General features: G+C 72.5%; 44 protein-coding genes and 1 pseudogene (1 of these 45 running past the window's edge). 17 read left to right on the top strand and 28 right to left on the bottom strand.

The window, feature by feature from the left end:
* Positions 1-91 precede the first annotated feature (91 nt).
* A complete protein-coding gene (locus ACIF83_RS42175) occupies positions 92-646 on the bottom strand; it encodes a TetR/AcrR family transcriptional regulator (RefSeq protein WP_393477750.1) in 555 nt (184 codons plus the stop codon).
* A gap of 110 nt (positions 647-756) precedes the next feature.
* Between ACIF83_RS42175 and ACIF83_RS42180 the strand changes: the two genes are divergently transcribed.
* Both ACIF83_RS42180 and ACIF83_RS42185 read left to right on the top strand, forming a co-directional pair.
* Positions 757-1,215, top strand: coding sequence for a nuclear transport factor 2 family protein (locus tag ACIF83_RS42180; RefSeq protein ID WP_393477753.1), 459 nt, complete (start codon positions 757-759; stop codon positions 1,213-1,215).
* A gap of 9 nt (positions 1,216-1,224) precedes the next feature.
* Positions 1,225-1,758 carry a flavoprotein gene (locus tag ACIF83_RS42185; protein ID WP_399735518.1) on the top strand — a complete coding sequence of 178 codons (534 nt, stop codon included), beginning with the start codon at positions 1,225-1,227 and terminating at the stop codon, positions 1,756-1,758.
* A gap of 25 nt (positions 1,759-1,783) precedes the next feature.
* Here the strand turns inward: ACIF83_RS42185 and ACIF83_RS42190 are convergent, their stop codons facing one another.
* Positions 1,784-2,635 (bottom strand): endo alpha-1,4 polygalactosaminidase, encoded by an 852-nt coding sequence (locus ACIF83_RS42190; protein WP_399735520.1) that lies wholly within the window; start codon positions 2,633-2,635, stop codon positions 1,784-1,786.
* A 121-nt stretch (positions 2,636-2,756) separates the two neighbouring features.
* On the opposite strand from ACIF83_RS42190, the gene ACIF83_RS42195 reads away from it, so the two are divergent.
* Positions 2,757-3,725 (top strand): aldo/keto reductase, encoded by a 969-nt coding sequence (locus ACIF83_RS42195; protein ID WP_399735523.1) that lies wholly within the window; start codon positions 2,757-2,759, stop codon positions 3,723-3,725.
* 19 nt (positions 3,726-3,744) lie between these two features.
* Here the strand turns inward: ACIF83_RS42195 and ACIF83_RS42200 are convergent, their stop codons facing one another.
* Positions 3,745-4,554 (bottom strand): phytanoyl-CoA dioxygenase family protein, encoded by an 810-nt coding sequence (locus ACIF83_RS42200; RefSeq protein ID WP_399735526.1) that lies wholly within the window; start codon positions 4,552-4,554, stop codon positions 3,745-3,747.
* 69 nt (positions 4,555-4,623) lie between these two features.
* On the opposite strand from ACIF83_RS42200, the gene ACIF83_RS42205 reads away from it, so the two are divergent.
* Positions 4,624-5,517 (top strand): helix-turn-helix domain-containing protein, encoded by an 894-nt coding sequence (locus ACIF83_RS42205; protein ID WP_393477765.1) that lies wholly within the window; start codon positions 4,624-4,626, stop codon positions 5,515-5,517.
* Positions 5,518-5,793: 276 nt separating this feature from the next.
* Positions 5,794-7,632, top strand: coding sequence for a ricin-type beta-trefoil lectin domain protein (locus tag ACIF83_RS42210; protein WP_399735529.1), 1,839 nt, complete (start codon positions 5,794-5,796; stop codon positions 7,630-7,632).
* A gap of 39 nt (positions 7,633-7,671) precedes the next feature.
* Here the strand turns inward: ACIF83_RS42210 and ACIF83_RS42215 are convergent, their stop codons facing one another.
* The 5 genes from ACIF83_RS42215 to ACIF83_RS42235 all read right to left on the bottom strand — a co-directional run bounded on the left by ACIF83_RS42215 (position 7,672) and on the right by ACIF83_RS42235 (position 13,175).
* Entirely contained in the window at positions 7,672-8,163 is a 492-nt protein-coding gene (locus tag ACIF83_RS42215) for a universal stress protein (RefSeq protein WP_399735532.1), read from the bottom strand.
* Between the two features lie 31 nt (positions 8,164-8,194).
* Entirely contained in the window at positions 8,195-9,448 is a 1,254-nt protein-coding gene (locus tag ACIF83_RS42220; protein ID WP_398140238.1) for an arsenic transporter, read from the bottom strand.
* 60 nt (positions 9,449-9,508) lie between these two features.
* On the bottom strand, positions 9,509-10,750 hold the full coding sequence (locus ACIF83_RS42225; RefSeq protein ID WP_393477775.1) for a hypothetical protein: 1,242 nt from the start codon (positions 10,748-10,750) through the stop codon (positions 9,509-9,511).
* A gap of 191 nt (positions 10,751-10,941) precedes the next feature.
* Complete coding sequence (locus tag ACIF83_RS42230) at positions 10,942-11,628, bottom strand: DUF4232 domain-containing protein (RefSeq protein ID WP_393477777.1); 687 nt, start codon at positions 11,626-11,628, stop codon at positions 10,942-10,944.
* Positions 11,629-11,786: 158 nt separating this feature from the next.
* Complete coding sequence (locus tag ACIF83_RS42235; RefSeq protein ID WP_399735536.1) at positions 11,787-13,175, bottom strand: serine/threonine-protein kinase; 1,389 nt, start codon at positions 13,173-13,175, stop codon at positions 11,787-11,789.
* A gap of 47 nt (positions 13,176-13,222) precedes the next feature.
* On the opposite strand from ACIF83_RS42235, the gene ACIF83_RS42240 reads away from it, so the two are divergent.
* The gene (locus tag ACIF83_RS42240) at positions 13,223-13,771 is read left to right on the top strand and encodes an RNA polymerase sigma factor (protein ID WP_399735539.1); all 549 of its coding nucleotides are present in this window, start codon (positions 13,223-13,225) and stop codon (positions 13,769-13,771) included.
* Between the two features lie 56 nt (positions 13,772-13,827).
* Here ACIF83_RS42240 and ACIF83_RS42245 read toward each other — a convergent pair whose 3' ends face one another.
* Positions 13,828-16,209, bottom strand: coding sequence for a SpoIIE family protein phosphatase (locus tag ACIF83_RS42245; protein WP_399735542.1), 2,382 nt, complete (start codon positions 16,207-16,209; stop codon positions 13,828-13,830).
* A 265-nt stretch (positions 16,210-16,474) separates the two neighbouring features.
* Here ACIF83_RS42245 and ACIF83_RS42250 point away from each other — a divergent pair, with 265 nt between their 5' ends.
* Positions 16,475-19,567 (top strand): glycoside hydrolase family 2 TIM barrel-domain containing protein, encoded by a 3,093-nt coding sequence (locus ACIF83_RS42250; RefSeq protein WP_399735545.1) that lies wholly within the window; start codon positions 16,475-16,477, stop codon positions 19,565-19,567.
* 221 nt (positions 19,568-19,788) lie between these two features.
* Complete coding sequence (locus ACIF83_RS42255) at positions 19,789-21,546, top strand: glycoside hydrolase family 9 protein (protein ID WP_399735652.1); 1,758 nt, start codon at positions 19,789-19,791, stop codon at positions 21,544-21,546.
* A 24-nt stretch (positions 21,547-21,570) separates the two neighbouring features.
* Here the strand turns inward: ACIF83_RS42255 and ACIF83_RS42260 are convergent, their stop codons facing one another.
* Positions 21,571-23,208 (bottom strand): multicopper oxidase family protein, encoded by a 1,638-nt coding sequence (locus tag ACIF83_RS42260; protein ID WP_399735548.1) that lies wholly within the window; start codon positions 23,206-23,208, stop codon positions 21,571-21,573.
* Positions 23,209-23,302: 94 nt separating this feature from the next.
* Positions 23,303-24,024 (bottom strand): annotated as a pseudogene (locus tag ACIF83_RS42265) (2OG-Fe(II) oxygenase).
* Positions 24,025-24,161: 137 nt separating this feature from the next.
* Between ACIF83_RS42265 and ACIF83_RS42270 the strand changes: the two are divergent.
* The 3 genes from ACIF83_RS42270 to ACIF83_RS42280 all read left to right on the top strand — a co-directional run bounded on the left by ACIF83_RS42270 (position 24,162) and on the right by ACIF83_RS42280 (position 26,947).
* Positions 24,162-24,401, top strand: coding sequence for a hypothetical protein (locus ACIF83_RS42270; protein WP_393477795.1), 240 nt, complete (start codon positions 24,162-24,164; stop codon positions 24,399-24,401).
* A gap of 3 nt (positions 24,402-24,404) precedes the next feature.
* Complete coding sequence (locus ACIF83_RS42275; protein ID WP_399735551.1) at positions 24,405-24,782, top strand: toxin Doc; 378 nt, start codon at positions 24,405-24,407, stop codon at positions 24,780-24,782.
* Between the two features lie 482 nt (positions 24,783-25,264).
* Positions 25,265-26,947 (top strand): RICIN domain-containing protein, encoded by a 1,683-nt coding sequence (locus ACIF83_RS42280; protein ID WP_399735554.1) that lies wholly within the window; start codon positions 25,265-25,267, stop codon positions 26,945-26,947.
* Between the two features lie 48 nt (positions 26,948-26,995).
* Here the strand turns inward: ACIF83_RS42280 and ACIF83_RS42285 are convergent, their stop codons facing one another.
* The 4 genes from ACIF83_RS42285 to ACIF83_RS42300 all read right to left on the bottom strand — a co-directional run bounded on the left by ACIF83_RS42285 (position 26,996) and on the right by ACIF83_RS42300 (position 31,294).
* Positions 26,996-28,165, bottom strand: coding sequence for a lactate 2-monooxygenase (locus tag ACIF83_RS42285; protein ID WP_399735557.1), 1,170 nt, complete (start codon positions 28,163-28,165; stop codon positions 26,996-26,998).
* 144 nt (positions 28,166-28,309) lie between these two features.
* Positions 28,310-28,981: a cyclase family protein gene (locus ACIF83_RS42290; protein ID WP_399735560.1), complete on the bottom strand. Its 672-nt coding sequence runs from the start codon at positions 28,979-28,981 to the stop codon at positions 28,310-28,312.
* A complete protein-coding gene (locus ACIF83_RS42295; protein ID WP_399735563.1) occupies positions 28,978-30,573 on the bottom strand; it encodes a purine-cytosine permease family protein in 1,596 nt (531 codons plus the stop codon). Before ACIF83_RS42295 ends, ACIF83_RS42290 begins: the two co-directional genes overlap by 4 nt.
* 157 nt (positions 30,574-30,730) lie before the next feature.
* The gene (locus ACIF83_RS42300; RefSeq protein WP_399735566.1) at positions 30,731-31,294 is read right to left on the bottom strand and encodes a hypothetical protein; all 564 of its coding nucleotides are present in this window, start codon (positions 31,292-31,294) and stop codon (positions 30,731-30,733) included.
* A gap of 323 nt (positions 31,295-31,617) precedes the next feature.
* Between ACIF83_RS42300 and ACIF83_RS42305 the strand changes: the two genes are divergently transcribed.
* Positions 31,618-32,052, top strand: coding sequence for a protease inhibitor (locus ACIF83_RS42305; protein ID WP_399735569.1), 435 nt, complete (start codon positions 31,618-31,620; stop codon positions 32,050-32,052).
* A gap of 304 nt (positions 32,053-32,356) precedes the next feature.
* On the opposite strand, the gene ACIF83_RS42310 is transcribed toward ACIF83_RS42305, so the two are convergent.
* Positions 32,357-32,854 (bottom strand): methyltransferase family protein, encoded by a 498-nt coding sequence (locus ACIF83_RS42310; RefSeq protein WP_398140142.1) that lies wholly within the window; start codon positions 32,852-32,854, stop codon positions 32,357-32,359.
* 74 nt (positions 32,855-32,928) lie between these two features.
* Positions 32,929-34,434 carry an MFS transporter gene (locus ACIF83_RS42315; protein WP_399735572.1) on the bottom strand — a complete coding sequence of 502 codons (1,506 nt, stop codon included), beginning with the start codon at positions 34,432-34,434 and terminating at the stop codon, positions 32,929-32,931.
* Positions 34,435-34,679: 245 nt separating this feature from the next.
* On the opposite strand from ACIF83_RS42315, the gene ACIF83_RS42320 reads away from it, so the two are divergent.
* The 3 genes from ACIF83_RS42320 (at position 34,680) to ACIF83_RS42330 (ending at position 38,409) form a co-directional block, all read left to right on the top strand.
* Positions 34,680-37,451 carry a substrate-binding domain-containing protein gene (locus ACIF83_RS42320; protein ID WP_399735575.1) on the top strand — a complete coding sequence of 924 codons (2,772 nt, stop codon included), beginning with the start codon at positions 34,680-34,682 and terminating at the stop codon, positions 37,449-37,451.
* Between the two features lie 72 nt (positions 37,452-37,523).
* Positions 37,524-37,853: an ArsR/SmtB family transcription factor gene (locus ACIF83_RS42325; RefSeq protein ID WP_399735578.1), complete on the top strand. Its 330-nt coding sequence runs from the start codon at positions 37,524-37,526 to the stop codon at positions 37,851-37,853.
* Between the two features lie 28 nt (positions 37,854-37,881).
* Positions 37,882-38,409, top strand: a complete 528-nt coding sequence (locus ACIF83_RS42330; protein ID WP_399735581.1) for an SRPBCC family protein — start codon at positions 37,882-37,884, stop codon at positions 38,407-38,409.
* Here the strand turns inward: ACIF83_RS42330 and ACIF83_RS42335 are convergent.
* The 6 genes from ACIF83_RS42335 to ACIF83_RS42360 all read right to left on the bottom strand — a co-directional run bounded on the left by ACIF83_RS42335 (position 38,358) and on the right by ACIF83_RS42360 (position 47,301).
* Positions 38,358-40,046, bottom strand: coding sequence for an FAD-dependent monooxygenase (locus tag ACIF83_RS42335; protein ID WP_399735584.1), 1,689 nt, complete (start codon positions 40,044-40,046; stop codon positions 38,358-38,360). The two genes, ACIF83_RS42330 and ACIF83_RS42335, sit on opposite strands and share 52 nt — an antisense overlap.
* Before the next feature lie 83 nt (positions 40,047-40,129).
* The gene (locus ACIF83_RS42340; RefSeq protein WP_399735587.1) at positions 40,130-42,982 is read right to left on the bottom strand and encodes an NHLP bacteriocin export ABC transporter permease/ATPase subunit; all 2,853 of its coding nucleotides are present in this window, start codon (positions 42,980-42,982) and stop codon (positions 40,130-40,132) included.
* Between the two features lies 1 nt (position 42,983).
* Positions 42,984-45,206 carry an NHLP family bacteriocin export ABC transporter peptidase/permease/ATPase subunit gene (locus ACIF83_RS42345; RefSeq protein ID WP_399735590.1) on the bottom strand — a complete coding sequence of 741 codons (2,223 nt, stop codon included), beginning with the start codon at positions 45,204-45,206 and terminating at the stop codon, positions 42,984-42,986.
* Entirely contained in the window at positions 45,203-46,009 is an 807-nt protein-coding gene (locus tag ACIF83_RS42350; RefSeq protein ID WP_393477826.1) for an HlyD family efflux transporter periplasmic adaptor subunit, read from the bottom strand. The genes ACIF83_RS42345 and ACIF83_RS42350 overlap by 4 nt, the downstream gene beginning before the upstream one ends.
* Before the next feature lie 116 nt (positions 46,010-46,125).
* Positions 46,126-46,341 (bottom strand): type A2 lantipeptide, encoded by a 216-nt coding sequence (locus tag ACIF83_RS42355; protein WP_381659643.1) that lies wholly within the window; start codon positions 46,339-46,341, stop codon positions 46,126-46,128.
* A gap of 546 nt (positions 46,342-46,887) precedes the next feature.
* Positions 46,888-47,301, bottom strand: a complete 414-nt coding sequence (locus tag ACIF83_RS42360; RefSeq protein WP_393477829.1) for a PaaI family thioesterase — start codon at positions 47,299-47,301, stop codon at positions 46,888-46,890.
* Between the two features lie 198 nt (positions 47,302-47,499).
* Between ACIF83_RS42360 and ACIF83_RS42365 the strand changes: the two genes are divergently transcribed.
* A complete protein-coding gene (locus ACIF83_RS42365) occupies positions 47,500-48,900 on the top strand; it encodes an alpha-lytic protease prodomain-containing protein (protein ID WP_399735655.1) in 1,401 nt (466 codons plus the stop codon).
* Positions 48,901-49,555: 655 nt separating this feature from the next.
* On the opposite strand, the gene ACIF83_RS42370 is transcribed toward ACIF83_RS42365, so the two are convergent.
* Positions 49,556-51,700: a SpoIIE family protein phosphatase gene (locus tag ACIF83_RS42370; RefSeq protein WP_399735658.1), complete on the bottom strand. Its 2,145-nt coding sequence runs from the start codon at positions 51,698-51,700 to the stop codon at positions 49,556-49,558.
* A gap of 343 nt (positions 51,701-52,043) precedes the next feature.
* Between ACIF83_RS42370 and ACIF83_RS42375 the strand changes: the two genes are divergently transcribed.
* Entirely contained in the window at positions 52,044-52,652 is a 609-nt protein-coding gene (locus ACIF83_RS42375) for a LuxR C-terminal-related transcriptional regulator (protein WP_390769086.1), read from the top strand.
* Here ACIF83_RS42375 and ACIF83_RS42380 read toward each other — a convergent pair whose 3' ends face one another.
* The 4 genes from ACIF83_RS42380 to lanKC form a co-directional block, all read right to left on the bottom strand.
* Positions 52,653-54,368, bottom strand: coding sequence for an ATP-binding cassette domain-containing protein (locus tag ACIF83_RS42380; protein WP_399735594.1), 1,716 nt, complete (start codon positions 54,366-54,368; stop codon positions 52,653-52,655). It abuts the gene before it with no gap.
* Positions 54,365-56,053, bottom strand: a complete 1,689-nt coding sequence (locus tag ACIF83_RS42385) for an ABC transporter ATP-binding protein (RefSeq protein WP_399735597.1) — start codon at positions 56,051-56,053, stop codon at positions 54,365-54,367. The genes ACIF83_RS42380 and ACIF83_RS42385 overlap by 4 nt, the downstream gene beginning before the upstream one ends.
* A 97-nt stretch (positions 56,054-56,150) precedes the next feature.
* Positions 56,151-56,264 (bottom strand): SapB/AmfS family lanthipeptide, encoded by a 114-nt coding sequence (locus ACIF83_RS42390; protein ID WP_094222020.1) that lies wholly within the window; start codon positions 56,262-56,264, stop codon positions 56,151-56,153.
* Between the two features lie 48 nt (positions 56,265-56,312).
* Positions 56,313-57,671 carry the 3' portion of a class III lanthionine synthetase LanKC gene (gene lanKC, locus ACIF83_RS42395; RefSeq protein WP_399735600.1) on the bottom strand. Its footprint extends 1,275 nt past the window's final position, so 1,359 of the gene's 2,634 nt are visible here — the last part of the coding sequence; its start codon lies off the right edge, out of view; the stop codon is at positions 56,313-56,315.

Here is a 57,671-nt window from a genome sequence, read left to right on the forward strand (position 1 = left end):
TCCTGCACACCTACAACCACCACCGCTGCCACACCGCACTCGGCGGCCACCCACCGATCAGCCGCGTGAACAACGCTTCAGGTCAATACACCTAGGCGGCGGCCGCCACCAGCACCCGGGCCGCCTCGCGGGCCTCGGCCGCGGGCCGGGTACTGCCGGTGACGCCCGCCGTGACCATGGCGCCCTCGGCCAGCAGGAACAGTGGGCCGGTCAGTGCGGCGGGCAGTCCCGCGTCCGTCACGAGCGAGGCGAGGTAGCCCCGGAACGCCTCCTTGTGCGCGCGCACCTGCTCGGCCACCCGGGCCGACGTGGCGCCCAGTTCGCCGTACGCGTTGATCCAGGCGCAGCCACGGAAGCCGTCCTCGCCGAACCACCCTTCCAGCCAGTCGAAGACGGCCGGGATCCGCTCCCGCGGGTCCGGCTGCCCTGTCACGTGCTCGGCGAGCCGCCCGCGCCAGCGCTCGTCCCGCCGGGCCAGATAGGCCTCGACGAGTTGCTCCTTGGTGGGGAACAGCTGGTAGAGGCGCTTGAGCGACACGCCCGAGGCGCCGCGCAGCTCGTCCATGCCCACGGACTGGATGCCCCGGGCGTAGAACAGCTCCTCCGCGGCGTCGAGCGCCTGGTCCCGGGCGACCGCGCTGTCCATGTGCGACCTCACTCCTTGACGAGAGAACGTGCGTTCTCCTACGGTAGCAGTCCATACGGAGAACGCTCGTTCTCCGGTGTCGTGCAACCCGTACGAGCCGAGGAGTCACCATGACCGACCGCCCGCCCCTGCCTCCCTTCACCCACGAGACCGCCGTGCAGAAGGTCCAGGCCGCCGAGGACGCCTGGAACACCTGCGACCCGCACAAGGTGGCGCTCGCCTACTCGGAGGACTCCGTCTGGCGCAACCGCGACACCTTCGTCACCGGCCGCGCCGCGATCGTCGAGTTCCTCGCCGCCAAGTGGCGGCGCGAGCGGGACTACGCGCTGCGCAAGGACCTGTGGGCCTTCGACGGCAACCGCATCGCCGTCCGCTTCCAGTACGAGTGCCGGGACGCCGACGGGCAGTGGTGGCGCGCCTACGGCAACGAACTCTGGGAGTTCGACGAGCACGGTCTGATGACCCGGCGGGAGGCGAGCATCAACGACCTCCGCATCGAGGAGGACCAGCGGCGCATCCACGGACCGCGGCCCGAGGCCGAGCGGGGGCAGACCTTCCCGCTTCAGTAGGGTGCCCGGATGACCGCACAGGACCCGAAGCCCTTCCTCTACGTCGTCGTCTGCGCGGCCGGGATCGCCACCGGCGTCAGCAAGCTGATCACCGCCGCCCAGGAGCGGAGCTGGGAGGTCGGGGTCATCGCCACACCGGTCGCCATGGGCGGTTTCTTCGACACCGCCGCCGTCGAGGCACAGACGGGCCGGCCGATACGGTCCGCCTGGCGCTCCCCGGCCGACCCGCGCCCGTTCCCGTCGCCGGACGCCGTGGTGGTGGCCCCCGCCACCTTCAACACCGTCAACAAGTGGGCGGCCGGACTGGCCGACACCCTCGCCGTCGGCACCCTGTGCGAGGCCGCCGGGCTGGGTGTGCCGATCGCTGTCCTGCCCTGCGTGGCGGACGCGTTGGCCGCCCATCCCGCCTACCAGGACAGCCTGATCCGGCTGCGCGGGATGGGCGTGCGCTTCGGCGAGCCGTACTCCGGCATGCCCGAGGCGGGCGGCGGGCGGCCCGAGTTCCCCTGGGAGAGCGCGCTGGACCTGCTGGAGCGGCCCTGAGGGACGGCAGGGCCGCTCCGGCGCGTCACCGCACCTTTCGGACGTATTCCGGCTTGCCCGGTGTGGAGACGTCCACGTCCCGGCGGACGATGCTCAGCCGGTCGCCCCAGCGGGCGAGGGCCCTGCGCAAGCCGCTGTCGGTGTACTCGATGTCCACCACGCGGTCGTCGAACGCCTTGGCGTACACCTCGCACTCGTCGTACTGCCCGCACTCCTCCGCGACCGCGAAGTCCAGCCCGGCCTGCCGTCGCTGCCCGGCCAGTTCGGCGGTGTTCTTCTGCCCGACGGCCAGGTTCCGGTCGTGCGCGTGCCGGGAGACCAGGCGCATGAACGCGGTCGCGTCGGCGGTCGTGAGCAGGTGGCGGGAGCGGGTGTAGCTGTCGTAGTTGTCGGGCTCGACGGCGTCGTAGCCCTTCTTCGCACAGCTGTCGATCCACTGGTCGACCCGCTCCGCCACGCGCTTGCGCTTGGCCGGGGTGCGCAGGTCGAGCAGCGGCTCGTTCCAGTCCTCGTCGATGACGACCTTGCCGCGGGCGTCCCGCAGCAGCAGGTCGGCGGGCCAGGAGGAGCGTTCCTCCGGCTGGGCCTGGAAGGCGTTGACGTAGCAGATGTTGTACAGGCCCGGCGCCGGGGAGTCGGACCGGTCGCGGCTGACGATCCGGACACCGGCGGGCGGGGGATAGGCGCCGCCGATCTGGTAGTCGAAGCCGGCGTGGCGCGGCGGCAGGCGTACGGCCGCGGGCTTCTGCGACTGCTTCTCGGGTGTGCTGCCCGAGTCACAACCCGTCAGCGCGGACACCGCGACGGCCAGGGCGAGCAGTGCGGTGCTGATGGTCGTCCCGGGGCCTGAGACACGGGAGAGGCCTTTGGCGGGCACGCCCGCTCCATTGATCACGTGTCAGGATCCAATCGTCCGCGCGACGTCGCAGTCAAGCCGGCGCCGGAGCACGCCGTACGCTCCTGAGTGACCATCGCCCCGGAAGGCAGGAGCAGTGACGATGCAGTACGTGAAGCTCGGTTCTACGGGCCTGGACGTGTCGCGGATCTGTCTGGGCTGCATGACCTACGGCCTGCCCGACCGCGGTGTCCACGAGTGGACCCTCGACGAGGAGGCGTCCCGGCCGCTGATCCGGCAGGCGCTGGAGGCGGGCGTCAACTTCTTCGACACCGCCAACGTCTACTCCGACGGCACCAGCGAGGAGATCGTCGGCAAGGTCCTGCGCGAGTTCGCCGACCGCGACGAGATCGTGCTGGCCACCAAGGTGCACGGCCGGATGCGGCCGGGCCCCAACGGGGGCGGCCTGTCCCGCAAGGCCATCATGTCCGAGCTCGACCACAGCCTGCGCCGCCTCGGCACCGACTACGTCGACCTCTACCAGATCCACCGCTACGACCACGTCGCTCCGATCGAGGAGACGATGGAGGCGCTGCACGACGTGGTCAAGGCGGGCAAGGTGCGCTACATCGGGGCGAGTTCGATGTACGCCTGGGAGTTCTCCAAGGCCCAGTACACGGCCGAGCGGCACGGCTGGACCAAGTTCGTGTCCATGCAGAACCACTACAACCTGCTGTACCGCGAGGAGGAGCGGGAGATGCTGCCGCTCTGTGCGGACCAGGGGGTGGGCGTGCTGCCCTGGAGCCCGCTCGCCCGCGGCCGGCTCACCCGCGACTGGGGCACCGTCACCGAGCGCAGCGCCCAGGACAACTTCGGCAGCCGCCTCTACCTGGAGAGCGACCGCTCGATCGTCGAGGCGGTCACCCGTATCGCCACCGACCGCGGTGTCCCGCGCGCACAGGTCGCCCTCGCCTGGCTGCTGCACCAGGACACGGTCGCGGCACCGATCGTCGGCGCGGCCAAGCCGCAGCACATCGAGGACGCGGTGGCCGCCGTCGAACTGGTACTGAGCGACAAGGAGATCGAGGAGCTGGAGGAGGCCTACACCCCGCGCGCGATCAGCGGCCACTGATCCTCGGCTCCGTCGCACCTCAATGGGGTCCGTGCGGTGCGAACTCCGTGCCGCACGGACCCGCACCCTCGCTCTCCGGCAGCGGGACCCGCGCACCGGACATGGCCAGCGTCCGGTAGTAGCCGCCGATGCGCTCGGCCGAACGGCCCACGTAATGCCCGATGAAGGAGCGCCGGAAGCGGTCGGCGCTGCGGTTGGGCCCCGATCCGTGCACCAGGCTGCCGTTGAAGAACAGCACGTCGCCCGGCGCCAGGTCCACGGGCACCGGAGTCAGACCGGGCGGCGGCGGGACGTACTCGCGGGCGAAGGACAGCTCCTCGTCCGCCACTTCGGGACAGAACAGGTCCATCCGGTGCGTGCCCGGGACGACTTCGAGGCCGCCGTTGTCCCGGTCGATGACATCGCAGGCCACCCACGCGGCCACACAGGTGCCCGGCTCGACCCGCAGATAGAAGTTGTCCTGGTGCAGCGCCTGGCCCCGGGCGCCCGGCGGCTTGAAGTAGAACATGCTCTGCGCGGCCAGCACCTCCTCGCCGAACAGCGCCTCCAGCACCGCCCGCAGCCGGGTGTCCAGCAGGAACTCCCGTGCCTGCGCGCTGAACTCGTGCGGCTGCATCACCCGGGGATGCCTGCGCAGCGGGTCGGGGTCCGCGGGCCGCGGCTCGAAGTGCCCGGGCACCGGCCCGGCCGCCGGCAGCGCCGCGAAGCCGTCGCGCAGCCGCTCGATCTCGTCGTACCCGAACAGCTCGCGTACGACGGTGAATCCCGACTCCTCGAACTGCTGCCGGAGTGCGTCGGGCAGGATGCCGCCGATGCCTGTGGCTGTCATGTGTCCGCTCCTCGTCCGGTGGCCACTTGCCTGCCACGCTAGGCCGACGCGCGTTCGCGGAGGATGCCCATGCATGCCGACGGACTGCCCGGAACTGCTGCCGGCGACCGGTCCCCGCCGCCGGGCCTGGTGGTGACCGGTCGCTACGACCAGGGGCCGGGGTACGGCGTCAACCGGCCGCAGGGGTCGGACAGCTGGCTGTTCACCTTCACCACGGGCGGGCGCGGCACGATCCGGCAGGGCGGCGCCCGCGCCGAGTCGGTCGCCGGGCATCTGGTGGTGCTCGCCCCGGGGGTGGCCCACCGCTATGCCGTGGCGCCCGGCGCTCCGCACTGGCGCTTCTGGTGGGTGCACTGCCAGGCCCGCCCGTCCTGGGCGCCCTGGCTCGGCCCGTACGCCGTGGCCGACGGCCTGTATGTCGTCGCGCCTGTCCCCGCGCCCCTGCACGGTCGCATCGATGCCGCGTTCGGCCGGATGCTCGCCGACGCCCACCGGCCCGCGCCGGGCACACCGCCCGAGGGGGAGGACCCGGTGGCCGTGGCCCACGGCAGCCTGGCGCGGGAGCTGGCCCTGTGCGCGCTGGAGGAGGTCGTGCTGCTCGCCGCCTCGGGCGCCCGCGAGCCGGCACCCGAGCCGGGCGACGACACCCGCGTGCGACAGGCCGAGGAGCTGATCGCCGCCGATCCGGGCGCCCCGCACACCGTCGCCTCGCTCGCCGAGAGCGTGGCGCTCTCCCCGTCCCGGTTCGCCCACCTGTTCACCCTGCGGACCGGCAGGCCGCCCATGCGCGCCCTGCGTGAGGCCCGGCTGCGGCACGCGGCCCGGCTGCTGGAGGCCACCGATCTGACGGTGGAGCGGGTGGCGGCGGCCTCCGGATTCCCGAGCCCCTTCCATTTCAGCCGCGTCTTCCGCGAGCGTTACGGAGTGCCGCCCGGGGCCTATCGTGCGGGGGACCGGCGGTAATGCACGGCAAAGGCTTTCATTGACAAACAGTCAAAGAGCCGCTTGTCGACGCAATGTTTAAAAGTGAGAGATCTCTTGTTCAATGGCGTCGGCCTGTGCAAAAGTGTGCGCTGTCGACGTGCAGGCAATTACATTTCCTGCTGCATGTGCCAGGCCGCTCCCGTACGCCCCCCACGCTTCAAAAGAGCTGCCCAGGCGGACGTTCGGGATGCCGAATCCCATTCCGTACTCTTTGGTATGGACTAATTCCCGTGTCGCGCCCGGAGGAACGCAGCCGTGAATGACGCAGGCCGGTCGGATTCCGCCCCAACCGCCCGCCGGTTCGATGCCTCGGACGAGCAACTGAGCGCCGAACTGAAGAAGTGGACGGGAACGACACCCGCGCTCCACCCGGTGGGTGAACTCCTGGACCGGCACTGGGAAGCGGCCTTCGCCTACGCCCGGTTGTGCACCGACGGACCGCGCGCCGCGGGCATGCTCACCACAGCCGCCTTCACCCGGCTGTTCGGCGAGTCGCTCCGCCAGGCGGGCCCGTCCGCCGCGTGGCGCCCGCACCTGCTGGTCACCGTCCGCCGGATCGCGGCCGAATGGGACGGCGACGGCCGCCAGGAACTCCTCCATCCCGCCCTGCGGCCGGGCACCGGCAGCGGGGAGCGCGCGGCCGCCCGGCTGCTCCCGCCGTCCGGCCGGCGCCTGCTGTCGCGCGCGTTCCAGCGGCTGCCCCAGTCCGCCCGCGCGGTGCTGTGGCACATAGAGGTCGAGGCCGAACCCTTCGCCGTTCCCGCGGCGCTGCTCGGCCTGGACGAGGAGGAGACCCGGGTCGAACTGCGCCGCGCCCGCGAACGGCTGCGCGAGGAATGCCTCCAGGCCCACCGTGAACTCGCCCCCGAGGCGGAGTGCCGGCGCTACCTGCGCATGCTCGACGTGACGTTCCGCCGGGGCGGCGTCGACGTCGACCCGGATCTGCAGCAGCACCTGGCCGGCTGCCGGCACTGCAGTCAGACCGCCGACCAGCTGGCCCAGTTCAACACGGGACTCGGCCTCGCACTCGCCGAGGCCGTCCTCGGCTGGGGCTCCCACGCCTACGTGGAGTCCCGGGCGGCCCGCACCGAGGAGACCAGCGCCCCGGCCCCGGACCCGGTACCGGCCCTCGCCCCTCCCCTGGGCGGCGAGGCCTTCACTCCCATGGCACCCGCGCCCGCCACCCCCGCCCCTGCCGCCACGCCCGGCCGCTCCCGCCGTTCCGCGCACCGGGCGGCCCGCCGCGTCCGGCGCCGCAATCTCGCCCTGGCCGTCGTCACGGTCAGCGGCCTGGTCATCCTCCCCCTGGTCCTGTGGTCGGTGCTCGGCTCCGGCGACGATCCGGCCCCGGCTCCCGGCGGCACGCCCTCCCGGGCGCCGGGCAAGGACTCGGCCACACCGGGTCCGTCCTGGGCCGGTTCGAGCGGCACCAGCAAGGGCGCGCTGCGCGGTCGGCTGCACAACCTCGCCTCGGGGCTGTGCGTGGGCGTCGTCGGCAAGGAGGCGGTCAAGGGCGCGGAGACCGAACTCACCGCCTGCTCCTCGGAGGCGAGCCAGCAGTGGTCGTACGAGACCGACGGGCTGCTGCGCAACGCCTCCGCCCCGGACCTGTGCCTGGACTCCCACCTCGGCTACTCGGTGCGGCTCGCCCCCTGCTCGGTCACCGGTGAGGCCGCCAAGGACATCCGCTACGACTTCACGCTCCAGGGCGCCCTGGTGCCCCGCTCGGACCAGGACCTGGCGCTGACCCCCGCCGCGACCGACGGCTCCGGCGCCCTCGTTCTCAAGAACCGCGCCGCGGACTCGGCCCAGCGCTGGACCGTCGACACCGCCAAGCCGGACCTGCAGATGGAAGTCGTCAACTGGGACACCGACAACACCACCGCGCCGTCCCCGCCGGTCAAGGCCACCCCCAAGGCCTCGAAGACCCCGTCCCCGACCCCCACCCCGACCGCGTCCAAGTCCAGCCCCGCGCCGTCGGGTTCCCCCACGCGCGACTACTGCTCGGTCTACCCGGACTACTGCGACTGGGGCGGTGGCGGCGGCTACAACGGCGGTGGCTACGGCGGCGGTACGGGGGGACACCATCGCTGAGCGTCGCCCGGCCGGGCCGGGCCCGGCCCGCGGTGTGGCTCAGTGGTGGTGCGGCGGCGGGGGAGGGATCGTCCCGAGGTCCGGGGCCGGTTCGGGCCACACCAGCAGCACCGGGCAGGGTGCGTGGTCGACGGCGAACCGGACGGCCGGGCCCAGACTGTGCGGCCCGAGCCGGGAACGGTCGCCGTCCCGGGCCAGCACCAGCAGATCGGCCCCTTCGGCCGCGGCCACCACCTCCCGCTCGACCCGCCCGGTCCGCTCCTCGCGGGTACACGGACGCCCCAGCCGCTCGGCCGCCGCAGTCAGGAGTTCGGCCGCCGAGCTGCCGCCGAGCGCCTCCAGACGGTTGCCCGGGTCGCGTTCGGGATGACCCCGGCCGAGCAGCCCGGCGTACGCACCGTGCGCCACCCCGGGCACGTCCGGACCGGTGACATGCAGCAGCACCACCTCGGAGGCGTTCGGGGCGTGGGTGCGTACGGCGTCCACGCAGGCGGGCCAGGTGCCCTCGACGAGCCAGACGATCACACGCATCAGGCCGGCCTCCCTCGGCTCTCGGAACCCCTCAGAGAATCTGCAGCGACCCCCACAATGCCACCACCGACACGGCCAGCGCGGAGGGCACGGTGATCAGGCCGAGCCGGGTGAACTCCCGGAGGTCCACCCCGTGCTCGTGCTGGTGCACGATCCGCCGCCACAGCAGGGTGGCGAGCGACCCGGCATAGGTCAGGTTCGGGCCGATGTTCACCCCGAGCAGTACCGCGAGCACCGCGCCGGAACCGGCGGGAGCGGCGAGCGGCAGCAATACCAGCACCGCGGGCAGGTTGTTGATGAGGTTCGCGAGGACGGCGGCCAGCGCGGCGGTCCCGAGCAGCGCGGGCAGCCCCGTGCCGCCGGGCAGGATGTGCCCGAGCGCGTCCGCGAGCCCGTTGTCGACGACCGCGCGCACCACGATGCCCAGCGCCAGCACGAACGCCAGGAAGCCCGGCGCCGCCGCACGGACGACGGTGACAGGAGTCGCCTTCCCCCGCACCAGCGCCCGCCCGGCCAGCACCAGCGCCCCCGCGGCGGCCACCCACGCGGGGTCCACCCCGAACGCCGACGCCACCACGAACCCCGCCAGCGTGCAGCCCACGGTCACCAGCGCGAACAGCGGCAGCCGCGGCGCCTCACCGGTGTCCCGGCCCACCGGGGCCGCCGCGGTGAGGTCACGGGCGAAGAACCGCCGGAACACCAGGTACTCGGCGCCGATCGCCACCAGCCACGGCAGCGCCATCAGCACCGCGAACCGGGTGAAGGCCAGCCCGCTCGCCGCGAAGGCGAGCAGGTTCGTCAGGTTGGAGACGGGCAGCAGCAGCGACGCCGTGTTCGACAGATGCGTGCAGGCGTACACGTGCGGCTTCGGCCGGACGCCCGTGCGCGCGGCCGTCGCGAAGACGACCGGGGTGAGCAGCACGATCGTGGCGTCCAGGCTGAGCACCGCAGTGATCGCCGACGCCAGCGCGAACACCGCCGTCAGCAGGCGCACCGGTCGGCCCGCCGCCCAGCGCGCCATCCACGCCCCGCACGCCTGGAACAGCCCCTCCACATCGCAGAAATGGGCGAGTACCAGCACGGCCGCCAGGAATCCCACCACCGGCCCGAGCCGTTCTGCCTCGGCCCGGGCGTGGTCCAGCGAGATCGCCCCGGTGGCGATCGCGATCCCGGCGGCCGGGACGGCCAGCACCGCCTCCGGCCACCCGAAGGGCCGTACCACCGCCCAGGCGAGCACGGCGGCGAGCAGCACGGCGGACAGGGCTTCGGCGAGCGGGGTGTTCAGGGCGGGTCCTCGGGATCGATCGGATGGTGCCCGCCCATGAAAGCAAACGCCGGAGCACGACTACGACGAGCGGGTGCCCGCCGCGCCCAGGAACTCCTCCCAGCCGCCCACCGGGGCCTGACCCGGTGACAGCGTGCGCAGTTTGCGCAGTACCGCCGGGTCCTGCGCCTCCAGCCAGGCCACGAGCTGCTTGAAGGACACGAACCGGACCTCGTCGTGCTCGGCCATCCGGCCGATCGCCTCCTCGACGGCGTCCATGTAGATGCCGCCGTTCCAGCGCTCGAAGTGGTTGCCGATGAAGAAGGGGGCGCGGTTGGTCTCGTACGCGCGCCGGAACCCGGCCAGGTAGGTGTCCCGGGCCTGGGTGCGCCAGGCGTCGAACTGCGCGCGATCGCCCAGGGGGTTCCCGCCGGACTGGTTGAACATCATGTTGTAGTCCATCGACAGCACCTGGAAGGAGTGGCCGGCGAAGGGTATGGACTGCAGCGGGAAGTCCCAGATCCGGCCGCCCTGCACCTTGCCCGGCCAGATCTGCAGCCCGCCCGGGGAGCTGGCGTCGTACTTCCAGCCGAGCGCGGCCGCGGTGGGCAGCAGGTTGGTCTGGCCCTCCAGGCAGGGGGTGCGGCCGCCGATCAGCTCCTTGCGGTAGTCGAAGGGCAGCGGTTCGAGGTCGGAGAAGCCGGTGTTCGTCTTCCACTTGGTGACGAAGCCGATCGCCTGCTCGATCTCGCTGCGCCACTCGGCGGACGACCAGTTGCGCACCCCGGTCGCGCCGCAGAAGTGCCCGTTGAAGTGGGTGCCGATCTCGTGGCCCTCCAGCCAGGCGGCCCGCACCTGCTGAATGGTGGCGTGGATGTGCCGGTCGGCGAGGTAACCGATGTCGGAGGCGCCGACCGCGTGCTGCGGCGGACGGTACAGGTCCTTCTTGGCCTCCGGCAGCGTGTAGATGCCGCTGAGGAAGAAGGTCATTTTGGCGCCGTGGTCGGACGCGACCTTGCGGAACCGGGAGAACAGCTTGTTGCTCAGCTCGCCGGCGCCGTCCCAGGAGAACACCACGAACTGCGGCGGCTTCTGGCCCGGCTGCAGCCGGACCGGCTTCGGCTGGTGCGGCTGCGCGCCGGTGTCGGCGGTGGACCCGTCGCCGATGGGCTTGGCCGGCCGGGCCTGCTTGGTGCCCTTGCCGTACGCCGGGTCCTTCCCGCCGACGGACAGCCCGCCGGCGGTGGAGCAGGCGGACAGGGCCCCGAGGGCGCCCGCGGCCGCCCCCGCCGTCAGCACACGCCTGCGTGAAATGCCGCTCATGTTCTTCCCCGGTTTCCTCGTCGCGGCTCCCTGCGGAGCCTTCTCGCTGTGCGGTCGACGGGTTCGATGAGGGGTCCCCGCGGAAAGATCGCGGCGGCCGGGACGTGTTGCCGTCCTGTGACACTTGTGGCGCGCTCATGACGAACCCCGCTGCCCGGGAGCGGACAGCGGGGTTCTCGGAGGGGCTTCGGTCAGGCGCCGGTACCGGAGTTGAAGACGGTCAGGAAGACGGAGGAGGAGTTCCCGGACACCGGGACCGCTCCGGCCGTCCACGCCACCTTCAGCGGGTCCCGCTCGTCCGGCGGGGTGACCACGAGCGTGGCCGGCGTGGCCGTCTTCGCGCCGCTGATCTCGGGGTTGGAGAAGGTCAGGCCGGCCCAGGCGCTCTGTCCGGGCCGCAGCGTCACCGTCACCGGCGAGCCCCCGGACCGCTTGGGGTCCGGGCCGAGCTGGGTGCCGGAGGCGTTCACGAAGGCCGCGCCCGGATAGCCGCGCACGGTGCAGGTCCGCGCGGACTTGTTGGTGAGCACGATGGGGAAGTTCTCCTGGCCGGCGCCCGGGTTGTTGCGGCCGACGGCGGCGCGCAGCTCGGAGGTGTGGCACCGGGTGCTGCCGCTCTCGGTCGTGGTGCCGGTGCCGGAGGAGGTGGCCTTGCCAGGGGCGGCGGACGACGTGCCGCCGTCCGGTGTCGAGGCGGCTGCGGACGTGCCGGAGGAGGGCGAGTCGCCCGCGGTCTCGGTCGCCGGACCGGCCGTGCCCGGCACCGTCTGGGGTGTCGAGCGGGTGTCGTGGCTGCCGCAGGCGGTCAGGAGGCCCAGTACGGCCGCCGTGCCCGCGAGCAGGGCCCCGCGCTGCAATGACCGGGATGAGTACGCCATGTCGCTCAACACTCCTGGATGTTCGCGGCACGCGGCTCACGCGTGCCTTCGGCGCCGGGTGCGCCGTCATCACACTGCGATGCCCGGGCCGCCGGAAAGGTTCGGGACTCGCAGGGTTCTTTTCCCCGATTTGACCTCGCCCGACCTCGTGCGTCGTGTCAGGTGACCCGCAGGGAGCGGAGTATGGCCTCGGTCGCGTCGTCGTCACCCTGTTGGCGGACCTGCATGTACACCTGTGGCTGAGCGGAGCCGTCCGCCGGGCGGAGTGCGGACTCGGTGACGGAGCCGCCGTCCGGACAGGCGTTCCAGGTCCGGATCAGGCCGCGCCAGCGGGCGCCGGTGAAGGTGCGGCTGCCGGTTTCGTGGCAGCCGGAGTGGGCGAGGGCGTTCACCCGGGCGGTGACGTCGCCGTGCTCGCTGACCCCGAGGAAGACGCCGTCGACCGCGGTCTTGAGGTCGGACCAGTGCGTCACGTCGTCGGCGACCACCAGGCCCGGCTCGTGCCCCGCCGACAACCCGAGCGCGTGCGGATCCCAGCCGGACCCGCGCACCTGCCGGGCCCAGCCGGCCGGCACCTGCACGGCGACCCGGCCGGTGGAGTCCTTCACCGTGGACTGTTCGGCGGTGTCCGGCTGGTGGAGCACCACCGTGACGGTGACGGCGGCGGCCCCGGCGGCGAGCACCGCGGCCAGCACCAGCGTCCCGGTGCCGAGCCGGCCCCGGACGCCGTCGAGCCGCCTGCCGTGCCGGACGCCGGGGGCCGCCGCCAGCCGCTCGAGCTCGTCCGCGAACGCGTGCGCTGCCGGCCAGCGCCGCTCCCGGTCCGGCTCCAGGGCGCGCAACAGCGCCCGCTCGACGTCCTCGCCGAGCTCCGGCCGCAGCCGCCGGGGCGGTACCACCCTCCCCGGCGGCCCGGGCACGGTCCCGGTGACCAGCTCGTAGCCCACCGCGCCCAGGCTGTAGACGTCGGCGCGGGCGTCGATGCCCTCCCCGGGTTCGGCCTGTTCCGGCGGCTGATAGCCCGCCGAGCCCGCCGCGAGCGTGAGCACCGAGGCCTGCGCGAGGCTCTTGGCCAGCCCCAGGTCGGCCAGCAGCAGTCGCCTCTCGCCGTCCGGGGCGGTGTGCAGCAGCACGTTGGTCGGCTTGATGTCGCGGTGCACGATGCCCGCCTCGTGCAGCGCGGCGGCGCTCCGCGCGGCCTGCGCGGTCAGCACGAGCGCCTGGGGCACCGGCAGCGGGCCGGCCGTCAGCAGATCGGCGAGGGTGCCGCCGTCGGCGTACTGCATCACGAAGTACGGTCTGCCGTCCGGCAGTTCACCGATGTCGTAGACCTGGACGACCCGGCTGGAGCCGGCCCGGCGCAGCAGTCGGGCCTCGGACAGGAAGCGCTCCCGGATGTCGAGCCGGTGGGCCCAGTTCTCGGCGAGGACCTTCACCGCCACCAGGGCGTCCAGCTCGTCGTCGTGAGCGAGCCACACCGTGGCGAAGGCGCCGGTGCCCAGGGTGCGTTCGAGGCGGTAGCGGCCGATCCGCTCCAGGGAGTGCATACGACTATCATGCCTGCCCTGAGATCGACTTCGAGGGGGACCCTGACGTGCAGGATGGGGTGACGGCCGAAGACCTCGCCCGGCGTGCCGCGGCGGGCGACCGAGCGGCCCTGGACCGGCTGCTGACCGAGCTGCGGCCCGAGGTGGTGCGCCGCTGCGGGCGCTTCCTGCCCTGCCGGGAGGACGCCGAGGAGGCCGCCCAGGACGTGCTGCTCCAGGTGGCCCGGCACATCTCCGCCTTCGAGGGCCGCAGCCGCTTCAGCACCTGGCTCTACACGGTCGTCGCCAACTGCTGCCGGCAGAAGTACCGCGAGCTGAAGCGGCGGGCGGCCGAGCAGCCCGTGGTCATCGAGCCCGCCGAGCACATCGACCCGCGCACCACCAGCGTCATCGCGGGCTCCCGGATCGATCTGCTGGAGGCCCTGGACCGGCTGGAGCGCGAGCATCCGCACCTGGTCGCGCCCCTGGTCTACCGGGACATCTGCCAGCTCGAGTACGCCGCGGTCGCCGAGCGCCTCGGCATCCCCCTCGGCACGCTCAAGTCCCGGCTGCACGAGGCCCGCAAACTGGTACGTCCCTGGCTGCGGGGCTACTGAACCCCTGCTGCTGATTCCCGGTCACCGATTTGCTGTCACCGGTCCTCCAGCAGCGGTCACCGCTCCTCCTCCAGGAGCGACAGTTCCGCCCAGATCGTCTTGCCCTCCGTGGTGTGTCTGCTGCCCCAGCGCTGGGTGAGCTGGGCGACCAGCAGCAGCCCGCGGCCGCCCTCGTCGAAGGTCTTGGCGCGCCGGAGGTGCGGGGCGGTGTGGCTGGTGTCGGACACCTCGACGATCAGCGTGACGGGGTCGTGGATCAGCCGCAGCCGTATCGGGTGGGCGCCGTACCGGATGGCGTTGGTGACCAGCTCGCTCACCACCAGCTCCGTCGTGAACCCGATCTCGCTCAGCGACCAGCGCTCCAACTGGTCCAGTACCTGCTTGCGGATCGGTGCGACCAGCGCCGGATCGGCGGGAATGTCCCAGGTCGCCACCTGGGAGGAGGCCAGCCCCCGGGTGCGGGCCAGCAGCAGCGCCACGTCGTCGGCGGTGCCGCCCGGCGGCAGCAGCGCACGCAGGATCTGGTCGCAGGTGTCGTCCAGGGATTCCGCGTAGGCCCGCAGCGCCTGGAACAGCTGCTGCCGGCCGGAGTCCCCGGCATGCTCCCGGGACACCATCAGTCCGTCCGTGTACAGGGCGAGGACGGTGCCTTCGGGCAGCCCCACCTCCGCCGACTCGAACGGCAGCCCGCCCAGGCCCAGCGGGGGCCCGGCGGGCAGGTCCAGCTGGTGGGGCTCGCTGCCCGGCATCAGCACCACCGGTGGCGGATGCCCGGCCCGGGCCAGCGTGCAGCGCCGCGACACCGGGTCGTAGACGGCATACAGACAGGTGGCGCCGACCTCGCCGGGGCTTCCCTCGCCGCCGGACTCCTCCGACAGCCGGACCACCAGGTCGTCGAGGTGGGTGAGCAGCTCGTCCGGGGCCAGGTCGATGTCGGCGAGGGTGCGGACGGCGGTGCGCAGGCGGCCCATGGTGGCCGAGGCCTGGATGCCGTGCCCGACGACGTCCCCGACGACCATCGCGACCCGCATCCCGGACAGCGGGATCACGTCGAACCAGTCACCGCCCACCCCGGCCCGGGCCGCCGGCAGATAACGGGAGGAGGCCTCCAGGGCGGCCGTGCGCGGGAGCGAGCGGGGCAGCAGGCTGCGCTGCAGCGCGAGGGCGGTCTCGCGCTCACGGGAGTAGCGGCGCGCGTTGTCGATGCAGACGGCGGCCCGGGCGGTGATCTCCTCGGCCAGCATCATGTCGTCGTCGGTGAACGGCTCCGGGCGCCGGTGCCGGGTGAGGACCGCCACCCCGAGGGTCAGCCCACGGGCCTGGATCGGCACGGACATCGAGGAGTGGATGCCGAACTCCCGCACCCGCTCGCCGCGCACGCTGCTCCAGGTCAGCCACTGGGCCATGTCGCCCCCGGCCACCGTGGCCCGGATGGTGCGGCCGGCGGTCAGCGAGTCCGCCTGCGGGGAGAAGTCCGGGTACACCTCGGTCTGCCCGGGCTTGGCGACCGCCTCCGGGATGCCCCGCAGGATCGACTGGTGGGCGACCCGGCGCAGGTTCACCGGGGCCGTGATGCGGGCCGGGGGCTCGCCGCCGTACTCCTGCGGGTCCAGCAGGTCGATGGTGACGAAGTCGGCGAGCGCGGGCACGCACATGTCCGCCAGCTCCTGCGCCGTACGGGTGACGTCGAGGGTGGAGCCGATGCGCACGCCGGCCTCGTTCAGCAGCTGCAGCCGCTGCCGGGCCCGGTAGTTGTCGGTGACGTCGTGCGCCGCCAGGCACACGCCCCGCACCCGGCCCTCGGCGTCGGTGACCGGCGCCAGCCGGGCCAGCCAGGCGTGCGCCCGGTCCTCGCGGCCGGCGCGCATGAAGGTCGGGATGTCCAGCGGCAGGCCCGTGGTGAGCACCTGGAGCATGCTCTGCTCCAGCTCCTCGCTCTGCTGCTTGCCGTCGATCTCCGCGATCCTGAGGCCCCGCACGCGCTCCTCGGGCAGGCCGATCACCTCGGCCATGGCCTGGTTCATCCGGCGCAGCCGCAACGCGTCGTCGTACACGGCGACGGCGCACGGCGACTGGATCAGCCCGGCCCGGCCGAGCGGATCGTCTTCGGCGCCGGGGTCGCGGCCGGTCAGCGGGGTGACCACGAGCCAGTCGCCGCGATGTCCGTCGCCGGGTGGCCGGCGGTGGGCGAGCAGCCACACGGAGACCGTGCGGCCGTCCCGGTGGCGCAAACCGACCGTCCCCTCCCAGCGCCCGCCGGAGGGCATGACCAGGGGGTTCTGCCCGGCCAGCAGCTGGGTTGCGGGGTGGCCCACGACCTCGTCGGCCGGGTGGCCGAGCAGACGCTGCGCGCCCTCGTTCCACTCCAGCAGCGTTCCGTCGTCGTCGATGACAGCCCGGCCCGTCGCCGCATCGTCGAACGGATAGACCCGGCTCATCGTCGCCGCTCCCAAGCGCACACTCACAGTGAACAGGTGGCACCACTTGCGTTCCAGCGTAGTGCGTCGCGTACTCCCGTGGACCCCGACCCCCGGAGACCGGGCCGATCCGTCGAACACGGTCAAGGGGGAATTCAGGCCGAAGTGCCGGACGGGGCAGGTGCAGGGTGCCGCACCCTTGACGATCGCGTGTGGCAGACCGTCAGAATCTGTTTGTTCACGATCAGTTGTGAGTACTTCTGGGCCCTGATGAGGGAGAGCCGCCATGACGGTCACTCGCAGATCGGTTCTGGTCGCAGCCACGGCAGCGCCCGCGGCCGGAGCACTCCTGGGCGGTACGGACGCCGCGGCGGCACCGGCCGCGGCGTCCGGTGCCGCGCCGGGACGCCATACCGTCCCGCTGCGCGACGGCTGGCGCTTCGCGCTGGTCAACCCGGGTGGCATCACCGACCCGACCGGCGCTTACGCACAGGCCGCCGAGCCGGGATACGACGACTCGGCCTGGCGTGAGGTGGCCGCACCCCATGACTGGAGCATCGAACAGACCCCCACGACGGACCACGGCACCACCAGCGGCACCGGCTTCTTCCCCGGCGGCCTCGGCTGGTACCGGCTCGCCTTCACCCTGCCGCCCGCCCACGCCGGCAAGCGGATCTCGGTGGAGTTCGACGGCGTCTACATGGACTCGTACGTCTACTGCAACGGCACCGAGGCCGGACGCCACCCCTACGGCTACACGGGCTTCGCCCTCGACCTCACCGACCTGGTGCACACCGACGGGAGCACCCCGAACGTCCTCGCGGTCAAGGTCCAGAACCAGCTGCCGAGCAGCCGCTGGTACTCGGGCAGCGGCATCTACCGCGAGGCCCGGCTGGTGATCACCGAGCCCGTGCACGTGGCCCGCTGGGGCACGTACGTCACCACACCCGAGGTCGGTGCCGAACAGGCCGTGGTGCGGGTCGTCACCACCGTGCTCAACGAGTCCGGCACCGGCACCGACGTCGAGGTCCTGTCCCGGATCACCGGCCCCGACGGCCGCACGGTCGCCCGTACGTCCACCACGGTCGCCGTCTCCGAGCGGGCCACCGAGACCCACGAACTGAGCGTCGCCGATCCCCTCCTGTGGGACTTCACGAGCCCGGACCACCGCTACACCCTGCACACCGAACTCCGCGCCGGCGGCCGCACCACCGACACGCACCGGACCTCCTTCGGCATCCGCACCTATCGCTTCGACCCGGACGAGGGCTTCTCCCTCAACGGCGCCCCCGCCAAGATCAAGGGCGTCGACCTGCACCACGACCAGGGCGCCCTCGGCGCGGCGATCAGCGTGGACGCGGTGCGCCGGCAGATGACGATCATGAAGTCGATGGGCGTCAACGCCTTCCGCACCTCGCACAACCCGCCCTCGCCGCAGATGATCCAGGTCTGTGAGGAGCTGGGCATCGTGATGATGGTGGAGGCCTTCGACTGCTGGAAGACCGGCAAGACCAGGTACGACTACGGCCGGTTCTTCGACGAGTGGTGCGAGAAGGACGCCACGGAGATGGTGCTGGCGGCCCGCAACTCGCCCGCCGTCGTGCTGTGGTCCATCGGCAACGAGATCCCCGACTCCACCTCGACCGCCGGGCTCGCCATGGCCGACCGGATCATCGGTGCGATCAAGGCCGCCGACGACACCCGCCCGGTCGTCATCGGCTCGAACAAGTACCACGGCGTGCCCGCCACCGGTTCCGCGGCCGACCGCATGCTCGCCAAGCTCGACGGCCTGGGCCTGAACTACAACACGGCCAGGTCGGTCGACGCCCTGCACGCCAAGTACCCGCACCTGTTCCTCTTCGAGTCCGAGTCCTCCTCGGAGACCTCGACCCGGGGCTCGTACCAGGAGCCTGAGCACCTCAACACCGGCGAGAACCACACGCCGGGCAGGCGCGAGACCTCCTCCTACGACAACAACCTCGCCTCCTGGACGATGAGCGGCGAGTACGGGCACAAGAAGGACCGGGACCGGAAGTGGTTCGCGGGGCAGTTCCTGTGGTCGGGCATCGACTACATCGGCGAGCCCACCCCGTACGACGTCTTCCCGGTGAAGGCGTCCTTCTTCGGCGCCGTCGACACGGCCGGCTTCCCGAAGGACATGTACCACCTGTTCCGGAGCCAGTGGACGACCGAGCCGATGGTCCATCTGCTGCCGATGACCTGGAACCACGAGGAGGGCGACACGGTCGAGGTCTGGGCGTACGCCAACGTCCCCTCCGTCGAGCTGTTCCTGGACGGAGAGTCCCTCGGGGTGCGGGAGTTCGACGTCAAGAAGACCACCGACGGCCGCGGTTACCTGGAGACCACCGAGGCCACCGGCGACGACAGGACCTTCACCGACGGACCCTACCCGGGCAGTTACACCAGCCCCAACGGCAGCGCGGGCAAGCTGCACCTGACCTGGAAGGTGCCGTACCGGCCCGGTGAGCTGAAGGCGGTGGCCCGGCGGGACGGCAAGGTGGTCGCCACCGATGTGCTGCGCACCGCGGGCGCCCCGCACGCCGTACGCCTGAGTGCCGACCGCAAGTCCCTCGCCGCCGACGGCCGTTCACTGGTCTTCGTGACCGCCGACATCGTGGACGCGCACGGAGTGGTCGTGCCCGACGCCGAGCACCTCATCGCCTTCGAGGTGGCCGGGGGCTCCCTGGCCGGCCTCGACAACGGCCGCGAGGAGAGCGCCGAGCGCTACCAGGCCAGCACCCGCACCGCGTTCCACGGCAAGGCCCTCGCCATCGTCCGCTCCGGCGGCGAGCCGGGCACCCTGAAGGTCACGGCGCGCGTGGACGGTCTGCGCAAGGGCACGGTGAGCGTGCGGACCACACCGGCCCGCGGCGCCACCACCGCCGCGCCCGCCTTCGAGCCCGACCGTCCGGCAGCCCCCGACCGTCCCTCCGCGGACGCCAGTTACTCCGGCCGCCCGGACACCCTGCCCGCCGCGATGCTGGACGGCGACCCGGCCACCGGCTGGTCCAACGCCTTCGCCAAGTCGGCCACGGCCCTGCTGCCCGCCTTCGACGGGGCCCGCGCCGAGGACTGGGTCGCGGTCGACTTCGGGCGGGCCCGGACCGTCGACCGGGTGGCGGTCTTCTTCACGGTCGACGGCACGCACGCCCTGCCCGCCAAGGCCGAGGTGGCGGTGTGGGACGGGAGTGCCTACGCGCAGGTGACGGGCGTCGAGGTGGACTGGGCCACCGCCTCGGACAGCCCCACGGTGATCACCTTCGTCCCGGTACGCGGTTCACGGGTGCGCCTCACGCTCACCAGCGCGTACCCGGGCGAGGCCAGGGGAGCCGTGCGCATCAGCCGGCTCGACGTCTAGGCCGGCCGAGGTCCGGACGGGGACGGCGCTCGCAGTCGTCCCCGTCCGGACCGTTGACGGAGCGTCCTGCTTGGAACAAGCATGGTGTGCGTCCGCATCTGGGAGCGCTCCCATCACAGGGGGCGTCACCCGCACCTCCCCCCCCGAGGAGCCCAGACGTGAAACGACGCAGCACCGCCTTACTGTCCCTCACCGCCGTGCTGACGGTGGCCTTCTCCGCGCTGCCGGCCGGCCCGGCCGGGGCCGGGCAGAGCACCGTGCGGGAGTACGAGCCCGACACCGGTCCCCGGGTCCGCGTCAACCAGGTGGCCTACCTGCCGGCCGGGCCGAAGAACGCCACCCTCGTCACCGATGCCACCGCCCCGCTGCGCTGGCGGCTGGAGAACGCCGACGGGCGAACGGTCGCCCACGGCTGGACCGTACCGCGCGGCACCGACGTCTCCTCCGGGCAGAACGTCCACTCGATCGACTTCGGTGCCTTCCGCGGCCGCGGCACGGACTTCACGCTGGTGGCCGACGGGGAGACGAGCCGCCCCTTCGGCATCGGGGCGGGCGCCTACGAGCGACTGAGCCTCGACTCGCTGAAGTACTACTACACCCAGCGCAGTGGGATCGCGATCCGCGACGACCTGCGGCCCGGCTACGGCCGCCCGGCCGGACATCTGAACACGGCCCCCAACCAGGGCGACGCGAACGTCCCCTGCCGGCCGGGCCAGTGCGACTACACGCTGGATGTCACCGGCGGCTGGTACGACGCCGGCGACCACGGCAAGTACGTCGTCAACGGAGGCATCTCCACCTGGGAGCTGCTGAGCGCCTACGAGCGTTCCCTGTCCGCCCGTACCGGACAGCCCGGGCGGCTCGGCGACGGGAGCCTGGCCCTCCCCGAGAGCGGCAACAAGGTGCCGGACGTCCTCGACGAGGCTCGCTGGGAGCTGGAGTTCCTGCTGAAGATGCAGGTCCCGGACGGGCGGCCGCTCGCCGGTATGGCCCACAGCAAGGTGCACGACGCCCAGTGGACCGGGCTGCCCCTGCTGCCGGGCGACGACCCGCAGAAGCGGGAGCTGCACGCCCCGACCACCCAGGCCACGCTCAACCTGGCGGCGACGGCCGCCCAGGCCGCCCGCCTGTACCGGCCCTACGACCGGGCGTTCGCGGCGCGGGCGCTCACGGCCGCCCGCAAGGCCTGGCGGGCCGCGCTCGCGCACCCGGAGACGTACCCCGACCCGAACGACGGCACCGGCGGCGGCGCCTACCCCGACGACAACGCCTCCGACGAGTTCTACTGGGCCGCGGCGGAGCTGTATCTCACCACCGGGGAAAAGGAGTTCGCGGACTTCGTGCTGAAGTCACCCGTCCACACCGCCGACATCTTCGGTCCGCTCGGCTTCGACTGGGGCCGCACGGCGGCGGCCGGCCGGCTCGACCTCGCCACCGTGCCCAACAAGCTGCCGGGCCGCGACCGGGTCCGCCGGTCGGTCATCGAGGGCGCCGACACCTACCTGGCGACCGCCGCGTCCCAGCCGTACGGCATGCCCTACGCACCCGACGGCAACCTCTACGACTGGGGCTCCAACGCCCAGGTCCTCAACAACGCGCACGTCATCGCCACCGCCTACGACCTGACGGGCGCGGCGAAGTACCGGGACGGCGCGCTGGAGGGCATGGACTACGTCCTCGGCCGCAACGCGCTGAACATCTCCTACGTCACGGGCTACGGCGAGGTCAGCTCCCATCGTCAGCACAGCCGTTGGTACGCCCGCGAACTCGACCCGAACCTGCCGGATCCGCCGCGGGGCACCCTCGCCGGAGGCGCAAACTCGAGCATCCAGGACCCGTACGCACAGAGCAGACTGCAGGGCTGCACGGGCCAGTTCTGCTACGTCGACGACATCCAGTCCTGGTCCACCAACGAAACGGCCGTCAACTGGAACGCGGCGCTGGCCTGGATGGCCTCGTTCATGGCGGACCAGGGGTAGGGGTGTCTCCTCCGGATCACCCGGTCACTTGCGGTATCCGAGGGTGGTCATCATGCCGCTCTCCGAGTGGTACTGGTTGTGGCAGTGGAGCATCCAGAGGCCCGGGTTGTCGGCGTCGAACTCGACGACCAGCTTGCGGTGGGGGAGCACGATCGCGGTGTCCTTGCGCGCGCCGACGGCGTCCAGGCCGGTCATGGCGAACGTGTGGCCGTGCAGGTGCAGAGGGTGCCACATGTCGGTGGCGTTGATGAGCGTGAGCCGCACCCGCTCACCGGCGCGGACCGGGTGGCGCTGGCGCTCGTCGTACTGCTCGTGGTCGAAGCCCCAGTCGTAATTCGCCATCGAGCCGGTGACCCTGACGCGCATCTCACGGTCGGGTTCGCGGTCCTCGAGGGCCACGGAGTCGGCCGGTACGAGACGGCGGGCCGGGACGATCTCCCCGTCGAGCTCGTCCGGGCGGACGTCGGCCGGGGGAACGGCCCTCCCCATGTCGGTGCGCAGGACGGCGAGAGCCTGGCCCTTCTTGCCCTCGGCCAGAGCGACCAGGGGGAAGACGCCGTCCTTGGCGGTGACGAGAACGTCGTAGCGCTCGGCCATGCCGATGAGGAGGGCGTCGGTCGTCCTGTGCTCCACCGGGTAGCCGTCGGTGTGCGTGACGGTCAGTCGGTGGCCCTCCAGCGCGACGCGGAAGGCGGTTTCGGAGCCGGCGTTGATGAGGCGGAGCCGGATGCGGTCACCGGGGCGGCAGCGGAACGTCGAGGGCTGGGTGGGCATGCGGCCGTTGGCGAGGTAGAGGGGATAGTTCACGCTGCCGGCCTCGCCGCGCAGCAACTGGCTGTGCGAGCCGTGCAACACGCGGGAGGGGCCGGAGGACCTGTGCGAGGGCGAGGCGTGCGGGCTCGCCGGCTTGCCGGAACCGTGACCGCTCTGTCCGGGGCCCATGGCCATGCTGCCCATCTTCATGCCCGCCGGCTTGAGCTGGGCGAGCACCCCGTCGGGGGTGGAGCCGTCCACGCCGTCGAGCCAGTCGTCCAGCATGACGATCCATTCCTTGTCGTACTTGAGGGGCTCCTTGGGGTCGTCGACGATGAGCGGGGTGTACAGACCGCGGTCGGGCTGGAGTCCGACGTGGGAGTGGAGGAAATAGGTGCCCGGATGGGAGACGGTGAACCGGTAGGTGAATTCGTCTCCCGCGGCGATGGCCCGCTGGGTCAGGTCCGGAACTCCGTCCATGTCGCAGCGCATGCGCACGCCGTGGGAGTGGAGCGTGGTGGTGGTCGGCAGCCGGTTGGCGAGGGTGAGGCTGAGGACGTCGCCGGCGGTGACGCGCACCAGCGGTCCGGGTAGCTGGTCGTGGTAGGCCCAGGTGCGCGCCTGCCGCCCGCCCAGGTCCAGCGTGGTCTCGGCGGCGGTCATCTTCAGCATGCGCACCGGGCCGGAGCCGCGCTTGCGCTCGGCGGCCCGGACCTCCGGACCCGACGGCTCGACATATCCCTTGGGCCCTGGGGGAACGAAGTCCCCCTGGCCGGCCGACGCACCCCGAGGGCCGGAGCTTGTGCCGGAGCGGGGGTGGGAGCCGGAGTCGGTGCAGGCAGCAAGGAGTCCCGCGCCGGCGGCAGCGAAAGGGGCTCGGAGCAGGGTACGCCGCGAAGGTGTGTGCATGAATGAAATAAGACACGTTTTGCGCTGATATATGAGGGAACCTCGGCGGCGCGTCTGGTGATGTCGGGTCTCGGGGCGGCTGAGCCCGGCCGTGTCAGGCGGCGTCGTGGAACACCAGCCCCAGGGTGCGCCGGTGGCCGGACCGCACGGTGCTCACCCCGTGCCGCACCGCTCCGGCCGACCAGCCGCGTCGGGTGCGCACGGGCCGGTCGCGGGTCGTGAACACCAGTCCGTGCCCCTTGCGCAGGACGGTCGCGGTGCCTCGGGACTGGGCGCGCGGCCGCTGCTCGACCAGCAGGAACTCGCCGCCGGTGTAGTCGGTGCCGTACGCGTCCAGGGCGATCACGACCTGGAGCGGGAAGACCAGCTCGCCGAACACGTCCCGGTGCAGGGCGTTCCAGTCGCCCGGACCGTAGCTCAGCAGGATCTGCGCCGACGGTCCTGGCCGGCGGCACGGCAGCGCTCGAGCCACTCGGCCAGGGAGTCCGGCCAGGGCGCAGGACGGTCCAGACGGGCTGCCCAGTCCCGGGCGACGGGGAGCGGACGCGGGTAGAGCGCGGCCCGCAGCGCGGCCACGGGGGCGGGCAGGGCGTGCGTGAAGTAGCGGTACTCGCCGGAGCCGAACCGGTGCCGGGCCAGATCGACGGTGGTGCGGAACAGCTCTGGCCTGTCGTACAGGGCCGCCAGGCCGACGCACTCCTCGGGGGTCAGCAGCGGGCCCGTGGGCGCGCAGCCGTGCTCGTCCAACTCGGCCGCGAGCGCGTCCCAGTCGGTGCCGGCCACGCGACGGCGGGCCTCGGCCGGGGTGAACTCCATGGGTCCAGTCCGCTGCGCCCGGCGCCGCGTCACCGGCGGAAGTCGGACATTGCGCTGACATCCTTCAGGTACCGCAGGAAAGGGTCTCTGACCTGGGTGTATTTACGGATGAGTACCCTCGCGGTACCGTGAGGGGCATGCCAGCTCTCAACGTGGAGTTCAGCGAACGCGAACTAGAGGACCTGCGGCAGATCGCCAAGGAGCGGGGTACGTCGATGAAGGCCCTCGTGCGCGAGGCGGCCGCCGCGGACATCGCCCGGCACCGGGCGCTGCAGGAGGGCGCGGAGGCCTTCCGGAGCTTCTTCGCCGCCCATGCCGAGGAGTTCGCTGCCGCGTTCCCCGACGACGAGATCCCCGCCAAGGGCGAGGCCGCCTGAGCGATGTCCTCCGTCATCCATATCGACGTCCCATGGCTGCTCCAGCGTCACGAGGAGGTCCTGCCCGATCAGCCCACGGTCGACGACTTCTCCGCGCTGGTCGCCGCCGTCGCCCGGCACCGAGTCGACCCGCCCCGGCTCGGGGTGGACTCCGACCCGGCCTGGCGGGCCGCCGCCCTGCTGCACACCCTCGCCATGCTCAAGCCGCTGCCCGCGGCCAACGCCCGTTTCGCGTGCGCGACGGCGGTGGCCTACATGTTCGTCAGCGGCGTCGGCATCGACCCGCCCTACGGAGCCCTGGTGGACCTCGCCCGCGACCTGATGTCCGGCAAGACCGACGTGTACGGGGCGGCCGACCGGCTCCGTTCCTGGCAGATCTGATCCGGGCAGGATCTGGCACCGCCGCGGCCGCCGGGGGAAGCCGCCGGGGCCGCCGGCCGCGGGCGGGAGGAACGGGGCCGGCGGCCGGTTTCGCGCAGGAGAGCCGCCGTCCTGCGCGAGGCCTTCAGAGAGGGCCGGAACCCAGTCCACTACCGGGCGACGGACCTCGGGAGCGTGCGCGGCCGGCCGGTGTGTGCGCACCCTTCACACGGGGCGCACGGAAAACCGAAAGCCGGCGCGGCGGACCTGCGACCCCTGCCGAATTCTGACTTTCTTTCAAACCGGCCGATGTCGTGCGTGCGCCTTGTTGCATGTGTGGAAGTTGTGCAAGGGTTGAAACGACCGTGCGGGGGGTAAACGCCGGAGTCCTTTCGGCAGTTGGGGAACCGGGCCGGTAGTGCCGCACCGGCGAATTCCCGCTCCCCGCGCGCACATCCCCGAGATGGGCGCCAACTCGCCATACGCACAAAGGAATCCGCTCAGTGCCCACCCCCCACCCCCCTCGTCCTCCCTATCCGCCCCCAGGGGGCGATACCGGGGAGTCGGACGAGTCCCTCGCCGCGCCGCTGCGCGCCGGCTCCGACGCGGAGGCCTCCCGGTCCGCCGCCCTCCTGATGGCCCGGCACTGGCAGCCGGTCCACGACTACGCGGTCATCTGCCTGGCCGCACCCGGGCCCCTCGCCCACATGGTCTCCGCCGCGGCCTTCCACCAGGTTCTCGACCGGCTCGCGCTCGGCGAACCCGCCGACGCGATACGGCCGCGCCTGCTGGTGGCGGTCCGGGACTCCGTCGTGAACTGGGCCGCCACGGACCGGATAGCAGCCGTACTGCCGGGCCTGCTGAAGCCCGCCGGAGGCCGCGGTATGCGTACCGCGAAGTCCCTGATACCGGAAAACCGTGCACTGTCCGAACATTCTTTCCAGAGCCTGCCCCGGCTCGAACAGGCGTTGCTGTGGCACACCGAGGTGGAGGCCGAGCCGATAAGCGTCCCCGCGGGACTGCTCGGCATGGACTTCGACAGTGCGGCAGCCGCACTCGATCAGGCCCGCGACACATTTCGGGAAGGCTGTGTCCGAGCCCATCGGGAACTCGCGCCGAGCACCGACTGCCGCCACTACAACCGCCTTCTCGACGTACCGATCCGCCGGGGCGGCCCACTGCTGCCGGACGTCCGGCAGCATCTCGCCGCCTGCCCCTACTGCCGGCACGCCGCCGAGCAACTGGGCCAGATCGAGGCCGGACTCGGCGTGCTGCTCGCCGAGGCGGTCCTCGGCTGGGGTGCCCGCCGGTACCTGGAGTCGCGCCCCGGCCGCCGACGGCCCGGCCCCGCGCGCACCCGCGGCACCTCCCGGCGCTCCGGCGGCCGCAGACGCGGCGGCAAGCCCGGGCTGCTCGGCCGGGTCGCGGTGCCCGGCGGCCGCCGACGGGGCGAGGCGGATACCGGGACGCTCGCCCGGACCCGTGGGCGCCGGGCGGCCGGCGACGGCTGGTCGTCCAGGACGCTGCTCACGGGAGTCGGGGTCGCCTCGGCCGGGCTGCTCGCGACCGTCCTCGCGATCAGCGTGTGGCCGGACGGCGGCGACGGCACCGACCCGGTCGCCTCGACGGGCGCCGCCCCCGGCACCGACGCCCAGTCCCCGCCCGCCTCGGCCACCACACCCGGCACGGCGGGCCTGCCCGCGGCCGGCCGGGCGACCCGGCTGCACAACGCCGCCGCCGACCTGTGCCTGGACGTCAAGGGCAAGCCCGCTGCCGGGGCGAGTGCCACGCTCGCCGTCTGCTCCTCCGCGCCCACGCAGCAGTGGACGTACGAGGCCGACGGGCTGCTGCGCAGCGCGGCCGGCTCCGGCCTGTGCCTGGACTCGCACGCCGACGCGGGCGTCGTCATCCTCGGCACCTGCGCCGACGTGGGCGCGCGGCGCGGGGACGACGTGCGCTACGACCTCACCGTGCAGGGCGAGTTGCTGCCCCGCTGGGACGAGACCCTCGCCCTGGCCACGGCCGGCGAGACCGCGGGCGCCGACATCGTCGTCAAGGTCCGGGACCGCTCCGCCGGACAGCGCTGGCTGACCGACGGACCGTCGGCCAGCCCAGGCTCGCTGTCGATAGCCGGCACCGAGGGGCCGTCCGCACAGCCTGCGGAGCTGCCCGGGACGGGCACGTAGCAGCGATCGGAGTGTCCCGCCGCCGGCCGGCGGCGGGACACGAGCCCGTCAGTCGGCGGCCTCGACGAGGTCGTCCGCCGTGACGGTACCCGGAGCGGAGTGCCCGGACAGGGCGAGCGTGAGGTCCAACTCCGCGAGCACACAGCGGATGACGTGCTCCACGCCCGCCTGCCCCTCCAGACCGAGCCCGTACACGTACGGCCGCCCCAGCAGCACCGCCCGGGCGCCGAGGGCGAGGGCCTTGAACACGTCGTCGCCGGTGCGCACCCCGCTGTCGAACAGCACCGTCAGCCGGTCGCCGACCGCGTCCGCGATCCGGGGCAGCGCGTCGGCCGTCGCGACGGAGCCGGCCACCTGCCGGCCGCCGTGGTTGGAGACCACCACCCCGTCCATCCCGGCGTCCGCGGCGAGCCGGGCGTCGTCCGGGTGCAGGACGCCCTTGAGGACGATCGGCCCGTCCCAGTGCTCGCGCAGGAACGCAAGGTCGGGCCAGGTGTGGCTCGCGTCCCCGAACAGCCCGAGGAAGTGCAGCACCGCCGCGTTCGGGTCCACGTGCACCGGCTTGTCGAGACCCGACCGGAAGGCCGGGTCGGTGAAGTAGTTGGCGGTGCCCACCCCGTGCAGGAACGGCAGATACGCCTGGTCCAGATCGCGCGGCCGCCACGCCAGCAGCGGGGTGTCCAGGGTGACGACCAGCACCGAGAACCCGGCCGCCTTCGCCCGGGAGAGGAAGCTCCGGGTCACCTCACGGTCTTTGCCCCAGTACAGCTGGAACCACCGCTCGGCGTCCCCCATCGCCTCCGCCACCTGCTCCATCGGCGTACTCGACGCCGACGACAGGATGTACGGCACCCCCTGCGCCGCGGCGGCCCGGGCGGCCGCGGACTCGGCGTCCGGATGCATGATCGACAGCACGCCCACCGGGGCCAGAGCCAGCGGCGCCGGCAGGGCGCGGCCCAGCACCCGCACCGACAGGTCACGCTCCTGTACGTCCCTGAGCATGCGCGGCACGATCCGGCGCCGGGCCAGGGCCGCCCGGTTGGCGCGTGCCGTGCTGCCGTCGCCCGCGCTGCCCGCCACATAGCCCACCGGGCCGGGCCCGAGCCGGTGCGCGGCCAGCTCCTCCAGCCGGGTCAGGTCCGTGGGCAGCCGGGGCACGGCCCCCGACATCCCGTTCAGATAGATCTCGTACTGGAAGTCCGCCCAGTGCTTCGCCATCCGGCCGTCCGCCTCTCGTCGCTGAGTACGCGCTGCGGCCCGACGATACTGGCGAGTAGGCACACGTCGGCAGGGGCCCTCGGGCGCGGCCGGCCGCCTCGCCGAGGATTCCGGCCCGGCGACCGGCGACGGTCCGTGAGGCGCTCAGCCGACCCGGGCGACCGCCCGGACCGGAGCGCCGTCCGACCCGGGCAGCCGCAGCGGGAAGAGGAACACCTCCACCGCCTCGGCGCCCACCAGCCGCTCCAGCCCGTTGAGGTTCTCGGCGATCACCCCGCCGGCGCCGCACAGCACCCGATGGGCGGGCAGCCCGAAGCCGGCCTGTGGATCACCCGGTTGGGGCGTGGGGTCGACGCTGAGCGCGTCGACGGCCACCGTGCGCGCGCCCGCCGCCACCACGGCCCGGGCCGCCTGCGGGGTCAGCCAGGGGTGGGCGAGGTACGTGTCCGTGCCCCAGTGCGCCGACCAGCCGGTGACGAGCAGCAGCAGCGCGCCCGGCGTCGCCGCGAGGGCGTCGAGCGCCGGGGCCAGCAGGCCCGGCGTGATCGGCGCCCGGGCGGGCAGCCCCCGGACGTCGGCCACGACCGCGGGCCCGGCGAACCGGTCCAGCGGGAGCTCGTCCAGCCGGGGCCAGGCGTCGTCGACGTGGTACGGCGCGTCGACATGGGTTCCGGACTGCGAACCCAGGTGCAGGGACAGGACGTTGACGCCGTCGGACGGGGCCCGCAGGGCGGGGGAGACCGTGACCTCGGGGTCACCGGGATACACGGGCATCCCGGTGACCACGGGTACCGACAGGTCGAACCACCCGGTCATCGGCCGCCCTCGGCCGCGAGCGCGGTCGGCACCTCGTCCGCCGGAGCATCCGGACCGGTGATCGGCGGCACCGGGGCCTCGACGGTACGGGCCAGGCGCGCACCCTCGGGCCCGTACGCCGCCCGGGGTTCGGGGAACAGCCGCAGCAGCGCCAGGAACAGCACGGCGGCGACCGCGAGCGACAGCGGCAGGCTGATGTCGACGCCGCTCGCCAGGTCGCCCAGCGGTCCGACGAACTGGCCCGGGATGTCGGTGAACAGCACGCCGACCACGGCGGCCACCCACCAGGCCGTCATGCCACGCCAGTTCCAGCCGTGCGCGAACCAGTAGCGGCCGCCGCGCTGACGCCGGTTGAAGACCTGCAGGGCGTCCGGGTCGTACCAGCCGCGGCGGGTGTAGAAGCCGAGCATCAGCACGACCATCCACGGTGTGGTGCACGTGATGATCATCGTGGCGAACGTCGAGATCGACTGCACGAGGTCCAGGCCGAACCGGCCGATGAAGATGAACGCGATGGACAGCACGCCGACCAGCAGCGTCGCCCGGACGCGGGACAGCTTCGGGAAGACCGACGAGAAGTCCAGGCCGGTGCCGTACAGCGAGGTGGTGCCCGTCGACATGCCGCCGATCAGGGCCAGCAGGCACACCGGCAGGAAGAACCAGCTCGGCGAGATCGCCAGCAGTCCGCCCACGAAGTCGGGCGCGGCCGGGTCGACGTACTTCGGCGCCTTCGTCGCGATGATGCTCGCGGTCGCCAGACCGAAGACGAACGGCAGCAGCGTCGCGATCTGCGAGAGGAACGCGGCACCGACCACCTTGCGGCGCGGGGTGTTTGCCGGGATGTAGCGCGACCAGTCGCCGAGGAACGCCCCGAACGACACCGGGTTGGACAGCACGATCAGGGCCGCACCTATGAACGACGGCCAGAACAGCGACCTGGTCGCCGCGTCCGCCGAGGCCGTGAAGACACCGGCGTACGACGCGTCGAAGTCACCCGCGAAGGCGATCGCCCCGAGCAGGAACAGCACGGTCGCCGAGGTCACGGCGATCTTGTTCACGAAGAGCATGAACCGGAAGCCGTAGACGCACACCGCGAGGACCAGCCCGGCGAACAGCGCGTACGCGACGACGTACGATAGGGTGCTGCGCTCCAGGCCGAACAGCCGGTGCGCGCCGCCGACCAGGGCGTCGCCGGAGCTCCACACCGAGATGGAGAAGAACGCGACGGCCGTCAGCAGCGACAGGAACGAGCCCACCACACGGCCGTGCACACCCAGGTGCGCGGAGGACGACACGGCGTTGTTCGTGCCGTTGACCGGGCCGAACACGGCCATCGGGCACAGGATCAGCGCGCCCGCGACGACCCCCAGGAGGGTGGCCGCGAGCCCCTGCCAGAAGGAGAGCCCGAACAGGATCGGGAACGCGCCGAGGACGCAGGTGGAGAACGTGTTGGCGCCGCCGAAGGCGACCCGGAAGAGGTCGAGCGGGGTCGCGGTGCGGTCCGCGTCCGGGATGCGCTCGACGCCGTAGGGCTCGACCTCGGTCAGTGACGGCGGCGGCGTGGTGGGGGATTCGGGGGACCGAGGGGTCAAGGCGGGCTCCAGCGAGTATGCGGCGATGGAGCGCTTCGTGGCGCGGCGGTGGCGGACGACCGTCGCAGCCGCAGGGGTGTGCGACGCGGGCGGGAGGACGTCCCGGAGGGGTCTGCCGACGGTACGGCGCCGGAGAAGACCCCTGCCAGAGGACGTTTCATCCATCTTCGCCGTCGCCACTGGAGGAATCGACCACCTCCTCACTGTCCGGTCCCTGCGCCCTGACCCGCTGGACGTGTTCCAGGGACTCGCGCAACTCGGTCAGCCAGTCGTCGGTGTGACGCTGCACCAGACGCACGCACCAGGCGAGGGCGTCACTGCGGCTGCGCGCCACGCCCCCGGCGATCAGGGTGTCCAGGACCTGCCGCTCGGGCTGCCGCAGTCGGGTCATCACCGGCGCGGCCACATGCGTGAACAGGGCGCGCTCGGCACCGCACACCACGCCCCAGGACACCTTCCGGCGGAACAGGTGCTCGGCCTCGCGGGCCACCTCGATCCGGGCCTCGCGGGTCCGCTCCCGGAACTCCTGGATCCGTGCCCGTACGGCGGCCTCCCGCTCGGCGTCCGAGGCGCCCTCGGCGAGCCGGGGCTCCGGGATGCGCCCGATCACGGTGATCTCCTCGCGGTCGGGGGTCACCTCGACCAGGTCCTCGAAGAGATCGTCGGGCAGGCGGCCGGCGAACCAGCCGCGGAGCTTCTCTCTCTGCTCTGGCGTAATCATGTAATCACGATTACTCCGACCGTTTCATGAACACAAGGCGTCACGAAGGGGTTCGCCGAGGGCTGAGCCGGAATGTTTCAGGCCTATTAACTAGGCGGTGGTTTTCAGCCATCCGACCGCCATCCGCGATCAAGAACCGCGCAGTCATGGGGTCGACGTGTTCGATTTCCGTAACTTCACGCCACTGTTTCAACACGCAAGGTTACTGAAAGATGTGGGTTCGATGTGTGTTTCGTCGACGGACTCGGCAGAGTGTCGCTCGCCGCTCCGGCACCGACCGGGCTGGAGCGCGACCCGTCTATTCGAGCGGAAGGATGCACACAATGCGGAACACCGCGCGCTGGGCAGCGACTCTCGGCCTCACGGCCGCCGCCGTCTGCGGACCCCTGACCGGGGCCGCCGGCGCTGCACCGGCTGCCGGCCCGTCGTCGCTCTACGCCCCCTCGGCGCTGGTCCTCACCACCGGCCACGGCGACAACGCGGCGACGGCCACTCCGGAGCGCGCCGTCACCCTGAACTGCGCCCCGACGGCCTCCGGCACTCACCCTGCCGCGGCCCAGGCCTGCGCCGAACTGCGCGGCATCGGCGGCGACTTCTCGGCCCTGCAGCCCCGGGACGACGTCTGGTGCACCAAGCTGTACGACCCCGTGGTCGTCACCGTCCAGGGCGTCTGGCAGGGCAAGCGCGTCTCCTACGAGCGCAGCTTCGGCAACTCCTGCATGAAGGACGCGCTGAACAGCAGCGTCTTCTCCTTCTAGGGACCGGGATCGCGCGGTCCTCGCATCGCCGGATCAGGCTCGCAACTGGGGAGTGCGGCCCCTGGAGCGGGGAACCTGCGATCTCGCACCGGGACCGACGGGCGGAGTGGGGCCGCCCGCCGGCTTCCGGGCACCAAGCCGCTCCCTGGGCCGGCCTGTGGGGGGTCGTCCCGGGGAGCGGCGAAAAACAACTGGTTTCAACAGGTGTCGACGCCACGTATTGGTGACTCGTGTCGTACTAGGGGTGACGACGCCAACGCCCGCCCGTGCACGGACAGTTGCCGTGGCGGGCGGCGACGCGTTCTCAGGCACCCCGCCACGGCGTGCGCCGCGGCCACCAGGCCGGTACCGCCCGCCGGTAGCGCTCGTACTCCGCGCCGAACCGGCGCACCAGCCCCGGCTCCTCGTCCCAGCGCACGAAGGCCCAGGTGAGCACCCAGATCCCGGCCGCGTATCCGAACAGCACCGGGCGGGCGAGGAGCAGGCCCTGGCCGCAGAGCACGGCGACGACCGCGAGGTGGACCGGATTGCGCACGTACCGGTACGGCCCGCTCACCACCAGCCGCGTGGGCGGTGCGACGGGTGACGGGGTGCCGAGCCCTTCCCGGGCGAACCGCGTGAAGGCCTCCAGGATCACGGCGGTGCCGGCCGCCAGGGGAACGAGGCCGAGCAGCCGCAGCGGCAGCCACCAGTCACCGGCCTGCCAGCCGCCGGTCAGCCACCAGGGGACCAGCACGGCCAGGCTGCCGGAGACCACGACGAGGTACAGGGCGCTGCCCAGCGCCGCCGACGCCTTGCGCACACCTCCACCATGACAGCCCAGAGGGGCCGCCGCCTCCCTGCTGACGGCGGCCCCTCGGACCATGGAACCCGGTCCTACATGTGGACGACGGGTGCGGCCCCGGCGTCCTGCTTCGGCACCCCGGGCCGGTAGAGCAGGAACGCTATGACCGTGCCCGCGGCGAAGAGACCCGCCGACCACAAGAAGGCTGTGGTGTAGCTCTCGATCGTCGCCTGCGCCTGCACCGGCTTGCTCGCGGGGTTGTGGCCCGACAGGTAGTCGGTGGCGGCGCTCGAGGCGAGGGTGCTCAGCAGGGCCGTGCCGATCGAACCGCCCACCTGCTGCATCGCGTTGACGGTCGCCGAGGCGACACCCGCGTCCTCGGCCGCCACCCCGCCGGTGGCCAGCTGCATGGCCGGCGGCATGACCATGCCGAGGCCCACGCCGATCACGATCAGCTGCGGCAGCACCGCACTGAGGTAGTGGGAGCCGAGCCCGATACCGGTGAGCCAAGCCATGCCGGCCGTGGCGATCGCGAAGCCCAGCGGGATGACCGCCTTCGGACCGATCCGGGGCATCAGGACCGTGGTGCCGACCTGCGCGGTCACCATCAGGGCGCCGACCATCGGCAGGAACGCCACGCCGGTCTTGGTGGGGCTGAAGCCGAGGTTGAGCTGGAGGTAGTAGGTCAGGAAGAGGAAGACACCGAACATGCCCGCGCCGGTGATCAGCACCGCGAAGAACGAGGCGCCCCGGTCGCGGTCGAGCAGGATGCGCAGCGGCAGCAGCGGGTGCGCGGCTCGGGTCTGCCACCAGGCGAACGCCGCCAGCAGGAGTCCGCCTGCGATCAGGAAGCCCCAGGTCAGGGGCGATCCCCAGTCATGGGTCTCGGCGTTGGAGAAGCCGTACACCAGGGCGAACAGACCGGCGGCGACCAGGACCGTGCCCGGCACGTCCAGCTTGGCGTTCGCCGCGTCACGGTGGTTGCCGAGCAGCACCCAGCCGCCGACGAAGGCGACGACCGCGATGGCCACGTTCACGTACAGGGTCCAGCGCCAGTCGAGCGCGTCGGTCAGCACACCGCCGAGCAGCAGGCCGACCGCGCCGCCGGCGCCGGCGATGGCGCCGTACACGCTGAACGCGCGCGCCCGTTCCCGGGCGTCGGTGAAGGTGGTGTTGAGCAGGGACAGCGCGGCCGGGGCGAGCAGCGCACCGAAGGCGCCCTGCAGGGCGCGGGCGACGACCAGCATGGTGAAGCCGTTGGCGGCACCGCCGAGCGCGGAGGCCGCGGCGAATCCGACGACGCCGACGAGGAAGGCGGGCTTGCGGCCGAAGAGGTCGGCGATCCGCCCGCCGAGCAGCAGCAGTGAGGCGAAGGCCAGCGCGTAGGCGGTCACGATCCACTGCCGGCTGTCGTCGGAGAAGCCGAGGTCGGCCTGGGCGGACGGCAGGGCGATGTTCACGATCGTGGCGTCGAGGACCACCATCAGCTGGGCGACGGCGATGATCGTGAGGATCCACCACCGCTTGCCCGAGGCCTCGGCGCGGGCCTTCGCGAGGGCCCCCGTGCGGGGGCCCTCGGTCAGGGTGTTCTGGGGCATGGGGAACCACTCCAGGGAAGTCGTTCGAGGAGTTCGAGGAGGATGCGCGACAACGGCGTAAACGAAACCGTTTCGTACACATCGAGCCTAGGGGAGTTTCAGCGAAACGGCAACGTTTCGTTTTCCGGGGTGGTCCGACCTGGCCCCCTGGGGCGTTGGTGTCCGCTACGGTGGCGCCGTCGGCATGGGGGCTCTGAGTCGAGAATCGGTTACAGGTGGTAAACATTTCTTCTGGTCCCGTCGCGGTGATCCTGACCGCGCTGCAGGTCGAGTACGACGCGGTGAAGGGTCGACTCGAGGACCTCACCAGGGACGTCGAGGGCGGCACGATCTTCGAGCGGGGCCGGCTGCCCGGCACCGCGTGGACCGTCGTCCTGGCGCAGACCGGGCCCGGTAACGACAACGCGGCCGTGGTCACCAAGCACGCCCACGACCTGTACCGGCCGAGGGTGCTGTTCTTCGTCGGCGTCGCCGGCGGCTTGAAGGACGGCGTGGGGATCGGCGATGTCGTCATCGGCGAGCGCATCTACGACTACCGCGAGAAGCAGAGCCCGGACGGCGGCCATTACCGGCCCCGTGAATGGGAGGCGCCGTGGTGGCTCCTGCAGCACGTCAGGCACATGGCCTTCGGGCGTGAGATCGCGGGCCGGGTGAGGGTCGCGCCGATCGCCTCCGGGAATGTCGTGCTCGACCGGGAGGACTCCGAACTGGGCGACCTGCTGCGCGGCAACTACGACGATGCCGTCGCGATCGAGATGGAGAGCGCCGGCGTGCGCCGGGCCGCCCAGATCGTCGGCGGAATCGACACGCTGACGATCCGTGGGATCAGCGACAAGGCCGACGGGGGCAAGCGCCGGGCGGACGCGGGTGGTTCCCAGGAGATCGCGGCATGGAGTGCGGCCGCGGTGGCCGTGCGGATCCTCGCTTCGCTGCCGCCCGAGAACGGGACTCCGACTCTCCCTGACGGAGGGCGTGTCGGCGGTGGCTCCAGGGCGGGTTCGGTGTCCCAGGAGCTCCTGGGCGCGTCGGCTGCCGGGGCCGACGAGTCCGGGAGGGTGAAGCAGGGGAAGCCGCCCGCCGCGCCCCCGCCCCGCCGCCGGCAGCCGCTGCTGTCCCGCATCCGCATAGGCAGGAGGGCGCAGCCCTCGAGGCGTACCCGTGCCACCCTCATGGCCTGTGGTGCGGTGGCCGTGGTCGCAGTGCTGGTCGCCGTCCTGCTCAAGACCACGGCCGATTCCGACACTTCGGACAAGAACTCGACGCTGGAGTCCTGCTCGCTGTCTCAGGCCCGCGTCAAGCTGCACGTCGCCGCGTCCATCGACCTCTCGAAGTCCCTGAGCGACGCCGCCCGCGCCTACCGGCCGCGGCGAAGCCCCGACGGCACCTGTGTGAAGATCGAGGTGTCGTCCGTCAACTCCGGCACCGCCATGCGCGCCCTGCGCCAAGGCTGGCCCGAGGACGACGGGCCGCGCCCCGACGTGTGGTCGCCGGCCGGCAGCGAGTGGATCGACCTGGCCCGCGTGTCGAGTGCAGGGCGGCAACTCCTGCCGGAGGGCGAGCCGCAGTCCATCGTGACCAGCCCGCTGACCATCGCGATGCCCGAGCCGATGGCGCAGACCATGGGGTGGCCGGAGGCCACCATCGGCTGGAGCGACCTGGCGAAGTGGGCCGAGGACCCCACGCACTTCTGGGGGGAGCACGGAAACAAGCAGTGGGGCGCCCTCAAACTGGGGAAGACGAACCCCGACTACTCCACGTCCGGGCTGAACGCCACCATCGGCGCCTTCTACGCGAAGACGGGCACCACCGGCGAGCTGTCCATCCGCGACGTCGATTCGTCCGCCAACCAGGCCTTCGTCCGGAACATCGAGAAGTCCGTGGTCCACTACGGTGACACCACGCTGACCTTCCTCGCCAATCTGCGTGCCGCCGATGACAGGGGCGGCCGCGAGGAGGTGCTCAAGTACATCTCGGCCGTGACGGTCGAGGAGAGTGCGGTCGTCGCCTACAACAAGGGGTATCCCTGTGGGGCCTACAGCTACGCGCGCGGCTGTGAGCGGCGGGGCAAGCCGAAGACGCCCCTCGTCTCCTTCTACCCGAAGGACAGCGACCCGGCCAGCGACCACCCCTACGTCCAGCTGGGGGGCATGAGCAAGGCGAAGCAGAAGGTGTCGGACGACTTCCTGGCCTACCTGCACAGCACCGACGTGTACCGGAAGTACTTCGCGCCGTACGGCTACCGGACCTACAAGAACAAAGTCCTCCCTCGCACCGGGATCGACCAGGATCACGGCGCTCTCGAAGCCCCGCAGGTCAAGGGCTACGACGCGCCCGACGGCAAGGTGCTCGCCCGGCTGCAGAAGGTGTGGGCGAGTCTGCGCCGCAGGGCCAACGTGCTCGTGGTCATCGACACCTCCAAGTCGATGGACGACAAGGTTCCGGGCACCGGCCGGACCAAGATGGAGCTGCTGCAGCAGGCCGAACCGGCCCTGTTCGGCGGCTTCGCCGCCACCGATCGCGTCGGACTGTGGGAGTTCTCGAACGCGGCCAATCTGGGCGGCAAGCATCACTACCTCCCCTTGGTGGACATCGGTCCGATGGGGGAGAAGCTGACGGACCACCGCGGCCTGACCCGCCGCGCCGAACTCAAGGACGAGGTGAACGGCCTTGTCCCCGATGGCGCGACCGGCCTGTACGGCACGGTCGACGCGGCGGTGGACTCCATGCGCAAGGACTACGACCCGTCGGCCATCAACGCCATCGTGCTGCTCACCGACGGCCGTAACGAGGGCGTGCCGGACACGCCGACCCTCAAGGACGTGCTCGCCAGGATCGGCAGCCCGGACAAGCGGGTCCGCGTGTTCACCGTGGCCTACGGCTCGGAGGCCGACCAGCAGGACGCGAACGGCAGGACCGTGCTGGAGGAGATCGCCGCCGCCACCGGGGCGCACGCCTACGACGCCAAGGACCCGAAGATCCTCAGTGAGGTGCTGACCAGTGTGATCTCCAACTTCTGAGGCTCCCGTCCCCGGGGCCCCGGAACCGTACATTCCTTGACTGGAATATAACTGCAGAGGCATATTGGTCTCATGTCCGACGCCGCGCTCTGGACCGCTCTCGCCGACCCCCACCGGCGGGCCATCGTCGCTCTGCTCCTGGAGCGGCCCCGGCCCGTCGGGGAGATCGTGGAGGCATGCGGACTGAGCCAGCCGAGCACCTCCAAGCATCTGAAGGTGCTGCGCGAGGCGGGTCTGGTGCGGGTCAGGCAGGACGCGCAGCGCCGCGTCTACGCTCTCGACCCGGCCCCGATCGCCGCCCTCGACGCCTGGCTCGCGCCGTACCGCAGGCTGTGGAACACCAGCCTCGACGCGCTGGGCCGCCGCCTCGACGAGACGGGCGATACGCCGGACGACACCTGAGACCCCCCATCGCGAAGGACCGAGCACCATGTCCGTCGACCTCACCGGCACCTACCTGACCCTCGACGACGGCCGCTCCGCCGTCCGCTTCAGCCGCACCTACGACCACCCCGTCGACCGCGTCTGGCACTTCGTGACCGACCCGGACGAACTCGCCGCGTGGTTCCCCTCCCGCGCCGAGATGGACCTGCGCCCCGGCGGAGCCATCCGGTTCAGCGGCGACCCCAACATGCCGGAGTCCACCGGCAAGGTGCTCGCCGTCGACCCGCCCCGCCACCTCTCCTTCGCGTGGGGCGGCGACGAACTCCACTTCGACCTGGAGGAGGCGGGCGAGGGACGCACCCGGTTCACCCTCACCAACGTCCTCGCCGCCGAGAACACCGCCGCCCGCAACGGCGCCGGCTGGGAGGTCTGCCTCGCCGCTCTGGACGCCAAGGCCCGCGGCGAGCGCTTCGCGGGGCCCCACGCAGGGGCGAGCGCGCCCTGGAAGGCGTTCTACGACGGCTACGTCGGAGCCGGAGTGCCCTCGGGTGCGCCGGTGCCGGGCCTGGACTGACCCTCAGGCCCGGACCGACAGGCGAACACCCGGGTGAGCGCCGCGGAGAGAGGCCCGGGGTCGGCCGGGGACACCCGCGCGCCGAGATACCCGTCCGGGCGTACGAGGAACGCCTCGCTCCCGCCGGCTGCGTACCGCTCCCGGAACTCACCACGGCTGTCACGCAGCACCGGGAAGGGGAGCGGGCCGCAGTCCACGCCTTCCGGCATTACGCAGTAACAGGTCAGCCGGTCATGCGTGAGACCGCGCGCCGTGTGGGCCAGTTGCTCGAAGCCCTTGGTCCCGTCGGCGCAGTCCGCATGCAGCAGCAGGACGTGGTCGCGCTCGCGCAGCACGTCGTACAGGCGCAGCGGGAAGGTCGCGAGCGGGTCCAGCAGACCGCCGCAGTCCGGTGCGCGCTCGCCCGCCGCCGGACCCGGGCCGGCGGCGGAGCCAGGCTCGACCAGCGGACTGTCCGGGTAGGCGACCAGCAACTGTGCCTCCCGCAGTCCCACGGTCACGGGATCGTCCGGATCGGCCTGGACGCCCTGCGCCGCGTGCCGCAGGGTGCGGCCCACCACTTCGTCCCCGACCGGTTTGCGCTCGGCGTGGTAGCTCTCCAGCAGCCCTGTGCGGGCGATGCCCCGCGTCGCGAGGGCCAGCTTCCACCCCAGGTTGAAGGCGTCCTGGATCCCGGTGTTCATGCCCTGGGCGCCGGTCGGCGGATGGATGTGCGCGGCGTCGCCGGCCACGAAGACCCGGCCCTCGCCGTAGCGGTCCACGATGCGGTGGCTGATGCGGAACACCGACGACCAGCGCATCGCCGACGCGGTCGTCGGCCATGGGGACAGCCGGTCCAGGACCGCCTGGATGTGCTCCAGGCGCGGGGCGCACCCCGTCTCCAGACCGTGGGCGACCACGTCCCCCGCCTCCGGCCGGTCCCGCAGCGAGAGTTCCGGCGGGACCCGCATGGACATGCGGTAGCGGCACCGGCCGGGCAGCGGGATGCACACGAGTACGTCGTCCACCTCTCCGTCGGGGGCGTGGTGCATCGAGCGCACGGTCCAACCCGGTGCCAGGTCCCAGTCCACCTCCACGTCCGCGAGCATGTACTCCTCCGGCAGCGCCCCGCCCTCGAAGGAGAGCCCCAGCGTCTTGCGCACGACGCTGTGCGCGCCGTCGCAGCCGACCAGGAAGAGCGAGCGGATCTCCAACTCCTCGCCGGCCGCCGTGCGCAGCCGGTTGGTGACGCCGTCGGCGTCCTGGGCGAAGGACAGCAGCTCCGTGCCGCGCTCGATGTGTCCGCCGTAGCAGACCAGGCGTTCTTCGAGGACGCGCTCGGTCTCGTACTGCGGCAGCGCCGCGAACCCGTAGGGCACCTCCGGCGGCAGGGACAGCTCCATGCGCCCCTGCTCGGCGCCGTTCACGTACGTGAGCTGTCCACGCAGCGGGACGGCCGCGTCCAGGGCCGGGCGGGCCACGCCCGTCCGGTCCCAGACCTCCAGCGTCCTCGGCTGGATCCCGACCGCCTTGGCGTACGGCAACCGCTCCGGAAGCCTGTCGACAAGCCGGCACGTGACACCCCGCCTGCTCAGTTCGAGGGCGGCGGTCAGGCCGACCGGGCCCGCCCCGGCGATCAGTACCTCGGTGTCCGTCATGAGCGTCTCCCGTGCTGCCCCCGGGAACCATGGTCGCCCGAGGGAACCGGCGCGGCGACCCCGGTCACCGGAGCCGGGACGCTCTACGCCAGCTGCCTGCGCACCAGCTCGTGCAGCCGCCCGCCGGTGTCCGCGAGCAGTTGGGCGGGCGGGCCGTGCTGGATGACCTTGCCGTCCTCCATGACGACGACCCGGTCCGCGTCCAGCACCGTGGACAGGCGGTGGGCGATGACGATGCGCGTGGCGTTGAGCTTGCGGGTGCTCTCGATGACGATGCGCTGGGTGTCGTTGTCGAGGGCACTGGTCGCCTCGTCGAAGAAGAGGATGCGCGGGTGCCGGATCAGCGCCTGGGCGATCATCAGACGCTGCCGCTGCCCGCCGGAGATCGCGCCGTTGCCCGCGACGATCGTGTGCAGGCCCATCGGCATGCGCTTGATGTCCTCCGCGAGACCCGCCATCTCGGCCGCCGCCATCGCCTCCTCCGGCGTGTACGGCTCGGTGCCGCAGATGACGTCCAGGATGGAGCCGGTGAACGGCTGCGCGTGCTGGAGCACGACCCCGCACTGCCGGCGCACCGCCGACTGGTCCAGGGCCGCCAGGTCCTGCCCGTCGTACAGGACGCTGCCCGAGACCGGCTTGTCGAAGCCGATGAGCAGCCGCAGCAGCGTGGACTTGCCGCAGCCGCTGGGACCGACGATCGCCACGAACTCGCCCGGGCGGACGGCGAAGGACACGTCGTCCAGGACGAGCGGGCCGTCGTCGGCGTACCGGAAGGACAGCCGGCGGGCCTCCACCGCACCGGACAGCGGACCGGGCCGGGTGCTCGCCGTGCGCACCTCGGGCCTGGCGTCCAGGACCGGCTTGATCTCCTCGAACAGCGGCAGCGCGGCGACCGCCGAGACGAAGGAACCCGTGAGCTGGGTGACCGAGGTCAGCACCATCGTCACCGACGTGTTGAAGGTGAGGAAGGCCGCCGCCGACATCGCGCCCCTGGCCGGACCGGCCAGCAGCATGAACATCAGCAGGGTGCACACCGGCAGATAGACCGCGCCCAGCACGGTGGTGAGGTTCTTGATCCGGCCGACCTTCTGCTGGAGTTCCCGGCTGCGCGCGAACTCCCCGGCCCAGGCGGCGTAGGCGTAGTTCTCCGCCGCCGCGACCCGCAGTTTGGGCAGGCCGCGCAACGTCTGGAACGACTGGTTGTTCAGCTGGTTGCCGAGCGTCACGAGACGGCGCTGCCAGCGCACCTGCCACAGCCCCAGGCCCAGGAACACGGCCGCGATGACGACGAGCATGCCGATCGCCGCGAGCGCCATCGGCACGCTGTACCAGAGCAGCAGACCGAGGTTCATCGCACCGACCGTCACCGACTGCGCGACCACCGGGCCGACGCCCGCCAGGAGCCGCCGGATCGCGCTGATGCCCATGGCGGCACTGGCGAGTTCACCGGTGGAGCGCTGTGTGAAGAACCGGGTCGGCAGCCTGAGCAGCCGGTCCCAGACGGCCGGTTGGAGCGCCGACTCGATACGGCCCTCCAGACGCAGGATGGTCAGGTTCTCCAGCAGTGTGAACGCGGCCGACACGACCCCGCTGATCATCACCGCCAGACAGACCTGGACGATCAGGCCCGTCTGGGCCTTGGGCACGTACTCGCCGAGCACCTTGCCCGTGGCGATCGGCACCAGTGCGCCGATCGCCACCGTCACCAGCCCGGCGAGCATCAGGTTGAGCAGGTCACCGCGGGTGCCGCGCAGGCTGAACCGCAGCAGCCCGAGCGGGCTGAGCCCCCGCTCGGGCAGCGGCCGGTAGAACATCACCGCGCGCGGTTCGAACTCCTCCGCGTTCGCCTTCTCGATCGGCGTCTCGCGTCCGGTGCCCGGGTGCACGGCCACATAGCCGCCACGCCGCCACAGCAGCGCGACCGGCGCCCCGGACAGCGCCCGGTGTCCCACCAGCGGGCCCACGTTCTCCCGCCACCAGCGTCCGTCCAGGCGGACGGCCCGGGTGCGCACCCGGGAGGCCAGGGCCACCCGCTCGACCGGGTCGAGGCGTTCGCTCTCGGTGCCGCTCTGCGCGGGCTCGGCCAGGGTGATCCCGGCCGCCTCGGCGACCAGCTTGCAGGCCGCGTAGCCGGCGTCGGCGTCCGCGGCCGTCGTGCGGCGGGCCGAGCGCTTGCCGATGGAGGCGAGCAGGGTCTGGTCGGCCTGGGCGCGGACCGCCTCACCGGCCTTGATTCCGGCGGCCGTTCGCGTCTCGTGCGTGCGCTCCAGCTGCTCGATCCACCGGTCCAGCGCGGTCAGCAGCCGGTACTGCTGGTCGACCATGCTCTGCCACAGCCCCGGGTCCATCAGCAGATCGGCGGCGGCCTCCGCGCCGTACAGCGAGCCGTACTGCACGCTGCCCGGCGGCACCTGCATCCAGAACACGTCGTCGTCGTCCCCCACGCTCGAACGAGCTCCCGCGGGGGCACCCCCGTGGGCGGCGGACCGCTCCTCGGCCATCGGGGCCTGGAAGAGGACGGACAGACCACGGCCGACGCCGAGCGCGACCGCGTACTCCAGCGGACTCGACGCCGGGGGCACGTACTGCGGGTTGCCGTACTCGTCGTACGACCACGTCTGGGTGTGGGCCGGCTGGTACAGCTCGCGCAGGTTGATCCGGTGCACCACACAGTCCCGCGCCGGGCGTGCCACCAGGGTGTGCTGCGGTCCGGCGACCGGGCCGAGCAGCAGCGCGCCCGCCTCCAGCCGGCCGAGGTGGTGCCAGTGGCCCTGCTGGGCGGCGTCCACCGCGAACAGGTCCAGGGCGCCGGCCGCGACCAGCCACAGCACCTGCGGACCTTCCAGGTCCAGCCGGTTGAAGCCCGCGCAGTCGATGCGTGTGCCCATGGACCCCAGTGCACCCTGAACGAGGTCGCCTTCGCCGACGGTCGTCATCTCACCGCTCCCTGACCAGTGCGGCGTACGCGCCGCCGCGTGCCACCAGCTCCTCGTGCCGCCCGCGCTCGACGACCGTGCCGTGCTGGAGCACCACGATCTCGTCGCTGTCCCGGATGGTGCTCAGCCGGTGGGCGATCACCACACAGGCGCAGCCGCGCCGGCGCAGGCTGTCCATCACGACCAGCTCGGTCTCCGCGTCCAGCGCGCTGGTCACCTCGTCCAGCACGAGGATGCTGGGCCGCCGCACCAACGCCCGGGCGATCTCCAGGCGCTGGCGCTGTCCGCCGGAGAAGTTCCGGCCGTCCTGCTCGACCTTGCTGTGGACGCCGCCGGGGCGGCGCATCACCACGTCGTACAGGGCCGCGTCCCGCAGCGCCTCCACCACGGCCTCGTCCGGGATCGACGGGTCCCACAGGGCCACGTTGTCGCGGACCGAGCCCTCGAAGAGGAACACGTCCTGGTCCACGAAGGAGACCGAGGAGGCGAGCGCGCCGCGCGGGATGTCCTCCAGCCGGCGGCCGTCGATGCGGATCACACCGTCCCAGGGCGCGTAGAGACCCGAGATCAGTCGGGACACCGTCGACTTGCCGCTGCCCGAGCCGCCCACCAGCGCCACTTGCTGCCCGGGGCCCACGGTCAGGTCGAACCCGGTCAGCAGCGGCTTGTCCAGCGGGCTGTAGCCGAAGGTGACGTTCTCCAACTCGACGTGCCCGTGCAGCCGCCGTGTGGAGTCGGCGCCGCCGGGGCGGGCGTAGAGCGGGTCGGTCTGGAAGTTCTCCACATCCTTCAGCCGGGCCACGTCGGCCGCGAAGTCCTGGATGCGGCCCGCCACGCCGTTGAGCCGGGTGAGCGGCGCCGTGAAGCGGGTGACCAGCGCCTGGAAGGCGACCAGCAGGCCGACCGAGATGTGCCCCTCGACCGCCCGCATTCCGCCGATCCACAGGATGAGCGCGCTGTTGAGCGTGGCGAGCGTCGGCGCGACCACACCCAGCCAGGCGCTCGGCACGCCGAGCCGCTGCTGCTCCTCCAGCGTGGTGGCGTGCTGCCCGGCCCACTTGCGGAAGTAGCCGTCCTCGCCGCCGGTCGCCTTCATCGTCTCGATCAGCTGGAGACCGGTGTACGACGTGTTGGTGAGCCGTGCGGTGTCCGCGCGCAGCTTCGCCGTGCGGGTCGCGCGCAGCCGTACGACCAGCCGCATCGCCACCACGTTCAGCAGGGCCACGCCGATGCCGACGAACGTCAGCTGCGGGTCGTAGGTGTACAGCAGCACGGCGTACAGCACGACCACGACGGCGTCCACGCCGGCCGCCGCGAGGTCGCGGGCCAGGGTCTCGGCGACCTGGTCGTTCGACTGCAGTCGCTGCACCAGGTCGGCCGGGCTGCGCTGGGAGAAGAACGTGACCGGCAGCCGCAGCAGATGGCGCAGGAACCGGGCGCTGGAGAGGGTGGAGGAGATGATCCGGCCGTGCAGCAGGTTGGCCTGCTGGAGCCAGGTCAGCACCAGGGTGAGCAGGACACACGTGGCCATCGAGGCGAACAGCACGCCCAGCAGCGAGGTCTGGCCGCCGATGAGGAACATGTCGATGTAGGTACGGCTGAGCGCGGGCACCGCCGCGCCCACCGCCACCAGCAGCAGGCTGGCCAGCACGGCGGCGGGCAGGGTGCCCGCGGTGCCGCGCAGCCGGGCCGGCATCGCGCCGAGCACGCCGGCCTTGCGTCCGCCCCTGGTGAAGCCGTCGCCGGGCTCCATCACGAGCACGACACCGGTGAAGCTGCCGTCGAACTCCTCCATGGGCACGAACCGGCGGCCCTTCGCCGGGTCGTTGATGTACACCCCGCGCCGGCCGAAGCGGCGGCCCATGCCGTCGTAGACGACGTAGTGGTTGAACTCCCAGAAGAGGACTGCCGGTGCCGTCACCTCGGCGAGGGCGGCCAGATCCATCTGCATGCCCTTGGCGGTCAGGCCGTAACTGCGGGCCGCCTTCAGCAGGTTGCTGGCGCGCGAGCCGTCGCGGGAGACACCGCAGGCGATGCGCAGCTCCTCCAGCGGGACGTGCCGGCCGTAGTGGCCGAGCACCATCGCGAGGGAGGCGGCGCCGCACTCGACGGCCTCCATCTGGAGCACGGTCGGCGTACGGACCGTGCCGCCGCGGGACTTGGGGACCGGGCGCCGGGCCGGGGCGGCCCGTCTGCGGCCGCGGGTTTCCTGAGTGGTGCTCACGGCAGCAGCCAATCGACGGGACGCTGGTCGGCCAGCCGGATGGAACCGGAGGCGAGGGTCATGGAGTCGAGCTTGTACGGCGGCCCGTCGGCGGAGGACCACCGGAAGCCGCTCTTCGTGCCGGACGACCTGTCGAGCGCGACCAGGACCGCCACCGGGCGGCCCTTCTTCGTGAACTGCTCGCCCAGCTGGCTGTCCCCGAGGAACGCGGCGATCGACTGGGCGGACTGGGCGGTCCGGTCCACCGACTTCACCTGCCCGCGCAGCACGCCGTACCGCTGGGTCGGTACCGAGGACACGGTGAGGTCCACGGCGGCGTGCGCCGGGATGGCGGCGGCGTTCTCGGCGGGGACGTAGACGGTGGCGTACAGCGGGTCGGAGGCGTGGGCGACCTTCTCCACCGCCGCGATGTTCGCACCGGTCTGGATGATCTGGCCGATGGTGGCGGCGAGCGCGGTGACACGGCCCGCGGCGACCGTGCGGACCACGGAATCGCCCTGACTCGTGCGCACCTTGAGGACGGGAGCGTTCGCGGGCAGCCGTTCGCCCTGTTCGGCCAGTACGGCCGTGACCTGGCCGGCCACGGGGCTCTGCAGCAGATAGCTGCCCTGTCCGTGGGTGAGGATGGCCTGCGCGCTCACCGTGGAGGCGACCGAGCCGGTCACCGCCCACACGGAGGCCGCCGCCATGACGACGACGGTGACGCCGAGCGCGAGCCAGCCCTGCGGACGGGCCAGCCGCACCGGAAGGTCCAGCTCCTCCGGCGACTGGAGCTTGGCGAGGGCCTGTTGGCGGAACTGCACGGTACTTCCCTCACCCGAGGAGAGACATGGTTACGACCTGCTTCGGGCGCCTTCGGGCACCCGAGAGTCCCGGAGCCGTGGGACGGCTCCGGGACTTCGGTGACACCGAGGTGCGATCAGAGACCGGCGACCAGGCCGGTGATCGGGGCCACGTTGAGGCCGGTGACACCCTCGACGGTGCCGACGACCGTGTCCACCGCGCCGGAAACCGGGGCCACGCCGTTGACGGCGCCGGTCACGGTGTTCAGGGCGTTCACGGAAAGGCCGCCGGAGACGTTGTCCAGCTCGGCGTCCGAGATCTCGACGGTCTCAACCTGGGGGGTGGAGTTCATGGTGGAACTTCCCTTCGTATGGATATTTCACAAGGGGGAAGCGGCCCCCTCTGGGGACAGACGACGGCCGCGACCGCGGGTGCCGGAGCCCCCGTATCCGGGAGCCCGGGGGACCCCCGCGGTGCGATGGATCAAAGCACGCACGCGGGCCGCGCTTCCAATCAACCAGGCCTCTCACCAGCGCACTTGCCCCGCCCGGAGCCCCAACCGTGCAGGCGCGCGCACGGCTTGTCGGCGACTCCTTCACATGCCGCACGGCATCGCCCCAACGCGGCCCTTGTCCGCCGGGCGGCGAATCCGGCACTCGGCGCCAAAGGCGTGCCGGGGGGCGCGCGGATGTGCAGAACCAGGGACGTCAGTGACTTGGTTGAGTATTCAATGTGCAGATTCCCTGAAGCGGGGATTCCGGTAAGCGATCGGAACGGATCGTTACCGATCGGTAGCTGAGTGTGTCCCTGTCAGTGCATGGATGTGTCAGCCCGTCAGTGCATGGATGTGTCAGCCCGTCAGTGCGCAGAGGTGTCAGCCCGTCAGTGCACGGACGTGTCAACCGATCAGTGCATAGATCGTGCTCGCGCGAGCCGCGAGCGCACCTGACGCGGCGTCGGTCAACGTGATGTCCGCGAACGCCATCCGCCGGCCCAGCTTGGTCAGGACCGCTTCGATCAGGACATCCGAACCGGTCACCGCCCGCTGGAAGGACGTCGACTGCTGCACGGTCGTCATCGGCACGAAGCCGCCCCGTGCGGCCGAGACCGCGATCACCGTCGCCGTGTCGGCGGCTGCCATGAGCGCCTGCCCCGACAGTCCGCCACCCTCCCGGGCCAGCCGCTCCGACCAGGGCAGACGCAGGACCGCGCGGTCCTCGCCCAAGGCCTGGACGGACAGTCCGAGGTCGAGCACCCAGGGGGCGAAGTTGGCGGAGAGGATCTTGTCGGCTTCGGCGGTGGTCATCGTCATATGGGGGATTGTTCCCGGCTGCTCCGCGCGACACGCGGAGCGTGGCCGATTCGCCTCCAGGGGGCGGAACTTGGCGAACGGAATTGAACGCACCGCATGACCCGGCCGTACCTACTGCCATCCAGGCGCCCCCGATCAACTGCCCGACAGCGGCAGACCCCCGTCCCCAGGAGGTCGAGAATTTTGAGTCACAAGCGAATGCCCAAGCGCAAGGCCGCGATAGCGGTGGGCGGTGTCGCGGCGCTCGGAGCGGCGGCCCTCCTGCTGCCGAACGCCAACGCGTCACAGGACCAGAACAACGCGGCGGGCGCCGCCGGTAGCGCGAAGACCCTGAAGGCCTCGGACGCCTCGGATCTCGCCGCACAGCTGCAGAAGGCGCTCGGTGACGCCCTCGCCGGGTCCTACTACGACAGCGGCAAGAAGCAGCTGGTCGTCAACGTGGTCAACGGTGACGACAACATCGTCCAGCAGGCGGAGAAGGCCGGGGCGATCGTCCGCCAGGTCGAGAACAGCACCTCCGAACTCAAGGCCGCCGCAGGGACGCTGAAGACCAAGGCGACCATCCCGGGCACCGCCTGGGCCGTGGATCCGCGCACCAACAAGGTCGTGGTCACCGCCGACTCCAGCGTCACCGGCGCCAAGTGGAACCGGCTCCAGTCGACCGTGCAGAGCCTCGGCTCCGGCATGGCGACCCTGAAGAAGTCCGCCGGCACCTTCAAGACCTTCGTCTCCGGCGGCGACGCCATCTTCTCCCAGGTGCAGGGCGGCAACGTGCGCTGCTCCCTCGGCTTCAACGTCAAGGCCTCGGACGGCAGCCCCGCCTTCCTGACGGCCGGCCACTGCGGGGTCGCCGCCAAGGACTGGTCCGACTCCCAGAACGGCCAGCCCATCGCCACCGTGGACCAGGCCAAGTTCCCGGGCAACGACTTCTCGCTCGTGAAGTACAACGACGCCACCACGCAGGCGCCCAGCGAGGTCAACACCGGCAACGGCCAGACCGTCCCGATCACCCAGGCCCAGGACGCCACCGTCGGCGAGACCGTGTTCCGGATGGGCTCCACCACCGGGCTGCACAACGGCCAGGTGACCGGCCTCGACGCCACCGTCAACTTCCAGAGCGAGACCGACCCGAACGGCGTCGACACCGTCAACGGCCTCATCCAGACCAACGTCTGCGCCGAGCCCGGCGACAGCGGCGGCTCCCTGTTCACGCAGGACGGCGGCGCGGTCGGCCTCACCTCCGGCGGCAGCGGCGACTGCACCAGCGGCGGCGAGACCTTCTTCCAGCCGGTCACCGCCGCCCTGCAGGCCACCGGCGCCACGCTCGGCGACGGCGGCAACGGCGCGGGTGACCAGGCGGGTGCGGGTGACCAGGCGGGCACCGCCGACCCGTCGGCCTCGGCCGGGGACCAGGCAGGCGCCGGTGACCAGGCCGGCGGCGACCAGATCGGCGGCTCCGCCGACCCGTCCGCCTCGGCGGGCGACCAGAGTGGCACCGGCGAGGGTGCGGGCACCGGGGATCAGTCCGGTGCGGGCGCGGGAGACCAGTCCGGCGCCGGCACGGGCGACGGGTCGTCGTCCCTGACCGACAGCCACTGACCCTCCTCCAGCGGGACATCAACGGTCCTGCACCGGGATCCGGCGGTCCGGCCTTTCGGCCGGACCGCCGAGCCGTCGCTCACCGGGTTCCGGCGGGCGGGCCCGCCGGGCTGTCCTCGTTGCAATCCGGCGGGCCGGCCTCTCGGTAGGTCTGGCCGAGCCGCCAGGCACCGGGATCCGGCGGGCTGCTCCCGTACCGGGTTCAGGCGGTCCGTTCCCGTACCGGGTTCCGGCGGGCGGGCCCGCCGGGCTGTCCTCGTTGCAATCCGGCGGGCCGGCCTCTCGGTAGGTCCGGCCGAGCCGCCAGGCACCGGGATCCGGCGCCCGTTCCCGTACCGGGATCCGACGCCCGTTCCCGCACTGGGATGCGGCGGACCGTCCCCGTACCGGGATCCGGCGCCCGTTCCCGTACCGGGATCCGGCGCCCGTTCCCGCACCGGGATGCGGCGGACCGTTCCCGCACCGGGATGCGGCGGACCGTCCCCGCACCGGGATCCGGCGGGCCGTTCCCGCACCGGGACCGGCCGTGCCGCCCGCGCGATGGCACCGGCCGAGTAGTCCCGAGACTCCCTGACCGGCCCACCGCGGTTCCGGCCGGCGGGGACGGTCCGGCCCTCCGGCGGGAGGGCCGGACCACGGTCGTACAGCCCGGGGTTCAGCGGATCTCGCCGGCCCGCAGCAGCAGGACCGCCACGTCGTCCACCCGCTCCCGCGCCGCCGCGCTGTGCCGTACGAGTTCGTCGGCCAGGTCCTCCAGCGGCTGGTCGCCGACTTCGGCGAGCAGCGCGCCGAGGTCGACCAGGGAGTCCTCGATGTCCACGTCGGGAGACTCCACGAGACCGTCCGTGTAGAGGGCGAGGACCGAGCCCGGGGCCAGGGACACCTCGGTCGTCGGGTATGTGGCCGACGCGTCGATCCCGAGCAGCGGGCCGCCGGCGAGGTCCAGCACCCGCACCTGCCCGTCCGGACGCCGGAGCAGCGGTGGCGGATGCCCGGCGCGTGCCATCACGGCCTGCCCCTGTGCCGGATCGAGCCGTAGATAGAGGCAACTGGCGAACAGATCGGCCCCGAGGTCGATGAGCAGCCGGTTGGTGCTGCTCATCACGTCCTGCGGTGCCTGGCCCACCGTGGTGTACGCCCGTACCCCGGTGCGGATCTGCCCCATCAGCGCGGCCGCCGTCACGTTGTGCCCCTGGACGTCCCCGATCACCGCCGCGGCGAGCGGCCGGGCCGGCACCAGGTCGTAGAAGTCGCCGCCGATCTCCATGCCCTGAGTGGCCGGCAGATAGCGGGCGGCCGCCTCGATGCCGGGCAGCACTGCCAGTGTGTGCGGCAGCAGCGACTCCTGCAGCCCCTGCGCCAGCCGGTGCTTGGCGTCGTACAGCTGGGCGCGTTCCAGCGCCTGCGCGATCAGGCCGCCGAGGCTGGTGAGGACCGCCCGCTCGTCGGCGGGGAAGACATGCGGGTCGGTGTACGCCAGCACGCACGTGCCCACCGGCCGACCGGACGCGATCAGCGGCAGATACGCCCAGGACCCGAACCCGTCCGGGGGCCGGTTCGGGTACAGTCGCGCCATCTGTTCCCGCGAGTCGAAGAACGCAGGCACTCCGCTGTTCAGGGCCTGGGTGCCAGGGGTGCGTTCGCTCAGCGGCAGCCCGTCGAAGCGCTCCACCACGTACGGGTCCGCGTACCCGCGGTGTCCCAGCACGTGCAGCCGCCCCGCCTGCGAGGCGAGGATCACCAGCGCCTGGCAGCCGACCGACGGGACGACCTCGTCCCACACCAACTGCACGACGTCCTGCACCCCCACCGCCTCGGTCAGGGCCGCGGCCAGGCTCAGCACCTGAGTGATGGTCACCAGCCGCGAGGGCCCCGGCCCCGTCCGCGGCGCCTCCCGCGCCATCTCCGCCACCGCCCGCGCCCGGCTGATCCGCACGCTCAGCCCGGTCGTGCTCGGATACATCCGGAACGACAGCCACTCGCCAGGCGGGCGCAGTGCCACGAACGACGTCACCTGCTGGCTGATCAGCGCGGCCCGGTACCGGTCCTCGTACATCGGGTCGTTCAGCCACGGCACGGACACCCACGGCAGGATGCCGAGCAGCTCCCCGGCGGGGCGCCCGAGCAGGTCGGCGGCGGCCGCGTTGACGAAGACGATCCGGCCGTGCAGGTCCAGCGACACCAGCCCGTACGGCAGCCGGGACACCATCCGTGCCGCCTCCACCGATCCCAGCGTGTCCGACACGCCCGACAGCGGCGTCGCCAGCAGGTCGACCTCGGGGCCGACGGGCCGGTTCTCCACGGCGGCCCGCTCCAGCCGCAGGGCCAGCCGCTCGCAGGCCGCCGTCAGAATGTCGCGCTCCCGGTCGGACAGCTCCGGCGGATGCACACCGGGCCAGGTCACGAACACGGCGCCGTACACGGTCCCCGCCGTCGCCACCGGCAGCGCGGCCAGCGCGAACGGGTACGGCAGCACCACCGAGATCCGCGGATAGCAGCGCGCCATCTGCTCCTCGCCGCCCACCCACACCAGCCGCCGGTCGCGCACCGCGTCCGCCACCGGGATCGGCGCGCTCAGCCCGACCCGCTCCCACGGCGCCGCGAACGCCCGGGGCATGCCCGCCATCACCGCCATCTCCAGGACCGGCTCGTCGGGCCTGAGCAGGTACACCGCGCCGGAGTGCGCGTGCACGTCCTCGACCATCGAGGCCAGCGCGATGGACAGCAGCGGTCGGCCGACCTGAGTGCTGTCGACTGCCCATGGCTGCGTCGGCCCTGGCCCGTCGGACACGCCGACCACCTCCTCGCAGGGCCGCGCGTCACGTCTCGGGGTCAAGGCTCCCTCGCGGGGGCGTGCGGCGCACGGCGAGCACCCTGCGCGCGCCTTTGGCCGCAGCCGTGAGCTGCGCAGGAGCCGGCTCGCCCCGCGAGTCTGCGCGTACCCCGTCGGGACGGGATCATGCCTCAGCGGCCGAGGCGTGCGGCGGCGTACGGGCGCCGTGTGTGCGCCCCCGCGCACCTTGATGGCCGATTCTCCGCGCCCGCGAACGGTGAACGCGCCCAAGAATGGGGCACGCGCGGAACATCTGAAGACGAGAGCCCGGCGATACGGGGCGAAGTACGGCCGACTGGAGGGGCGGGCAGTGATCCGGGTACTGCTGGTGCACGACGCGTGTCTGGTGCGATCGGTCCTGGCCGAGTGGTTACGGGAGGAGCCTGGCCTGTACGTGGAGGACACACCCTGGCGTGGTGCGGCGGCACGGGTACGGTCCGGGTGCCCGGACGTGTGCGCGGCGGACCTGGACTGCGCCGACGGCCATGGCGTGCCGCCGCTCGGCGACCTGTGCCCGCCCGGCACGGGCGGCCGGCCGCCTGCGCTGGTGGTGCTTGCGAGTGCGAATCGTCCCGGGCTGCTGAAGCGGGCGGCCGAGGCGGGTGCGCTCGGCTTCGTCGACAAGGCGGGCTCACCGGAGCGGCTGGTGCGCGCGATCCGCTGCGTCGCGGAGAGGGAACGTTTCGTCGATGCGTCGCTGGGCTTCGGCTTCCTCAAGGCGGCGCAGATGCCGCTGACCAGACGGGAGCTGAGCGTGCTGTCCCTGGCGGCCGGCGGGGCGTCCGTCGCGGAGATCGCCGGCAGCCTGCACCTGTCGCACGGCACGGTGCGCAACTACATGGCGGCGATCACCCGCAAGACCGGGGCGCGCAACCGCATCGACGCGATCCGGATATCCCGCGGGGAGGGGTGGGTGTGATCACCGGACCGGTGCGGTGGACCGCGCCGTCCAGCCGTCGACCAGGTCCCGGTACAGGGCCGAGGTCCGCAGCAGCTCGTCGTGGGTGCCGCAGGCGGTGCGCGAGCCGTCCAGCACCAGGACGCGGTCGGCGCGGCGGGCCGAGCTGATGCGGTGGGCGACGACCACGAGGGTGCCGCCCGGCCGCGCCGCGAACGCCCGCTCGGCCCGTGCCTCTGCCGCCGGGTCCAGATGACAGGTCGCCTCGTCCAGCAGGGCGAGCGGCGCGGGCGACAGATAGGCCCGGGTCAGCGCGATCAGCTGCCGCTCGCCTGCCGACAGCGCGACCGGATCGACCCTGCCTCCGGGCCCGCCCAGCGCCCGCAGCAGCGGCTCCAGCCCGACCGCCTCGGCAGCGGCCAGCAGCTCCGCCTCCGGCACCGGATCCCGGCGGAAGAGGCCCAGGTTCTCGGAGAGGGTCCCGCCATGGACGTAGGCCTCCTGCGGGATCAGTACGCGGGAGGCGGCCGCTTCCGCTCCCGGGACGGCGTGCCCGTACACCCGGATCGCCCCCTCCCGCGCCTCCAGCAGCCCGGCGACGAGCCCCGTGAGCGTCGACTTGCCGATCCCGCTGGGACCGACGACGGCGAGGTGCGACCCCGCCGGGACCGTGAGGTCGAGTCCGTCGAGGACGGGCTCGCTCGCGGGGCCGTAGGCGAAGGCGACCGAGGTGAGGGCCAGGGCGGGGGTGGCGGGTGGCGTGGGTCCCTCGGTCCGGGGGGACTCGCTCCGGTCCTCGCGCCGCCGTTCTCCCCAGACCGCCGGTGGCGCCAGCCGCCGTAGGACCACCGTGAGCCGGGACCCGCTGGTGCCCAGGCCGTGGACGAGGTTCTGGAGGGCGGGGAGCAGGGACTGGGTGACGTAGGCGAGGGCGCCCACCAGGGCACCTGGCGTCACGCCGTGACGCAGCAGCCAGGGCGTGGTGGCGAGCAGCAGGACCACCGGCAGCTCGCCGCCGACCGCCGGCGCGGCCACCCGGGCCACGCTCCAGCGGGCCAGGGCGCGGGCAGCCCGCTGTTCCGCGTCGACCGACTCCGCGACGGTGGCCGCCACCCGCGCCTCGGCACCGGCCGCCGTGACGTCCCGCAGCCCCGGACACACCGTGCCCAGCTCCTCGGCCAGCGCTTCGTCGGCGGCGAGGAAGGCCTCCTGACGCCGGGCCAGCGGCCGCAGCGTCGCCACGAACAGGCACAGCCCGGTCAGCAGCGGGGGCACGACGACCGTCAGCAGCAGCGGGGCCAGCGAGAACAGGCCGATCAGCGCGCCGGCGACGGTGAACAGGAAGGAGCGGGAGACCAGCACCAGCCCGGCCAGCGTGTCCCGGGCGATCTCCACCTGCTGGGTGAGCCCGGACAGCGCCCCGGCGTCCGCCTTCCGCACCCCGCGCCCGACCACGCTCGCCACCAGGCGGTCCCGGACCGGTTCGACCAGCGCGGCCACCACGCCGTACACCCGCCCGGTCCCGTACGCCCCGGCGCCCACCGCGAGCCCGGCCGTGCCGAGCCACAGCAGACCGACCCGTGTGTTCCCGCCGAGGAACCCGTCGTCCAGCGCCCGGGCCAGCGCATAGCCGGCCAGGAAGGTCTGCCCGGCCTCCAGGACCGACCAGAGCCCGAGCCGGACCAGCACCCGCCAGCGCTCCCGTACCGCCTCCAGGACCCGTGCCCGCGCGTTCACGCCCCGAACACCGCCCGGTACTCCGCGTCCCGCCACAGCTCTGCATGGCGGCCCACCGCTCGTATCCGGCCCCCGTCCAGCCAGGCGACGGCGTCGGCGCGGGCCGCCGTGGCCGTGCGGTGGGCGATCAGCAGGCGGGTCGGGCCCGCTCCCGGGGCCAGCAGGGACTGGGCGATCCGGTGTTCGGTGACCGTGTCGAGGCTGGAGAGGGCGTCGTCGAGGATCAGCAGGCGGCCGCCGTGGGCGAAGGCGCGGGCGAGGCCCAGGCGCTGGGACTCGCCGCCGGAGCGGGGCGCGTCGGCGCAGCGGGTGGCGTAGCCGTCGGGCAGGCGGCGGACGAAGTCGTCGGCGCGGGCCGTGCGCGCGGCCCACCGGATCCGGTCGGGGGAGGGCGTGGTGAGCCCGAACGCGATGGCGTCCTCGACGGTCGTGCCGAGCAGGGCGGGGCGTTCGAAGGCGTAGGAGACCGCGCCGCGCAGGTCGGCGTGACCGAGCTCGCGCAGGGGGATCCCGTCGAGCAGGACCTCGCCCGCGTCCGGGTCGACGAGTCGGCCGGCGAGTTCGGCCAGCAGGGACTTGCCCGTGCCGGAGCGGCCGACCACGGCGAGGGTCGTGCCGCCGGGGACGAGCAGGTCCACGCCGTCCAGGACGGTGCGGCCGCCCCGGCCCGCCGTCACGCCGCGCAGTTCCAGCTGCCCGGAGCCGGACGGCAGCCCTCGGGTGCCGTACCCGGGCGCCCGCTCGGCCAGCACCTCGGCGAGCCGTCCGGTCGCCGCCCGGGCCCGGGAGAGCGCGGCCAGTTGTCCGACCAGCACGCCGACTCCCGTGGCGAGGACGGCGTACCGGGAGGCGGCCAGCACCTCGCCCACCGACAGGCGATGGCGGGCGAGCAGCAGCCCGGCCACCGCGACCACGCCCAGGTTCAGCAGCGGTGCCACGGTGACCGCCTGCGCGGCGGCCCGCCCCTGCACCCGCCACATGCGGTGCCCTGCGCGGGACAGCTCGGGCAGCGGCGCGAGGATCCGGGCCGTCTCGCGGTCCTCCGCGCCCGCGGCCCGGATGGTGCGGAAGCCGCCGACCGCCTCCGCGAGAGCGGCCGCCATCCGCCCCTGCACCCGCTGGTAATCGGCCACGCACGCCGAGGTGTCCCGGGCGAAGGCCCGCAGCAGCAGCGCCAGTACCGGCGCGCCGACGAGGAACACGGCCGCCAGCCACGGGTCGATGAGGCCGAGCGCCACCACGCCCCCGACCGGCCCGGCGAGCGCGGCCACCAGTGCGGCCACCGCGGCCGGTGCCGTCCCCGCCTGAGCGGCGTTGCCGACCAGCCGCGCCACCAGGTCCCCGGCGCCGAACCGGGCGCCCGCGCGCGGGCCCAGGGCCAGCACCTGCCCGGCGACCCGGCGGCGCAGCCACGCGGTGGACCGGGCGTCGACCGTGCCGGTGAGCACGCCCGCGCATCCGTCCAGCACGGCGATCAGCAGCACCAGGCCCGCGCAGCAGGCCACCCAGCGGGTTGCCGGAGCGTGGGCGAGCAGCAGGTCGAGGGCCCGGCCGAGCACGGCGGGCAGGAGCAGCCCGGCGGCCGTGGCTGCCGTGCTCACGGCGCACAGGGCGGCACAGCGGGCGCCGCCGTGCCGGAGTACGGCACGCGGCAGACGAGCGGGAGCTTCGGGGGAGGGCGTCATCGGCTGCGGCCTCGCGTCGGGGCGGACGGGAAGGCTCCGGGCAGCCCCTCCCGAACGGGGGAGAGGGCTGCCCGGAGCCGTGGACTGACCGGCCCGGTCAGAGACAGAGCAGGATGCTCGCCGCCGAGACGCAGGACAGCAGGCTCACCGTGCTCGCGCCGGTGTGGGACAGCTCGTCGGACTCCAGGGTCTGCAGGTCGAGAAGTGCCATGATCGTGTCCTTTCCCTTCATTGGGGACGGGGTTGTGTCACGACTCCGTCAGGTGGCGGAGCCGCGGGTGGGGGCCGCCGGTGGCGGCGGAAGGAAGGGCAGGTGCGCGGTGCGCGTCGCGTTGTGGGCCGCCGCGAGCGCGAGCAGGCAGCCTGCCGTTCCGGTGGCGAGGTCCATGGAGAGCCGCATCATCTGGTGCCCGGGGAAGGCGAGTTGGCCCTGGTAGGCCATCGCCGACCAGCCGAGCCCGTCGATCTGCTGCGCGAGCCGCTCCCGGCCGGCGCCCGGCGCGGTGCTCCGGGCGAGGTGCAGCACCATGCCGGCACGGCCCTGGAACAGACCGGGCTGTGCGTAGAAACGGGAGGTGGCGGCGGTGTGGATGCCCGTCCGAGCCCGCTCGAACTCCCTTGTGGTGTCGGCAGATTCGGTGAGCGCGTCACCCGCCTGTGCCAGGTAGTCATCGAGGACCAGCCCGATCCCCACGCTCCCGTCGCCGAGGTACGGCAGCGTCCGCCAGCCCTCGTCCACCTCCAGGGCACCGTTCACCTCCTGGAGGACGCAGCAGGCAAGGTCGCGCCGGAGTGCCTCGGCGGCCGCCGCCAGCAGCCGGGGTTCACCGGTCTCCTGGTACCGCCGCAGCAGGAACAGCGCGGGTCCGCTCGCGCCCCGCAGCAGCCCGGCCCGCCGCCGGGGCGGGTCCGGCACCGGTTCGGCGAGGCGTCGTACGAGGATCTCGGCGGCCTCGGCAGCACGATCGCGCAGCGCCGGCTCGCCGGTCGCGGCCGCCAGCTCGCCGAGGACCAGGCCGAGTCCGGCGAGGCCGCCGTGCAGGTCGGAGGAGAGGTTGCGCCAGTTCTCCCGCAGCACGCCGCCGATCAGCTCCAGCGCCCGCTGCCGGTGGCCGAGCCGGTCCAGGACCAGGGCCACTCCCGCGAGACCGTCGTACAGGCCGAGCGGGGTGCCGGGCGGCGGCGGGGCGGTGTGGTCCAGCAGCCAGCGCTCGCCCTCGTCGTACCGGCCGGCGCCGGAGACCTCCAGCGCGTACAGCACCCCGGCCGCGCCGTGCGCGAGTCCGAGGCCGCCGCCGTCGGAGAACTGGGCGATGTCGCCCGGGAAGAGCCGGTCGTCGCGCTCCGGGGTCGCGGCGGCGAGGATCGCCTTGACCATGGAGTCCCGGCTGTAGGGCCAGTCGCCCGGCACCACCGGCGGAGCGGACGTACGACGGGCGGGCCCGCCCGCGATGTCCCGGGTGATCTCCGCGACCGCCTCGTCCAGGAAGGCGCGCGGCACGTCGGGGAACTGCTCCGCGATGACGTCGGCCAGATGGGCCGCCTTGCCGCGGTCCACCACGAACAGCGTGGTCACCGGCAGGAACAGGGCCAGGCGCAGACAGGCCAGCGCGTACCG

Origin of the sequence: Streptomyces sp. NPDC085866 (assembly GCF_044541035.1) — a bacterium.
In the GTDB taxonomy this organism is placed as follows: Bacteria; Actinomycetota; Actinomycetes; order Streptomycetales; family Streptomycetaceae; genus Streptomyces.

Coding starts and splice junctions, on each gene's coding strand:
- ACIF83_RS42175 (WP_393477750.1), bottom strand. CDS start 646: ATGGACAGCGCGGTCGCCCGGGACCAGGCGCTCGACGCCGCGGAGGAG.
- ACIF83_RS42180 (WP_393477753.1), top strand. CDS start 757: ATGACCGACCGCCCGCCCCTGCCTCCCTTCACCCACGAGACCGCCGTG.
- ACIF83_RS42185 (WP_399735518.1), top strand. CDS start 1,225: ATGACCGCACAGGACCCGAAGCCCTTCCTCTACGTCGTCGTCTGCGCG.
- ACIF83_RS42195 (WP_399735523.1), top strand. CDS start 2,757: ATGCAGTACGTGAAGCTCGGTTCTACGGGCCTGGACGTGTCGCGGATC.
- ACIF83_RS42200 (WP_399735526.1), bottom strand. CDS start 4,554: ATGACAGCCACAGGCATCGGCGGCATCCTGCCCGACGCACTCCGGCAG.
- ACIF83_RS42205 (WP_393477765.1), top strand. CDS start 4,624: ATGCATGCCGACGGACTGCCCGGAACTGCTGCCGGCGACCGGTCCCCG.
- ACIF83_RS42215 (WP_399735532.1), bottom strand. CDS start 8,163: ATGCGTGTGATCGTCTGGCTCGTCGAGGGCACCTGGCCCGCCTGCGTG.
- ACIF83_RS42225 (WP_393477775.1), bottom strand. CDS start 10,750: ATGAGCGGCATTTCACGCAGGCGTGTGCTGACGGCGGGGGCGGCCGCG.
- ACIF83_RS42230 (WP_393477777.1), bottom strand. CDS start 11,628: ATGGCGTACTCATCCCGGTCATTGCAGCGCGGGGCCCTGCTCGCGGGC.
- ACIF83_RS42235 (WP_399735536.1), bottom strand. CDS start 13,175: ATGCACTCCCTGGAGCGGATCGGCCGCTACCGCCTCGAACGCACCCTG.
- ACIF83_RS42245 (WP_399735542.1), bottom strand. CDS start 16,209: ATGAGCCGGGTCTATCCGTTCGACGATGCGGCGACGGGCCGGGCTGTC.
- ACIF83_RS42250 (WP_399735545.1), top strand. CDS start 16,475: ATGACGGTCACTCGCAGATCGGTTCTGGTCGCAGCCACGGCAGCGCCC.
- ACIF83_RS42260 (WP_399735548.1), bottom strand. CDS start 23,208: ATGCACACACCTTCGCGGCGTACCCTGCTCCGAGCCCCTTTCGCTGCC.
- ACIF83_RS42270 (WP_393477795.1), top strand. CDS start 24,162: ATGCCAGCTCTCAACGTGGAGTTCAGCGAACGCGAACTAGAGGACCTG.
- ACIF83_RS42275 (WP_399735551.1), top strand. CDS start 24,405: ATGTCCTCCGTCATCCATATCGACGTCCCATGGCTGCTCCAGCGTCAC.
- ACIF83_RS42285 (WP_399735557.1), bottom strand. CDS start 28,165: ATGGCGAAGCACTGGGCGGACTTCCAGTACGAGATCTATCTGAACGGG.
- ACIF83_RS42290 (WP_399735560.1), bottom strand. CDS start 28,981: ATGACCGGGTGGTTCGACCTGTCGGTACCCGTGGTCACCGGGATGCCC.
- ACIF83_RS42300 (WP_399735566.1), bottom strand. CDS start 31,294: ATGATTACGCCAGAGCAGAGAGAGAAGCTCCGCGGCTGGTTCGCCGGC.
- ACIF83_RS42305 (WP_399735569.1), top strand. CDS start 31,618: ATGCGGAACACCGCGCGCTGGGCAGCGACTCTCGGCCTCACGGCCGCC.
- ACIF83_RS42315 (WP_399735572.1), bottom strand. CDS start 34,434: ATGCCCCAGAACACCCTGACCGAGGGCCCCCGCACGGGGGCCCTCGCG.
- ACIF83_RS42325 (WP_399735578.1), top strand. CDS start 37,524: ATGTCCGACGCCGCGCTCTGGACCGCTCTCGCCGACCCCCACCGGCGG.
- ACIF83_RS42330 (WP_399735581.1), top strand. CDS start 37,882: ATGTCCGTCGACCTCACCGGCACCTACCTGACCCTCGACGACGGCCGC.
- ACIF83_RS42335 (WP_399735584.1), bottom strand. CDS start 40,046: ATGACGGACACCGAGGTACTGATCGCCGGGGCGGGCCCGGTCGGCCTG.
- ACIF83_RS42340 (WP_399735587.1), bottom strand. CDS start 42,982: ATGACGACCGTCGGCGAAGGCGACCTCGTTCAGGGTGCACTGGGGTCC.
- ACIF83_RS42355 (WP_381659643.1), bottom strand. CDS start 46,341: ATGAACTCCACCCCCCAGGTTGAGACCGTCGAGATCTCGGACGCCGAG.
- ACIF83_RS42360 (WP_393477829.1), bottom strand. CDS start 47,301: ATGACGATGACCACCGCCGAAGCCGACAAGATCCTCTCCGCCAACTTC.
- ACIF83_RS42365 (WP_399735655.1), top strand. CDS start 47,500: ATGCCCAAGCGCAAGGCCGCGATAGCGGTGGGCGGTGTCGCGGCGCTC.
- ACIF83_RS42385 (WP_399735597.1), bottom strand. CDS start 56,053: ATGACGCCCTCCCCCGAAGCTCCCGCTCGTCTGCCGCGTGCCGTACTC.
- ACIF83_RS42390 (WP_094222020.1), bottom strand. CDS start 56,264: ATGGCACTTCTCGACCTGCAGACCCTGGAGTCCGACGAGCTGTCCCAC.